General features: G+C 64.3%; 47 protein-coding genes and 2 riboswitches (1 of these 49 cut by a window edge). Of the genes, 27 read left to right on the forward strand and 20 right to left on the reverse strand.

What is annotated here, in order from left to right; translation table 11 throughout:
* Positions 1-449: 449 nt before the first annotated feature.
* The 4 genes from ACK4FZ_RS13550 to ACK4FZ_RS13565 form a co-directional block, all read right to left on the reverse strand.
* Positions 450-1,850, reverse strand: coding sequence for an L-serine ammonia-lyase (locus tag ACK4FZ_RS13550; RefSeq protein WP_144371371.1), 1,401 nt, complete (start codon positions 1,848-1,850; stop codon positions 450-452).
* A gap of 153 nt (positions 1,851-2,003) precedes the next feature.
* Positions 2,004-3,260, reverse strand: a complete 1,257-nt coding sequence (glyA, locus tag ACK4FZ_RS13555; protein WP_409821720.1) for a serine hydroxymethyltransferase — start codon at positions 3,258-3,260, stop codon at positions 2,004-2,006.
* Between the two features lie 148 nt (positions 3,261-3,408).
* Positions 3,409-3,504: riboswitch (glycine riboswitch) on the reverse strand.
* A 1-nt stretch (position 3,505) separates the two neighbouring features.
* Positions 3,506-3,593: riboswitch (glycine riboswitch) on the reverse strand.
* 163 nt (positions 3,594-3,756) lie between these two features.
* Complete coding sequence (locus ACK4FZ_RS13560) at positions 3,757-4,206, reverse strand: nuclear transport factor 2 family protein (protein ID WP_409821722.1); 450 nt, start codon at positions 4,204-4,206, stop codon at positions 3,757-3,759.
* Positions 4,203-4,850 (reverse strand): NAD(P)-dependent oxidoreductase, encoded by a 648-nt coding sequence (locus ACK4FZ_RS13565; protein WP_144371374.1) that lies wholly within the window; start codon positions 4,848-4,850, stop codon positions 4,203-4,205. Before ACK4FZ_RS13565 ends, ACK4FZ_RS13560 begins: the two co-directional genes overlap by 4 nt.
* Positions 4,851-4,952: 102 nt before the next feature.
* On the opposite strand from ACK4FZ_RS13565, the gene ACK4FZ_RS13570 reads away from it, so the two are divergent.
* The 5 genes from ACK4FZ_RS13570 to ACK4FZ_RS13590 all read left to right on the forward strand — a co-directional run bounded on the left by ACK4FZ_RS13570 (position 4,953) and on the right by ACK4FZ_RS13590 (position 10,939).
* Positions 4,953-5,843: a LysR family transcriptional regulator gene (locus tag ACK4FZ_RS13570; RefSeq protein ID WP_409821724.1), complete on the forward strand. Its 891-nt coding sequence runs from the start codon at positions 4,953-4,955 to the stop codon at positions 5,841-5,843.
* Positions 5,844-6,180: 337 nt separating this feature from the next.
* Positions 6,181-8,049 (forward strand): methyl-accepting chemotaxis protein, encoded by a 1,869-nt coding sequence (locus ACK4FZ_RS13575; protein WP_409821726.1) that lies wholly within the window; start codon positions 6,181-6,183, stop codon positions 8,047-8,049.
* Between the two features lie 62 nt (positions 8,050-8,111).
* On the forward strand, positions 8,112-9,056 hold the full coding sequence (mmuM, locus tag ACK4FZ_RS13580; RefSeq protein WP_409821728.1) for a homocysteine S-methyltransferase: 945 nt from the start codon (positions 8,112-8,114) through the stop codon (positions 9,054-9,056).
* A gap of 412 nt (positions 9,057-9,468) precedes the next feature.
* Entirely contained in the window at positions 9,469-10,107 is a 639-nt protein-coding gene (locus tag ACK4FZ_RS13585) for a YitT family protein (protein WP_409821730.1), read from the forward strand.
* 193 nt (positions 10,108-10,300) lie between these two features.
* Positions 10,301-10,939 (forward strand): YitT family protein, encoded by a 639-nt coding sequence (locus ACK4FZ_RS13590; protein ID WP_144371376.1) that lies wholly within the window; start codon positions 10,301-10,303, stop codon positions 10,937-10,939.
* A 78-nt stretch (positions 10,940-11,017) separates the two neighbouring features.
* On the opposite strand, the gene dbpA is transcribed toward ACK4FZ_RS13590, so the two are convergent.
* From dbpA to ACK4FZ_RS13605, 3 genes are all read right to left on the reverse strand, one after another.
* On the reverse strand, positions 11,018-12,400 hold the full coding sequence (gene dbpA, locus ACK4FZ_RS13595) for an ATP-dependent RNA helicase DbpA (protein WP_409821733.1): 1,383 nt from the start codon (positions 12,398-12,400) through the stop codon (positions 11,018-11,020).
* A gap of 605 nt (positions 12,401-13,005) precedes the next feature.
* Positions 13,006-13,578 carry a DNA-3-methyladenine glycosylase I gene (locus ACK4FZ_RS13600; protein WP_409821735.1) on the reverse strand — a complete coding sequence of 191 codons (573 nt, stop codon included), beginning with the start codon at positions 13,576-13,578 and terminating at the stop codon, positions 13,006-13,008.
* Positions 13,571-13,882 (reverse strand): TfoX/Sxy family protein, encoded by a 312-nt coding sequence (locus ACK4FZ_RS13605; protein WP_409821737.1) that lies wholly within the window; start codon positions 13,880-13,882, stop codon positions 13,571-13,573. Before ACK4FZ_RS13605 ends, ACK4FZ_RS13600 begins: the two co-directional genes overlap by 8 nt.
* A gap of 45 nt (positions 13,883-13,927) precedes the next feature.
* Here ACK4FZ_RS13605 and ACK4FZ_RS13610 point away from each other — a divergent pair, with 45 nt between their 5' ends.
* The 11 genes from ACK4FZ_RS13610 (at position 13,928) to katG (ending at position 30,061) form a co-directional block, all read left to right on the forward strand.
* A complete protein-coding gene (locus tag ACK4FZ_RS13610) occupies positions 13,928-14,506 on the forward strand; it encodes an ANTAR domain-containing response regulator (protein ID WP_144371387.1) in 579 nt (192 codons plus the stop codon).
* Positions 14,507-14,750: 244 nt separating this feature from the next.
* The gene (locus tag ACK4FZ_RS13615) at positions 14,751-16,013 is read left to right on the forward strand and encodes a CmpA/NrtA family ABC transporter substrate-binding protein (protein WP_409821739.1); all 1,263 of its coding nucleotides are present in this window, start codon (positions 14,751-14,753) and stop codon (positions 16,011-16,013) included.
* Between the two features lie 11 nt (positions 16,014-16,024).
* On the forward strand, positions 16,025-16,903 hold the full coding sequence (ntrB, locus tag ACK4FZ_RS13620; RefSeq protein WP_409821741.1) for a nitrate ABC transporter permease: 879 nt from the start codon (positions 16,025-16,027) through the stop codon (positions 16,901-16,903).
* Between the two features lies 1 nt (position 16,904).
* Positions 16,905-17,696: an ABC transporter ATP-binding protein gene (locus tag ACK4FZ_RS13625; RefSeq protein WP_409821743.1), complete on the forward strand. Its 792-nt coding sequence runs from the start codon at positions 16,905-16,907 to the stop codon at positions 17,694-17,696.
* Between the two features lie 808 nt (positions 17,697-18,504).
* The gene (nirB, locus tag ACK4FZ_RS13630) at positions 18,505-20,937 is read left to right on the forward strand and encodes a nitrite reductase large subunit NirB (protein WP_409821745.1); all 2,433 of its coding nucleotides are present in this window, start codon (positions 18,505-18,507) and stop codon (positions 20,935-20,937) included.
* Between the two features lie 167 nt (positions 20,938-21,104).
* A complete protein-coding gene (nirD, locus tag ACK4FZ_RS13635) occupies positions 21,105-21,419 on the forward strand; it encodes a nitrite reductase small subunit NirD (RefSeq protein WP_144371392.1) in 315 nt (104 codons plus the stop codon).
* 30 nt (positions 21,420-21,449) lie between these two features.
* Positions 21,450-24,143 carry a molybdopterin-dependent oxidoreductase gene (locus tag ACK4FZ_RS13640; protein WP_409821747.1) on the forward strand — a complete coding sequence of 898 codons (2,694 nt, stop codon included), beginning with the start codon at positions 21,450-21,452 and terminating at the stop codon, positions 24,141-24,143.
* 111 nt (positions 24,144-24,254) lie between these two features.
* Entirely contained in the window at positions 24,255-25,013 is a 759-nt protein-coding gene (gene cobA / locus ACK4FZ_RS13645; RefSeq protein WP_409821749.1) for a uroporphyrinogen-III C-methyltransferase, read from the forward strand.
* 119 nt (positions 25,014-25,132) lie between these two features.
* Complete coding sequence (locus ACK4FZ_RS13650; protein ID WP_409821751.1) at positions 25,133-26,197, forward strand: porin; 1,065 nt, start codon at positions 25,133-25,135, stop codon at positions 26,195-26,197.
* Between the two features lie 266 nt (positions 26,198-26,463).
* Positions 26,464-27,660 carry an aromatic amino acid transaminase gene (locus ACK4FZ_RS13655; protein WP_409821753.1) on the forward strand — a complete coding sequence of 399 codons (1,197 nt, stop codon included), beginning with the start codon at positions 26,464-26,466 and terminating at the stop codon, positions 27,658-27,660.
* 190 nt (positions 27,661-27,850) lie between these two features.
* The gene (katG, locus tag ACK4FZ_RS13660) at positions 27,851-30,061 is read left to right on the forward strand and encodes a catalase/peroxidase HPI (protein ID WP_409821755.1); all 2,211 of its coding nucleotides are present in this window, start codon (positions 27,851-27,853) and stop codon (positions 30,059-30,061) included.
* 133 nt (positions 30,062-30,194) lie between these two features.
* On the opposite strand, the gene ACK4FZ_RS13665 is transcribed toward katG, so the two are convergent.
* The 3 genes from ACK4FZ_RS13665 to ACK4FZ_RS13675 form a co-directional block, all read right to left on the reverse strand.
* Positions 30,195-30,464: a hypothetical protein gene (locus tag ACK4FZ_RS13665; protein ID WP_409821757.1), complete on the reverse strand. Its 270-nt coding sequence runs from the start codon at positions 30,462-30,464 to the stop codon at positions 30,195-30,197.
* Between the two features lie 9 nt (positions 30,465-30,473).
* Positions 30,474-31,868 carry an aldehyde dehydrogenase family protein gene (locus ACK4FZ_RS13670; protein ID WP_409821759.1) on the reverse strand — a complete coding sequence of 465 codons (1,395 nt, stop codon included), beginning with the start codon at positions 31,866-31,868 and terminating at the stop codon, positions 30,474-30,476.
* A 62-nt stretch (positions 31,869-31,930) separates the two neighbouring features.
* Positions 31,931-32,707 carry an SDR family oxidoreductase gene (locus ACK4FZ_RS13675; protein WP_144371398.1) on the reverse strand — a complete coding sequence of 259 codons (777 nt, stop codon included), beginning with the start codon at positions 32,705-32,707 and terminating at the stop codon, positions 31,931-31,933.
* A 104-nt stretch (positions 32,708-32,811) separates the two neighbouring features.
* On the opposite strand from ACK4FZ_RS13675, the gene ACK4FZ_RS13680 reads away from it, so the two are divergent.
* Entirely contained in the window at positions 32,812-33,735 is a 924-nt protein-coding gene (locus ACK4FZ_RS13680; RefSeq protein WP_409821762.1) for a LysR family transcriptional regulator, read from the forward strand.
* 106 nt (positions 33,736-33,841) lie between these two features.
* Here the strand turns inward: ACK4FZ_RS13680 and ACK4FZ_RS13685 are convergent, their stop codons facing one another.
* From ACK4FZ_RS13685 to ACK4FZ_RS13695, 3 genes are all read right to left on the reverse strand, one after another.
* Positions 33,842-34,969, reverse strand: coding sequence for a branched-chain amino acid ABC transporter substrate-binding protein (locus ACK4FZ_RS13685; RefSeq protein ID WP_409821764.1), 1,128 nt, complete (start codon positions 34,967-34,969; stop codon positions 33,842-33,844).
* A 258-nt stretch (positions 34,970-35,227) separates the two neighbouring features.
* Positions 35,228-36,481, reverse strand: coding sequence for an FAD-dependent oxidoreductase (locus ACK4FZ_RS13690; RefSeq protein WP_409821766.1), 1,254 nt, complete (start codon positions 36,479-36,481; stop codon positions 35,228-35,230).
* 2 nt (positions 36,482-36,483) lie between these two features.
* Positions 36,484-37,485: a 4-hydroxyproline epimerase gene (locus ACK4FZ_RS13695; protein WP_409821768.1), complete on the reverse strand. Its 1,002-nt coding sequence runs from the start codon at positions 37,483-37,485 to the stop codon at positions 36,484-36,486.
* A gap of 314 nt (positions 37,486-37,799) precedes the next feature.
* Between ACK4FZ_RS13695 and ACK4FZ_RS13700 the strand changes: the two genes are divergently transcribed.
* The 5 genes from ACK4FZ_RS13700 to ACK4FZ_RS13720 all read left to right on the forward strand — a co-directional run bounded on the left by ACK4FZ_RS13700 (position 37,800) and on the right by ACK4FZ_RS13720 (position 45,677).
* A complete protein-coding gene (locus ACK4FZ_RS13700; protein WP_409821770.1) occupies positions 37,800-38,702 on the forward strand; it encodes a dihydrodipicolinate synthase family protein in 903 nt (300 codons plus the stop codon).
* An 80-nt stretch (positions 38,703-38,782) separates the two neighbouring features.
* The gene (locus tag ACK4FZ_RS13705; protein WP_409821772.1) at positions 38,783-40,210 is read left to right on the forward strand and encodes an aldehyde dehydrogenase family protein; all 1,428 of its coding nucleotides are present in this window, start codon (positions 38,783-38,785) and stop codon (positions 40,208-40,210) included.
* 161 nt (positions 40,211-40,371) lie between these two features.
* Entirely contained in the window at positions 40,372-41,085 is a 714-nt protein-coding gene (locus ACK4FZ_RS13710; protein WP_409821774.1) for a GntR family transcriptional regulator, read from the forward strand.
* A gap of 181 nt (positions 41,086-41,266) precedes the next feature.
* A complete protein-coding gene (locus ACK4FZ_RS13715) occupies positions 41,267-42,514 on the forward strand; it encodes a GGDEF domain-containing protein (RefSeq protein ID WP_409821776.1) in 1,248 nt (415 codons plus the stop codon).
* 310 nt (positions 42,515-42,824) lie between these two features.
* Complete coding sequence (locus tag ACK4FZ_RS13720; protein ID WP_409821778.1) at positions 42,825-45,677, forward strand: HD domain-containing phosphohydrolase; 2,853 nt, start codon at positions 42,825-42,827, stop codon at positions 45,675-45,677.
* Between the two features lie 111 nt (positions 45,678-45,788).
* Here ACK4FZ_RS13720 and ACK4FZ_RS13725 read toward each other — a convergent pair whose 3' ends face one another.
* The 3 genes from ACK4FZ_RS13725 to fliW form a co-directional block, all read right to left on the reverse strand.
* A complete protein-coding gene (locus tag ACK4FZ_RS13725) occupies positions 45,789-46,217 on the reverse strand; it encodes a BLUF domain-containing protein (protein WP_409821780.1) in 429 nt (142 codons plus the stop codon).
* Between the two features lie 8 nt (positions 46,218-46,225).
* Positions 46,226-46,942, reverse strand: coding sequence for a GTP cyclohydrolase I (gene folE / locus ACK4FZ_RS13730; protein WP_144371409.1), 717 nt, complete (start codon positions 46,940-46,942; stop codon positions 46,226-46,228).
* Positions 46,943-47,063: 121 nt separating this feature from the next.
* The gene (gene fliW, locus ACK4FZ_RS13735) at positions 47,064-47,504 is read right to left on the reverse strand and encodes a flagellar assembly protein FliW (RefSeq protein ID WP_409821782.1); all 441 of its coding nucleotides are present in this window, start codon (positions 47,502-47,504) and stop codon (positions 47,064-47,066) included.
* A gap of 109 nt (positions 47,505-47,613) precedes the next feature.
* Between fliW and ACK4FZ_RS13740 the strand changes: the two genes are divergently transcribed.
* The 5 genes from ACK4FZ_RS13740 to argS all read left to right on the forward strand — a co-directional run bounded on the left by ACK4FZ_RS13740 (position 47,614) and on the right by argS (position 52,692).
* Positions 47,614-48,465 carry a ferritin-like domain-containing protein gene (locus ACK4FZ_RS13740; protein WP_409821784.1) on the forward strand — a complete coding sequence of 284 codons (852 nt, stop codon included), beginning with the start codon at positions 47,614-47,616 and terminating at the stop codon, positions 48,463-48,465.
* Complete coding sequence (locus tag ACK4FZ_RS13745) at positions 48,449-48,658, forward strand: hypothetical protein (protein ID WP_144371413.1); 210 nt, start codon at positions 48,449-48,451, stop codon at positions 48,656-48,658. Before ACK4FZ_RS13740 ends, ACK4FZ_RS13745 begins: the two co-directional genes overlap by 17 nt.
* Positions 48,659-48,816: 158 nt before the next feature.
* Complete coding sequence (locus tag ACK4FZ_RS13750; RefSeq protein ID WP_144371414.1) at positions 48,817-49,236, forward strand: hypothetical protein; 420 nt, start codon at positions 48,817-48,819, stop codon at positions 49,234-49,236.
* Positions 49,237-49,251: 15 nt separating this feature from the next.
* Positions 49,252-50,601, forward strand: coding sequence for a tRNA 5-hydroxyuridine modification protein YegQ (yegQ, locus tag ACK4FZ_RS13755; RefSeq protein WP_144371415.1), 1,350 nt, complete (start codon positions 49,252-49,254; stop codon positions 50,599-50,601).
* A gap of 372 nt (positions 50,602-50,973) precedes the next feature.
* Complete coding sequence (gene argS / locus ACK4FZ_RS13760) at positions 50,974-52,692, forward strand: arginine--tRNA ligase (RefSeq protein WP_409821787.1); 1,719 nt, start codon at positions 50,974-50,976, stop codon at positions 52,690-52,692.
* A 448-nt stretch (positions 52,693-53,140) separates the two neighbouring features.
* Here the strand turns inward: argS and ACK4FZ_RS13765 are convergent, their stop codons facing one another.
* From ACK4FZ_RS13765 to ACK4FZ_RS13780, 4 genes are all read right to left on the reverse strand, one after another.
* A complete protein-coding gene (locus tag ACK4FZ_RS13765) occupies positions 53,141-53,908 on the reverse strand; it encodes a substrate-binding periplasmic protein (RefSeq protein ID WP_409821789.1) in 768 nt (255 codons plus the stop codon).
* 177 nt (positions 53,909-54,085) lie between these two features.
* Positions 54,086-55,879 carry a M24 family metallopeptidase gene (locus ACK4FZ_RS13770; protein ID WP_409821791.1) on the reverse strand — a complete coding sequence of 598 codons (1,794 nt, stop codon included), beginning with the start codon at positions 55,877-55,879 and terminating at the stop codon, positions 54,086-54,088.
* Between the two features lie 206 nt (positions 55,880-56,085).
* Entirely contained in the window at positions 56,086-57,267 is a 1,182-nt protein-coding gene (locus ACK4FZ_RS13775) for an acetyl-CoA C-acetyltransferase (protein ID WP_409821793.1), read from the reverse strand.
* 73 nt (positions 57,268-57,340) lie between these two features.
* Positions 57,341-57,442: the end of a PHA/PHB synthase family protein gene (locus ACK4FZ_RS13780; protein ID WP_409821795.1), read on the reverse strand. Its footprint extends 1,668 nt past the window's final position; 102 of the gene's 1,770 nt are visible here — the last part of the coding sequence; the start codon falls outside the window, past its right edge; its stop codon occupies positions 57,341-57,343.

Consider the following 57,442-nt stretch of genomic DNA (forward strand, 5'->3'; position numbering starts at 1 on the left):
CAATGGGAGGATTGTTCTAGGCCGTGGCGCAGCCTGGCTGTGCCAATACCCTAGCGAAGCGACCAGCGCGGCGGGTGACAAAAGCGGCGTGAAAATGTGCCAAAATGCGCGCGACGCTACAGCAGGAGATAGGCCGTGCCATATTGGTCTCTACGGTCATCCCGTATTGAATCCGCTGCGCGGATTGTGTTTTGCATTGCCGGTTCCGCCCGGCAGACGGGGTACTTTCTTTTGCGTCGCCAAAAGAAAGTACCCAAAGAAAAGGCGACCCGGGGCTGCTCGAAACCCCGCCCAAAAGCACAGCCCCCAGGCGCCGCCGAACTCGCCGCGTGCTAACGTCACGCGGCTCAAACAAATCGGCGGCTTAAAACCTGGGGGCTATGCTTTTGTACGGCTCGCGCCAACGGGCTGCGGGTGCCGTACTCACAAGCTTGAATCGATAAAAGTCTTTAGCACTCCACAATATTCACCGGCACCTCGATCACATTGATCGCCAGACCGCCGCGTGCGGTTTCCTTGTACTTGGTGCTCATGTCGCGGCCGGTGTCGCGCATGGTCTTGATCACGCGGTCCAGCGACACAAAGTGCTGGCCGTCGCCGCGCAGCGCCATGCGGGCCGCGTTGATGGCCTTGATCGACGCCATCGCGTTGCGCTCGATGCACGGCACCTGCACCAGGCCGCCTACCGGGTCGCAGGTGAGGCCCAGGTTGTGTTCCATGCCGATTTCGGCGGCGTTTTCCACTTGCTCCGGCGTGCCGCCCAGCACTTCGGCCAGGCCGCCGGCGGCCATCGAACAAGCCGAGCCTACCTCGCCCTGGCAGCCCACTTCGGCGCCCGAGATCGACGCGTTCAGCTTGAACAGGATGCCGATGGCGCCGGCGGTCAGCAGGAAGCGTACGATCCCGTCGTCGTTGGCACCCGGAATGAAGCGGGCGTAGTAGTGCATCACCGCCGGGATGATGCCGGCCGCGCCGTTGGTGGGTGCGGTCACCACGCGGCCGCCGGCGGCGTTTTCTTCGTTGACCGCCAGCGCGTACAGGTTGACCCAGTCCATCACGGTGAGCGGGTCGCGCAGCGCGGCTTCCGGCGAGGCCAGCAGCTTCTGGTACATGTCGGCAGCGCGGCGTTTTACCTTCATGCCCCCAGGCAGGATGCCCTCGCGCTCGCAGCCGCGCTTCACGCAGCCTTGCATCACGCGCCAGATGTTGAGCAGGCCGGCGCGTACTTCGTCTTCGCTGCGCCAGGCCAGTTCGTTTTCCAGCATGATCTGGCTGATCGATTTGCCGTGGCGCTGGCACAGCGCCAGCAGCTCGGCACCGGTCTTGAACGGGTGTTTCAGCTCGGTGACGCCGGGTGGGGTGAAACCGGCGTCGATGGCGGCTTCGTCCACCACGAAGCCGCCGCCCACCGAGTAATAGGCGCGCTTGGACAGGCTGTCGCCGTTGGCCGCAAACGCTTCGAAGATCATGCCGTTGGGGTGGTAGGGCAGCGCTTTGCGTTTGTGCAGGATCAGGTGTTCGCCTTCGACAAAGGGCACCACGTGGCTGCCCAGCAGGCGGATGGCTTTGTCGGCACGGATGGCGGCCAGCATACCGTCTACCGCGTCGGTATCGACCAGGTCGGGGTGTTCGCCCTGCAGGCCCAGCAGCACGGCGGTGTCGGTACCGTGGCCTTTGCCGGTGGCGCCCAGCGAGCCGAACATCTCGGCTTTCACGCTGGCGGTGGCGGCCAGCAGGCCGTCTTTTTCCAGCCGCGCTACAAACTGGCGGGCGGCACGCATCGGGCCAACGGTGTGGGAGCTGGACGGGCCGATGCCGATCTTGAACAGGTCGAATACGCTGATAGCCATGCTGCTTCTCTTTTTATGGTGCGGGCGCGGGTGGCGCCACGGGTGTTGTCTGTCCGGCCGGGTGGGCCATGGTGGGTGGGTGCTGCCGGGGCAGCGGCGGCATTGTACTGAGCAATGCCGCCGCTGTGTGCACTACCGATGCTGCAGTGCGTTTTAACGATACACAGGGAACGCCGCGCACAGTTCGGCCACCTGGCGCCGTACGCGGGCGGCGACGTCGGCGTTATCGATATCGTCCAGGATGTCGCATACCCAGTGCGCTACCTGGCCGGCTTCGGCGCTGCCGAAACCGCGGCTGGTAATGGCCGGGGTGCCGATGCGGATGCCGCTGGTCACAAACGGGCTTTGCGGGTCGTTCGGCACCGCGTTCTTGTTGACGGTAATGCAGGCCGCGCCCAGCGCCGCGTCGGCGGCCTTGCCGGTCAGGCCCTTGTCGATCAGGCTCAGCAGGAACAGGTGGTCGTCGGTTTTGCCGGATACCACGGTATAGCCGCGCTGGCGGAACACCGCCACCATGGCGCGGGCGTTATCCAGCACTTGCTGCTGGTAGGCTTTGAACTCGGGTTGCAGCGCCTCCAGGAAGGCCACTGCCTTGGCGGCGATCACGTGCATCAGCGGGCCGCCCTGGATGCCGGGGAAAACCAGCGATTGCAGTTTTTTCACCAGCGCCTCGTCCGGGTTGGCCGCCAGGATCAGGCCGCCACGCGGGCCGCGCAGGGTTTTGTGGGTGGTGGTGGTCACCACGTGGGCGTGCGGCAGCGGGCTGGGGTAGAGCCCGGCCGCCACCAGGCCGGCGACGTGCGCCATGTCCACAAACAGCCAGGCGCCAACGCTGTCGGCAATCTGGCGCATGCGCGCCCAGTCCACCACCAGCGAGTAGGCGGAGAAGCCGGCTACCAGCATCTTGGGCTGATGCTCGACGGCCAGCCGTTGCACCTCGTCGTAATCGATGGCGCCGCTTTCCGTGTTGATGCCGTATTGCACCGCCTTGTAGATCTTGCCGGAAAAATTGACGCTGGCGCCGTGGGTAAGGTGGCCGCCGTGGGCCAGGCTCATGCCCAGGATGGTGTCGCCCGGTTGCAGCAGCGCCATGTACACGGCGGCGTTGGCCTGGCTACCGGAGTGCGGCTGCACGTTGGCGTAGCGGGCGCCAAACAGCTGGCAGGCGCGGTCGATGGCCAGCTGCTCCACTACATCCACGTGCTCGCAGCCGCCGTAGTAGCGCTTGCCGGGGTAGCCTTCGGCGTACTTGTTGGTCAGTTGTGTGCCTTGTGCCTGCATTACGCGCGGGCTGGTGTAGTTTTCCGAGGCAATCAGCTCGATGTGGTCTTGCTGGCGCTGGTTTTCGGCCTGGATGGCGGCCCACAGTGCGTCGTCGAAGCCGGCAATCTGCATGTCTTGCGTGAACATATCTGTCTCCATGTCGTGTCTGGCTGCTGGCAGCAGCCGTGTGCATGGCTCTTTGGCGGGTGCCCAGGGTGCCGCGTGACGGCAGGGGCGGGCGGGGCATGGCTGGCACAAAGGCGACGGCACCCGACCGGCCATGCCGGACGATGCCCCCTCTGTCCCTTGTGCCTGAGATATTGCGGCGCGCGATTGCGCACCGGGTGTCCTTCGGCGAGGCGGCTTTGCGGCCAACCTTCTCTCCAGAGTGCCTCGCGTCCACAGTTCTTTTGCCTGAGAGTTTCCGGGGCGATTCCCCTTCGGCGCTGCCGCGTAGGCAGTCTCTCCTGTGGCCGCGGCCGTGGCTGTCGCGGTGAGCTGCAGTCCGGCCTGGCTTGCAGAATCTAGAAGACCGCGCTTGCCGCTGTCAATGCGTGCGGCAGATTTATCGATGTGCGAACGCAGCAAAACGCCCCCGCAGGCAACAGCCGGGCGGGGGCGGGGTGGTGCGGGCAAGGGTCGCTCAGAACATGCCGTTGCCGTTGGCGTCTTTGGCCGGCACCGGCTGGATCACGTCCCAGTGCTCGGCAATCTTGCCGTCCTGCACGAGGAAGATGTCCACCACCGCCACGCCCAGATCGCCGGGCTTGTCCTGGCTGTGCACGTGCAGCATCACCAGGTCGCCGTCGGCCAGCACGCGCTTGATGCTGGCGCGGCTTTGCGGGTTATTGGCGCGGATCCAGCGTACGTAGTCTTGCAGCGGCGCGACGCCGTTGGCCACCTCCGGGTTGTGCTGGATGTAGCCGGGTGCCAGGTAGCTGGCTGCCTGTTCTGCATCCAGCCGGGTGAAGGCGGCATCGTAAAAGGCCAGCACCAGCGCCTTGTTGGCGTCTTCGCGCGGGCCGGCCAGCGCCGGCAGAGCGCTGGTAGCCAGGCCTGCGGCCAACAATGCCGCGCTCAGCAGGCGCTTCATTGGGCGGCAGCTACGGTAAAGCGCTGGCGATGGTGACGTGCCTGTTCGGCCTCGTCCACGATGGCTACCGCCAGGTCGGCCACGCTGATGCCGGCCGGCGCGTCGCCGTCCATCAGCAGTTCGTTGGCGCCCAGACGGTACTGGCCGCTGCGCTCGCCCGGGGCCAGCATGGCTGGCGGCGATACGAATACCCAGTCCAGCACGGTTTCGTCTTGCAGCTTGTTCAGCGCCTGGCGTGCACCTTCGGCGCCTTCCTTGTATTCGGCCGGGAAGTGCGGGGTGTCGATCAGCTGCAGGCCCGGTGCCACGTACAGGCTGCCGGCGCCGCCTACTTCGATGAAGCGTGCCACGCCGGCGGCCTTGGTGCCGGCCACAATGGCGTCGTGGCCTTGCAGGAACAGCGTGCGGATGTCGGCTTTGTCCCAACCCGGGTTGAAGGCGCTGATCACCACGTCGTGGCCGGCCACGTCACGGGCGATGGCGTCGGCGTCGTAGGCGTTGCTGGCCTTGACGGTGAGGTTGGCCGCAGCGGCAACGCGTTCCGGGCGGCTGACCAGGGCGGTAACGTGATGGCCGCGGGCCAGAAGTTCCTGTTGCAGGGCTTGGCCGACAAAACCGCTGGCGCCGATGAGTGCGATGTTCATGCTGTGTCCTTTCGGGTGGGGGAGGGGAATGACTGCATGGTAGATCACCCGGTTTTGGCTGATAATCCGCTGTAAAATTCAATAATTGTTAAGCTGAGGTTGATGATGGAAGCGCTACGCAGCATGGCGGTGTTTGCCGCCGTAATCGAACAGGGCTCGATGAACGCGGCCGGGCGCGCGCTGGGCATGACCGCGTCGGCCGTTAGTCAGCATGTGCGGCTGCTGGAGCAGCAACACCAGGTGGCGCTGCTGCACCGGACCACCCGCAAGCTGACGCTTACCGAGGCCGGCAGCGTGTTTTACCGCAGTTGCGCTGCCATGTTGGCCGCAGCGCGTGAAGCCAGCGTGCAGATGGCGGCATTGCGCGACGAGCCGGTGGGCGAGCTGCGCATTGCCGCGCCCAGCGGTTTTGCCGGCGGGGTACTGGGGCAGGCGCTGGCGCCGTTACTGGCGGCCAACCCCGGCCTCAGCCTGCGCCTGTTTTTCCAAGACGAGATGATCGACCTGGTGCAACACCGCATCGACCTGGCATTGCGAGCCGGTAATCAGTCCGATTCCACGCTGGTGGCGCGCCATCTGGCCGACTGGCCGTTTGTGCTGGTGGCGGCGCCGTCGTATCTGGCGGCGCGCGGCGAGCCGCAGCAGCCGGGCCAGCTGTACCAGCACGACTGGATAGGCCTGGAGCAGGACCATGGCCTGACGCCGCTGCGCTTGCAGCGAGAGGGCGACGTGGAAGTGCTGCGCTTGCAGTGCCGCATTGCCAGCAACAGCATGCTGTCGGCACGGGCGTTTGCGCTGGATGGCATGGGTATTTCGATGCAGCCGGCACCGGAAGTGGCAGGCGAGCTGGCCGCCGGGCGCTTGCAACGGGTATTGCCCGAGTGGCAGGCACCGGCGCTGCCGGTGTACGCCGTCACGCCGCGGCGCGACGTGCTGCCGGCCAAGGTGCGGCACGCTATGGCATTCTTGCAACAGAAATTCACTCGCGGCTGATGAAATAATGCGCAAAGATTGACATCGTCATGGATGTTGCTTGCTTGAAAACTTGTATGTACTGCCATTTTTGTCTAACAAACATATAGAGTCTGTGTGATATCGATGTCTTGCTGCTTTATGGCTATCAATTACGTAGTAAATTTAATAAAAATACTTAAAGGTTAGGTGAATCGATCGCTTTTAATCGCCAGCCAGCATTTTTATGGGCTGTTCTTCAAGTATTTTGTATGCAAATTGTTTTGTGTTGTACCGCGAATCTGGCTAGCGAGCTTGGTAGTACCATCCCGCAGTCCGAATAACACGTCACTAATGACAAACAGGGGAAGCTCCGATCATGACACTACGCACGCGCTTGATGGTTTTTGTGCTGCTGGTACTCACCGCTTTGTCGGTGGTGTTCTGTACCGTGGCGTACTGGAAAATGAGCTCTGCGCTGGAGCAGGAAATCCAGAACGAGATCAAGATGGCTGCCGACAACAAGGTGAGCTTTGTCAGTGAATGGGTGGATAGCCGCCAGAAAATCGTAGGTTCGGTACTGCCGCGCTTCGGCACCGGCGAACTGAAACCGATGCTGGACCAAGCCCGTGACGCCGGTGGCTTCGACGACATGTACGTCGGCCAGCCGGACAAAACCATGACCCAGTTCAGCGGTGCTGCTCCGGTACCGCCGGGCTACGACCCGACCGTTCGTCCGTGGTACATCGCAGCCAAGGATGCAGCCGGCCCGATCGCCTCGCCGCCGTACATCGATGCCGCCACCAAGCGCCCGATCATCACCTTTGCCCAGGCACGCAAAGATGGCGGTAATCTGGTTGCTGTTGCCGGTGGTGACGTTACCCTGGCGCGTGTGGTGCAAGAAGTCACCGCCGCCAAACTGCCTGGTGATGGCTACGCCTTCCTGATTACTGCCGAGGGCGACGTGATTGCCCACCCGCAGAAGGATTCCGGCCTGAAAAAGGTAAGTGAAGTGATCGGCGGCTTGGATCTTGGCGCGCTGAGCAAGGATGGTCAGATCCAGAAGGCTGACATCGACGGCGCAACCAGCCTGATTGCCCTGTACCCGGTTCCGAAAACCAGCTGGCTGTTTGGTGTGGTAGTTCCGGAAGCCGCGGCACTGGCACCGGTGAAGCAGCTGCTGACGGTGATGCTAGGCTTGGCCGTTGCCGGCCTGCTGTTGGCAGGTATTCTGGCCTACGCCGGTGTAGCCAAGATGCTGGCGCCGCTCAACGTGCTGCACAAAGCCATGGCCGAAGTGGCCAGTGGCCAGGGTGACCTCACCAAAACCCTGCCGGTGGGCAATCGCGATGAAGTAGGGCAGATTGCCGAGGCGTTCAACCAGTTTGTTGCCAAGCTGCGCGAAATGTTCATCACCGTGCGTGAGGAGTCGGAAGCGCTGGCGCGTGATGCCGCCGACCTGAACCGGGTGGCCGAGCAGATCGCCCAGGATTCGCGCGTACAGTCCAGCGAGCTGTCGGCCACTGCGGCGACCATCGAGGAAATCACCGTCAGCATCAACCATATTGCTGACCACGTGGGCGAGACCGAGGCACTGGTATCGCGTTCGCGCAGCAACTCGGTGGAAAGTTACCGTGCCATGACCGAAGTGGAGCGTGAAGTGCAGTCCATCCTGCACGCGGTATCGTCGCTGCATGGCGTGATGGGCAGCCTGTCCGGCCAGTCCGAGCAGATCAAGGGCATTGTTGGTGTGATCCGCGATATTGCCGACCAGACCAACCTGCTGGCGCTGAACGCCGCCATCGAAGCGGCCCGTGCCGGCGAAAGCGGCCGCGGCTTTGCCGTGGTAGCCGACGAGGTACGCAAGCTGGCCGAGCGCACCGCTACCGCCACCGTGCAGATTGCCGAGATGATCGACACCGTGATCCGTCGCACCGGCGAGGCCATCAGCCACGCCGACGTGACCAACGAGAAAGTGAGCTCTGGCGTGACCCTGTCGCGTGAAGCGGCCAGCAAAGTAGAAGAGATCAAGCACAGCGCAGAAGAAATTTCGTCGCGCATGAGCGAAATCACCTCGTCCACCGCCGAGCAGGGCGTGGCTACTAACGAAATGGCCCGCAGCGCCGAGCGCGTGAACGTGATGGCACAGCAGACCGATACCAGCCTGCAAGAAGCGCTGGCCACGATCAATACCTTGGCTGCACGTGGTGACGAGTTGAAATCGCTGGTTGCCAAGTTCCGCCTGTAACCATTCAGTACCTAACCACACAAGCCCGGCATGCCGGGCTTGTAGCTTATGCAGAGGCAGCTATGCAAGACCCGTTGGCCCAGGTGGCTATTGATGATGTGATCATTCTGGATGGCGCGATGGCGTCCGAACTGGAGCGTCGCGGCTGCGACCTCAACGACGCGTTGTGGTCGGCCCGCGTGCTGCTGGAAGCGCCGGAACTGATCCGCCAGGTGCACTACGACTACTACGCCGCCGGTGCCGACGTGGCCACCACGGCCAGCTATCAGGCCAGTTTCGAGGGCTTTGCCAAGCGCGGCATCGGCCACGAGCAGGCAGTGGCACTGATGCAGCAATCGGTACGGTTGGCGCAGGAAGCACGCGATGCCTTTTGCGCCGATGCGGCCAACCTGGCTGGCCGTAAACGGCCGCTGGTGGCGGCATCGGTCGGCCCCTACGGTGCCATGCTGGCCGATGGTTCCGAATACCGTGGTGGCTACGGCCTGAGCGTGCAGCAACTGATGGACTTCCATCGCCCGCGCCTGGCGGCGCTGCTGGCAGCCGGCCCCGACTTGCTGGCCGGCGAAACCTTCCCTTGCGCCGAAGAGGCGCTGGCGCTGGCTACCTTGCTGCGCGACGAGTTTCCCGACGCCCGCGCCTGGGTGAGTTTTTCTTGCCGCGATGGCGCCAGCCTCAGCGACGGTACACCGCTGGCCGACGCAGTAGCGGCGCTGGCTGACTTCCCGCAGATTGTGGCTGTCGGCGTCAACTGCACTGCGCCGCGCCACATTGCACCATTATTGGGCGAGGCGGCACGGGTTTCGGGCAAACGTCTGCTGACTTACCCCAACTCGGGCGAGAGCTACGACGCCACTACCAAGACCTGGCACGGCAGCAGCGACCCCGGCGCTTTTGCCGACGCCGCGCGCCAGTGGCGTGCCGCTGGCGCCGCCTGCATTGGCGGCTGCTGCCGCACCACGCCGGAAGACATCCGCTCGCTTAGCGCCTGGCTGCGTCCGCAACGCTAAGCCCGCACCGGGTGCCTGCCGCGCAGGCTGGCCTAAACAACCCTGTTTGCCCTGCAAGCAGGGTTTTGTTTTTACAGGATATTTTCGGGCGCGGGTGCTTGCCGGTGTCGGGTAGGTGTGGTGCGGGCAGGAGTGGGTAAGTCGTAACAAGGGCTGTCTGCGGTGCGGACAGCCCTTGATGCGCTTGGGGCAAGGCCGCGGCACATCTCCGCCCTTACCATGCCGCGCACTGGCGGGTGTTGCGGCCAACCTTGCCGCTCTGCCGGGCGCGGCCATTTGCCTGGGCCCCCGCATATTGCCACCGCTGCCAGCCGGTGCCGGCGTTGGCAAGCTTGTTGCTTGCTGCAGTGCAGCGTCCGCCTGCTTACCCGGCGGGCAGGGCGCGGTCCTGACAACTGCAAGCGGTACTACCATGACAAGCGAAAGCAAGTGCCTGAAAAGCGGACACAATCCGCTGGCACACACCTGGGCAGAAGACCTGCTGGCCTTCCTGATCGGCACCTCCTTCATCGGCCTGGGCATGGCCATGTTCGCGCAGGCCGGCCTGCTTACCGGCGGCACCGCCGGTATCGCCTTCCTGCTGCACTACTACAGCGGTGCCTCCTTCGGCTGGCTGTTCTTCATCATCAACCTGCCGTTTTACTGGCTGGCGCTGCGCCAGATGGGGCGTGCTTTCACGCTGCGCACTTTTGTGGCCGTGGGCCTGGTGTCGTTGTTTTCCAGCCTGCACCGCACGCTGTTTCCGTTTGCGGGCAATCTCAATCCTTACTACACCGGCTTGCTGGGCGGCCTGCTGATTGGCATGGGCCTGATTGCCTTGTTCCGCCACAAGGCCAGCGTGGGCGGGGTCAATATCCTGGCGCTGTACGTGCAACAGCGCTACGGCATGCGTGCCGGCAAGTTGCAGTTCGGTTTCGATTTGCTGGTGATGGCGGGCGCGCTGTTGGTGGCGGGTTGGCCGCAATTGCTGGGCTCGCTGATCGGTGCTGCCGCCATGAGCCTGGTGATCGGTTTTTACCACCGGCCGGATCGTTACATAGCCCAGTCCTGACGCGGCAGGGTCAAAAATTGCGGTACTGCCTGCTTGTCATGGGGTAGGGGTGTGCCATGTGCCGCTTGCTTGGCTTTGTGGGTTGTAAATTGCTTTTTATTGTGGATATGCAACTACTTGATGCTTGTTAATTGTGAATGTTGGCAGTATTGGTAAAATGATGAAATTGTTGCATCGCAATAGAGATTCCGATATGACCGCTACTGCTTCTGCTTTGCCGCCACCGGCGGCTGACGACGCGCTGGGCCATAGCTGGCTGGAAGACGCGCTGGCCATTCTGGTAGGCACGCTGCTGATTTCCTTCGGCGTGGCCATGTTCAAGAGTGCCGGCCTGCTCACCGGCAGCACGGCAGGGCTGGCTTTCCTGGTTCACTACCAGACCGGCGTGCCTTTCGGCGTGGCCTTTTCGCTGATCAACCTGCCGTTTTACTGGCTGGCGGTGAAGCGCATGGGCTGGGTGTTTACCTTAAAGACTTTTGCTGCGGTGACGCTACTGTCGTTGTTTACCGGGCTGCACGCGCAGTTTGCCCATTTTGATGGCTTGAACCCGTTCTACAGCGGCCTGATCGGCGGCCTGATGATGGGCATGGGCTTTATCGCGCTGTTCCGGCACAAGGCCAGCCTGGGCGGCGTCAACATCCTGGCGCTGTTTGTGCAGGACCGCTACGGCATTCGCGCTGGCAAGCTGCAGCTGGGGTTGGACCTGGTCATCCTGCTGGCCTCGCTGTTCCTGGTGAGTGTACCGGCCTTGCTGGGTTCCATTCTGGGCGCTGCCGCGCTGAACATGATCATCGCCATGAACCACCGGCCGGATCGCTACATCGGTACCTGATGCCCCGGCAGGGCGTGAAAAAGCCAGACAGTGCATACTGTCTGGCTTTTTTCATGCGGCCTGCACGTTGCGGGCGGCTTATGCCACAAACCGCATCTTGTAGCTCTTGGCCTTGATCTTGCCCACGCTCAGGCGGTCGAAAGCCTGTTGCGCGATGTGGCGGTCCAGCGCCACGAAGGTGTTGAACTCGAACACGGTGATTTTGCCCACTTGCGTGCCCTGGATACCGCCTTCGCCGGTGAGGGCGCCCAGGATGTCGCCCGGGCGCAGCTTGTCACGCTTGCCGCCGGCAATCTCCAGCATCACCATCGGCGGCAGCAGCGGGCCGCCCGGCGCCGGTTTCAGGTCGGCCAGGTCTTCCCAGGCCAGCTCGGCTTTCTGGTATTCCTCGATGCTGGCGGCGCGGCGGGCGTCGCTGGGGCTCACCAGCGTCAGCGCCAGGCCGTGCTTGTCGCCGCGGCCGGTACGACCGATACGGTGAATGTGCACTTCCGGGTCATGTGCCACGTCCACGTTGATCACCAGGTCCAGGTCCTTGATGTCCAGGCCACGGGCGGCCACGTCGGTGGCGACCAGCACAGTGATGGTCTTGCCGGCAAAGCGGGCCAGGATCTGGTCGCGGTCGCGCTGTTCCAGTTCGCCGTACAGCGCTTCGGCGCTAAAGCCGGCTTGTTGCAGTTCGGCTACCAGCTCCTTGCAGCGCTGCTTGGTGTTGCAGAACGCCAGGGCAGAGGTTGGCCGCACGCTGTGCAGCACGCGGGCGACTACGTCCAGGCGGTCGTCCGGGTCGATCTCGTACCACCATTGTTCGATCTGGCCGGCGTCGTGCAGCGCTTCCACTTTCACCAAGTGCGGCTGCTTCATGAACTGCTCGGCCAGCTTGCGGATGTTGTCCGGGTAGGTGGCGCTGAACATCAGCGTCTGGCGGTTGCGCGGGCAGGCGCGCACGATGCCGACGATCTCTTCGATGAAGCCCATGTCCACCATGCGGTCGGCTTCGTCCAGCACCAGCGTTTTCACGCCGGCCAGCTCCAGCGTGCCACGCGACAGGTGGTCTTGCAGGCGGCCCGGGGTACCCACCACGATGTGGGCGCCGTGTTCCAGCGACGCGCGTTGCGGCGCCATCGGCGTGCCGCCGCACAGGGTGATGACCTTGATGTTGTCGATGCAGCGCGCCAGACGGCGGATTTCCTGCGCCACCTGGTCGGCCAGCTCGCGGGTGGGGCACAGCACCAGTGCCTGGATGGCAAACCAGCGCGGGTTGATGTTGGTCAGCAGGCCCAGACCGAAGGCGGCGGTCTTGCCGCTGCCGGTCTTGGCTTGGGCGATCACGTCGCGGCCGTCCAAGATGGCGGGCAGGCTTTCCGCCTGGATGGCGGTCATGCTGGTGTAGCCCAGGCTATCGAGGTTGGACAGGACTTCCGGCGGCAGTTGCAGGGTGCTGAATTTGGCTTTGTTCACAATGACTTGGCGTTAGGTTGCGTTGGCAAGGCGCGGAGTGTAGCAGCTAGCGGCCTTGCGGCCAACCTTGCTGGTGCGATGTCAGCGCGGCGGGCGGGCTACCAGCCGCAACAGCTGGCCGTTGCGGTCGTCGGCAAACTACAGCGCACCGTCGGCTGCCTGGGCAATTTCCACCGTTGCAGCCTGCCTGGGTGCACTCAAGGGAATGCGTGTTGGTACTGGGCTGGGCTACAACTACGGCTAACGCATTCTGAGCAGCGGTATGCAGCTTGACCCAGCACGCGACGATGAAACTAATTTGCGCAAGCTGCAGCTTGGTCGCTTAGACGTCGCAGTCATGGAAAAAGCAGTGGGCGACTATCTGCTGCGCATGCCCCGCATTCAGTTGGGGCGCCGTTGCGTTGGGGAGGGCAAGTGCTGGCGCGGCTGCCGTTGACGATAGGTTTTACCATTGGGTCTAAGCAAAACTATTGGGCACGGCAATTCAAAGCGGGCTATGCGCAAGTTGCGCCAGAGCGATCGTTATCGCCAGTTGGCCCACAGTGCAGGTTTGCATGAATACCTGCTAGCGTAATGGCAGCACGCAGTTGCTGCATACAAGCGGCCTAATCACGGTTGGCCGGGTGTTCGGGGCAGCTGAGCAGGTGGTCGTTCACCACGCCGGTAGCCTGCAGGAAAGCGTAGATCACGGTGCTGCCGACAAAATTCATGCCGGCTTTCTTCAGCGCCTTGCTTACCTGGTCGGACAGCGGCGTGCTGGCCGGTACCTCTGCCAAAGTAGCCCAGTGGTTCTGCACCGGCTGGCCGTCCACCTGCGCCCACAGCCAGGCGGCAAAGCTACCGTGTTCGCGCTGCATGGCCAGAAACACCCGTGCGTTGCGGATGGCGCTGTTCACTTTCAGCCGGTTGCGCACGATGCCCGGGTCCTGCAACAGGCGCTCGACGTCGGCGTCGGTCATCGCCGCTACCTTCACCGGATCGAAGTCATGGAACACGCGGCGGTAATGCTCGCGCTTGCGCAGGATGGTGATCCACGACAGCCCGGCCTGCGCGCCTTCCAGTATCAGCATCTCGAACAGCTTGTGGTCGTCGTGTACCGGTTTGCCCCATTCGTGGTCATGGTAGGCCATGTATAGCGGGTCGTCGCCGCACCAGCCGCAGCGTGTCAGTTCAGTCATGCATTTTCTCCAGGTCTTCCAGTGCCAGCAGCAAGCGCAGGCGGTCGTCGCGCGCTACCTGCTGCCAGTGGCGGCCGCTCAGCGCGCCTTCCAGCGCCCATAGCAGGTTCAGGCTGGCGTGTTGCCCGCTGCGCTTCACTTGCAGGTAAGCAGCAACGGCGCCCAGCTGGCGCAAGGCGGCAAGGTCGGCAATGCCGGCGGCCTGCAACAGCCGCCACGAGGCCGGGCCGAGGTTGGCGGTAGCGTTCATGCCGCCAGTGTAACGCGGCGCTGCTGCCAGCGTGGTGTCAGTGGCATGGCACAAACCTTGCTGCGTATGTGGCCAATCCACCCGAAGGACAGGTTACCCATGTTAAGCGTCATGCTGGTCAACGATGGCTCCGGCAAGGCCGCCGCGCTGAAGGAAGCGCTGGCGGCGGCAGGCGTGCGCGTGGTGGCCGAGGTGGCGGCCAACCTGCAGCTGGCCGACATGTTGGCTGCGGCCCGGCCCGACGTAGTGCTGATCGACAGCGACGCGCCGTCGCGTGACATGCTGGAGCAGGTGTGCGTGATGGGCGCCCGCCACGGCCAGCCGGTGGTGATGTTCACCGACGACAGCCGCCGCGACACCATCCGCGCCGCGCTGTCGGCCGGCGTGGCCGCCTACGTGGTGGGCAGCGTGGAAGCCGCCCGCATCCAGCCCTTGCTGGAGGTGGCCATCGAGCGTCACCAGCTGGAGCAGACACGGCGTAGCGAGCTGGCCAGCGCGCAGCAGCAGCTGGCCGAGCGCAAGGTAATCGAAAAAGCCAAGGGCCTGCTGATGCAGATGAAAGGCCTGGACGAGCAGACCGCCTACAAGCAGCTGCGCGAACGCGCGATGCAACAGCAAAAGCGGCTGGCCGACGTGGCGCAGGAGATCATCAGCCTGGCCGAATGGCTGCAAGGCTGAGCTGCGCTGGTGCGTGGCCGCGCTATTGCGGTGCACAAACTACGCCGGCAGGTAGCAAAACACGGTTTCAAGGCTGGCACGGCACTTGCTGACGTGACAGCAGGCGCAAGGTAGCGCCAACACATTCAACAGGAAGGTGCCAACGGCGGCGCAAGCCTGGGAGTACGGACAACGGCGTCCGTTGCCCTTTCTGACGAGAGGGCGACGGACGCTTTTCTTTTGTGGCTACCGCTTAGGAGCAAACATGAAAACGCGTCAGCAACCCGATACCCACACCCTGGCGGCCGCCCGCCGCGACTTTCTCAAGGGAGCCTTGTCACTGATGGCCTCTACCGCCTTGCCCGCCGGCTTTGCCCTGCAAGCGCTGGCTGCCCCTGTGGGCAAACCGGAAAAAACCGAAGTCAAGGTGGGGTTCATCCCGCTGACCGACTGTGCTTCGGTGATCGTGGCCTCGAAGATGGGCTTCGACAAGAAATACGGCATCACCATCGTGCCGTCCAAGGAAGCCAGCTGGGCGGCAGTACGCGACAAGCTGGTCAACGGCGAGCTCGACGCCTCGCACGCGCTGTACGGCATGATCTACGGCGTGCACCTGGGCGTGGGCGGCCCCAAGAAAGACATGGCGGTGCTGATGACGCTGAACCAGAACGGCCAGGGCATCACGCTTTCCAACCAGCTGAAAGAGAAGGGCGCCACCACCGGCCCGGCGCTGGCCAAACTGATCAAGGCCGAGCCGCGCGAGTACACCTTTGCCCAGACTTTCCCCACCGGCACCCACGCCATGTGGCTGTATTACTGGTTGGCCGCGCACGGTGTGAACCCGCTGACAGACGTGAAAACCATCGTGGTGCCGCCGCCGCAGATGGTGGCCAATATGCGCGTAGACAATATGGACGGCTACTGCGTGGGCGAGCCGTGGAACGCCCGCGCCATCGCCGACGGCATCGGCTTCAGCGTGGCCACCACGCAGCAGATCTGGCCCGACCACCCTGAAAAAGTGCTGGGCACCACCGGCGACTGGGTGAAACAGAACCCCAATACCGCCCGTGCGCTGGTGGCAGCGCTGCTGGAAGCCTCGCGCTACATCGACGACGTGAAAAATCGCGCGGCAGTAGCCAAGCTGATCGCCGACAAGGCCTACGTCAACGCGCCGGAGCCGGTGATCGAAGGCCGCTTCCTGGGCGCCTACGAAGACGGCCTGGGCAAGAAATGGCAAGACCCCAAGCTGATGAAGTTTTTCGACGGCGGCAAGGTCAACTTCCCCTACCTGTCTGACGGCATGTGGTTCCTGACCCAGCACAAGCGCTGGGGCCTGCTGAAAGCCGACCCCGACTACCTGGCGGTGGCCAAGCAGATCAACCAGATTGCTGTCTACAAAGACGCCGCCGCCATGGCCCGCGTGCCGGTGCCGGCCAGTGACATGCGCAGCAGCAAGCTGATCGACGGCGTGGTGTGGGACGGCAAGAACCCGGCTGCCTACGCTGCCAGCTTCAAGATCAAGGCCTGAGGAGGTGTGACATGACTGTTGCCAAACCCGTTGCGGCCAACCTGGCATTGCCGCGCCGCCGCAAGCCGGCGTCGCCGGTAGCCCGCCTGGCCGCCACCCCGCTGGTGGCACCGCTGGTGCCGCTGCTGCGCGCCGTGGTGCCGCCCTTGCTGGGCCTGCTGGCCTTTCTGTTGCTGTGGACGCTGGTGTCGCAGCTGAGCAAGGGCAGCTTGCCCGGCCCGGTCAGCACCTGGGCCTCGGCACGCGAACTGTTTGCCGACCCGTTCTACCAGAACGGCCCCAACGACCAGGGCATAGGCTGGAACATCCTGATGTCGCTGGGCCGTGTCGGCGCCGGTTTCGGCATGGCGGCGCTGGTGGGCATTCCGCTGGGCTTCATGATCGGCCGCTTCGATTTTCTGGCGCGCATGACGGCGCCGGTGATCAGCCTGCTGCGCCCGGTCAGCCCACTGGCTTGGCTGCCGATCGGCCTGCTGGTGTTCAAGGCCGCCAGCCCGGCGTCGATCTGGGTGATCTTCATCTCCAGCATCTGGCCGATGATCCTCAACACCGCCGCCGGCGTACGCGCCGTACCGCAGGACTACCTGAACGTGGCGCGCGTGCTGCGGCTGTCGGAATGGAAGGTATTTACCGTTATCCTGCTGCCGGCCACGCTGCCGCATATGCTGACCGGCGTGCGGCTGGCGGTGGGCACGGCCTGGCTGGTGATCGTGGCCGCCGAAATGCTCACCGGCGGCGTAGGGCTGGGCTTCTGGGTGTGGGACGAATGGAACAACCTGAACGTGGAGCACATCCTGATCGCCATCTTCGTGGTGGGGCTGGTGGGCTTGTTGCTGGAACAAGCCCTGGTATGGCTGGCGCGCAAGGCCAGCTTCGGGCAGGAGAACTGACATGGACCGCTTTGTCGAGCTGGAAAACATCCACAAGCACTTTGATACCAAAAAAGGCCGCTTCGTCGCGCTGCAGGACGTCAACCTCACCATCCGCCAGGGCGAGTTCGTGTCGCTGATCGGTCACTCGGGTTGTGGCAAGTCCACGGTGCTCAACATCATCGCCGGCCTGCTGGACCCGAGCGACGGCATTGCGCTGTGCAACGGCCGCGAAATCGACGGCCCCGGCCCCGAGCGCGCAGTAGTGTTCCAGAACCACAGCCTGCTGCCGTGGCTCACTTGCTACGGCAACATCCTGCTGGCGGTGGAACGCGTGTTCGGCAGCAAGGAAAGCAAGGCACAGTTGGCCGCACGCACCGACGCCGCGCTGGCGCTGGTGGGCCTGCAGCACGCCCGCGACAAGCACCCGCACGAGATCTCCGGCGGCATGAAGCAGCGGGTGGGCATTGCCCGGGCGCTGGCGATGGAGCCCAAGGTGCTGCTGATGGACGAGCCGTTCGGCGCGCTGGACGCACTGACCCGCGCCAACCTGCAGGACGAGATGGTGAAGATCGTCGACAAGACCGGCAGCACGGTGGTGATGGTGACGCACGACGTGGACGAGGCGGTGCTGCTGTCCGACCGTATCGTGATGATGACCAACGGCCCGGCCGCCACCGTGGGCGACATCCTGCACGTCGACCTGCCACGGCCACGCAACCGGCTGGCACTGGCCAGCGACCCGGCCTACCACGCCTGCCGCAGCGCGGTGCTGGACTTCTTGTATCAGAAGCACAAGCGGGAAGCGGCCTAGCCGGTAATAGTTTGCCCCGCCAAGCGCGTTGATACCGGGCCCCGTGTCTAATGCCAGTCAGTTAGCGCTGACTGGCGTTTTTTGGTTAGGGATTAAAGTACGCTAGTGTGTGTCCGCGATGCGGACGCATGCTTACATGCCGGTTCCGCCCGGCAAACGGGAAAGGGGGCGGATTGCCGCCCCCTTTTCTATCGCTGAGCGAATCAAAGATTCGCACGCAGACCCCGCAACCCGGGGCTGCTCGAAACCCCGTTCAAGATGGCACGCCCCAGGCGCCGCCGAACTCGCATCGCTGAGCAAATCAAAGATTTGCACGCAGATCTCTAACGGCTCGGGGCTCAAACAAATCGGCGTCTTGCGCGTGCGAATCTTCGATTCGCTCAGCACAACCCTGGGGCACACCATTTTGACCGGCTCGCGCCAACGGGATGGGGCGCTTCACTCACGTACTGCTACGCGAAAACCAAGCACATTCGCTTAACTGACTGGTATTAGGCCCTGTGCCCGGTTTTTTCATTGGCGTGTCTGGCTGCGCCGCCTCGGGGCAAGCAGGGCCGCATGCCGCAAACTGGTGCGGCCGTGCACCAGCCACAGGCCAGGTTGGCCGCAAAAGCGGCGGAAACGGACCTGTCAGGCTGGCACGGCAGTTGCTGTAGCAATAATACGCAAAGGTCTCTTGCGCCAATGGCGGCGCAGGAGCGGGACAAGGAAGTCCGCTGCCGTGGGGGTGCCCACGGTAGCGGGCTTTTTTTTTGGCCTGTGCCGCAGCAAAGCCGCGGTGGCGCAGCCGGCTGGAAAGGACGCAACAATGGACAAACCCAAACTGGTCATGGTGGGCAACGGCATGGCCGGCGTGCGCACGCTGGAAGAGCTGCTGCGGCTGGCGCCCGACGCCTACGACATCACCGTGTTCGGCGCCGAGCCGCACCCCAACTACAACCGCATCATGCTGTCACCGGTGCTGACCGGCGAACAGACGCTGCCCGACATCGTGCTGAACGATCTGGACTGGTACGCCGGGCACGGCATCACGCTGCATCTGGGCCAGCCGGTGACGGCCATCGACCGCGCCCGTCGTGTGGTGCACGCTGCCGACGGCCACAGCGTGCCGTACGACCGGCTGCTGCTGGCCACCGGCTCCAGCCCGTTCATCCTGCCGCTGCCGGGCAAAGACCTGCCCGGCGTGGTGACCTTCCGCGATATTGCCGACGTGGAAACCATGATCGCCGCTGCGGCCAACCATCGCCACGCGGTGGTGATCGGCGGCGGCCTGCTGGGGCTGGAAGCCGCCAACGGCCTGCTGGCGCGCGGCATGCAGGTAACGGTAGTGCACCTGGGCGAATGGCTGCTCGATCGCCAGCTGGACCGCACGGCGGCCAACTTGCTGCAACAAAGCCTGGAAGCCAAAGGCCTGCGCTTTTTGCTGCAAACGCAGACCGCCGCACTGGTGGCCGGCGCCGACGGCCGCGTGGCCGAGGTGCAGTTCCGCGACGGCAGCAGCGTGCCGGCCGAGCTGGTGGTGATGGCGGTAGGCATCCGCCCCAACTACGCACTGGCCGAAGCCAGCGGCCTGTACTGCGACCGCGGCGTGGTGGTGAACGACCACCTGCAAACCTTCGACCCGCGCATCTACGCCGTGGGCGAGTGCGTCAGCCACCGTGGTGTCAGCTACGGCCTGGTGGCGCCGTTGTTCGACATGGCCAAGGTGGCGGCCAACCATCTGGCGCGTTTCGGCATTGCCCGCTACGTACCGGCGGCCACCAGTACCAAGCTGAAGGTCACCGGCATGGACGTGTTTTCGGCCGGCGATTTCATGGGCGGCGACGGCTGCGAGGACATCACGCTGTCCGACCCGGTGGGCGGCATCTACAAGCGGCTGGTGGTGAAGGACGACAAGCTGGTCGGCGCCTGCCTGTTTGGTGATACCGCCGACGGCGCCTGGTACTTCCGCCTGATCCGCGAGCAGCAGCCGGTACACGCCATCCGCGAACAACTGATGCTGGGCGAGGGCGCGGTGGGCGACACCGGCCACCAGGGCCAGAACCGTGCCGCCGGCCTGCCGGACGACGCCGAAGTATGCGGCTGCAACGGCGTGTGCAAAGGCACCATCGTCAAGGCCATCCAGGAAAAAGGCCTGTTTACCGTGGACGACGTGAAGAAGCACACCAAGGCGGCCAGCTCCTGCGGCTCGTGCAGCGGGCTGGTGGAGCAGATCCTGATCAGCTGCGTCGGCGGTGCCGCCGACGTGAAGCCCAAGTCGGAAAAGCCGGTCTGCGGCTGCAGCGACATCACCCACGGCCAGCTGCGCCAGGCCATCCGCGACCAGCACCTGACCAGCCTGGCCGACACCTTCCGCGTACTGGGCTGGCGCAGTCCGGACGGCTGTGCCACGTGCCGCCCGGCGGTGAACTACTACCTGATTTCCAGCTGGCCCGGCGAGGCGCGCGACGACCCGCAGGCGCGCTTCATCAACGAGCGCGTGCACGCCAACATCCAGAAGGATGGCACCTACTCGGTGGTGCCGCGCATGTGGGGCGGCGTCACCAACCCGGCCGAATTGCGGCGTATTGCCGACGTGGCCGACAAGTACGCCATTCCGTTGGTGAAGGTGACCGGCGGCCAGCGCATCGACCTGCTGGGCGTCAAGAAGGAAGACCTGCCGGCGGTGTGGCGCGAGCTGGACATGCCGTCCGGCCACGCCTACGGCAAGAGCCTGCGCACGGTGAAAACCTGCGTCGGCAGCGAGTTCTGCCGCTTTGGCACCCAGGATTCCACCCAGATGGGCATCGATCTGGAAAAAGACCTGTTCGGTATGTGGAGCCCGGCCAAGGTGAAGCTGGCGGTGTCCGGCTGCCCGCGCAACTGCGCCGAATCCGGCATCAAGGACGTGGGCATCATCGGCGTGGACTCCGGCTGGGAGCTGTACATCGGCGGCAACGGCGGCATCAAGACCGAGGTGGCCGAGTTCTTCTGCAAGGTGAAAACGCACGACGAGGTGATGCAGTACAGCGGTGCTTTCCTGCAGCTGTACCGCGAGGAAGCGTTCTACCTGGAGCGCACCGTGCACTTTTTGCAGCGGGTAGGCATGGACTACATCAAGCAGCGCGTGCTGGACGATGCGGCCAACCGTAGCGAGCTGTACGCGCGGCTGAAGTTTGCGCTGTCGTTCGAGCAAGACCCGTGGGCCGAACGCTACCAAGGCGGCGTGGCGCAGCACGAGTTTGCGCCGCTGACGATGTAGAAAATCTGATGTCGCCACGGAAGCACACCGACAGCACGGAAAAAAGCACAAGCCTGTTGCTGCGCTAGGGGAAACGGCTGCCATGCCTGCCTCGTCACCATTGACATCAGTGGTGCCGTTTTCGTGTTCTTTCGTATGTTTTCGTGGCCAAAAAAAGGAAAACAAACATGAGCAACTGGAAAGCCGTCTGCCGTCTGGCAGACATCCCGCCGCAGGGCGCGCGGGTACTGAAACGGGCTGGGCAGGTCGACATCGCCGTGTTCCGCACCGTGGACGACCAGGCCTTTGCACTGCTGGACCGCTGCCCGCACAAGGGCGGGCCGTTGTCGCAGGGCATCGTGTCAGGCCATCGCGTGGCCTGCCCGCTGCACAACTGGCATATCGATCTGGCCACCGGCCAGGCCTGCGCGCCGGACGAAGGCTGTAGCGGCCACATCCCGCTGAAGCTGGAAGACGGCACCGTCTACCTGGCGCTGGACTGAGCACGGCAAGGTTGGCCGCAAGGAGCGAGCATGAATGACACAAGCGCATCGCAAGGCGACATCGCCACCGTCTGCTGTTACTGCGGTACCGGTTGCGGCGTGCGGGTAAGCCCGCAGCCGGATGGCAGTATCCGGGTGGAGGGCGATGAGCAGCACCCGGCCAACTTCGGCCGCCTGTGCAGCAAGGGCCGTACGCTGGGGCAGAGCGTGGGCGTGGCCGGCAGCCGCCTGCTGCAGCCGCAGCTGCGCACCGGCAAGGACGAAGCGCGCCAGCCGGTGAGCTGGGACAGCGCGCTGGACGCGGTCAGCAGCCGGCTCGCCGCCACGATTGCCGAGCATGGCCCGGACGCGGTGGGCTTTTACCTTTCGGGCCAGCTGCTGACCGAAGACTACTACCTGTTCAACAAGCTGGCGCGGGCGCTGGTGGGTACCAATAACGTCGATACCAACTCGCGGCTGTGCATGTCCAGCGCGGTCAGCGGTTACAAGCGCACGCTGGGTGCCGACGCGCCGCCGGCTTGCTACGAAGACTTCGACCACGCCGGCTGCGTGTTCATCGCCGGCGCCAATATGGCGGTGGCGCACCCGGTGCTGTTCCGCCGGCTGGAGGCGGCGCGTGCGGCCAACCCGGCGATGAAGATCATCGTGGCCGACCCGCGCCGCACCGACACCGCCAGCCTGGCCGACCTGCACCTGCCGGTGTTGCCGGGCACCGACGTGGCGCTGTTCCACGCCATGCTCAACGTGATGATCTGGGAAGAGCTGATCGACCGCGACTACATCGCGCAGCACACCGCAGGCTTTGCCGCGCTGCGGGCGCGCTTGCGCGAGTACACGCCGCGCGCCGCCAGCCAGCTGTGCGGCGTGCACGAGGACGACATCGTCACCGCCGCGCGCTGGTTTGCCCAGAGTCCGGCCACGCTGTCGTGCTACACCATGGGGCTGAACCAGTACAGCAACGGTAGCGACAAGAACGCGGCGCTGATCCACCTGCACCTGGCTACCGGCCACATCGGCCGCCCCGGCGCCGGGCCGTTTTCGCTGACCGGCCAGCCCAACGCCATGGGCGGGCGCGAGGTAGGCGCGCTGGCCACGCTGCTGCCCGGCCACCGCGACCCGGCCAGCGCTGCCGACCGCGCCGAACTGGCCACGCTGTGGGGCGTGCCGGCGCTGCCGGCCAACCCCGGCTTGCCGGCGGTAGCGCTGTTCGAGGCTGCCGCCGCCGGGCGCATCAAGGTGTTGTGGATCGCCTGTACCGACCCGGCGTTTTCGCTGCCGGACCAGGCGCTGGTGCGTGCCGCCTTGCAGAAAGTGGAGTGCGTCATCGTGCAGGAAGCGTTTGCCAGCAGCCACACGCTGCCGTTTGCCGACATTGTGCTGCCGGCCGCTACCTGGCCGGAAAAAGACGGCACCGTTACCAACAGCGAGCGCCGCATCAGCCGCGTCCGCGCCGCGCTGCCACCGGCGGGGCAGGCGCGCGAGGACTGGTGCATCGTGGCCGACGTGGCGCAGCGCCTGGCCGCCCGCATTGCCCCGGAGCGGGCGGGCTTGTTTGCGTTCGCCGACGCGGCCGCCGTGTTTGCCGAGCACGCCGGCACCACCGCCGGACGCGACCTCGATTACAGCCGGCTGAACTACACATTGCTGGACCGGCTGGGGCCGCAGCAATGGCCGTTTGACGGCCAGCTTGGCCGCAGCCGGCTGTACGGCGATGGCATCTACCCCACGTCCGATGGCCGCGCTCGCTTTGCCGACATCGGCTGGCAGCCGCCGGCCGACAAGGTGTCGGCGCACTTTCCGCTGCGCTTGACTACCGGCCGCCTGCGCGACCACTGGCACAGCATGAGCCGTACCGCGCTGGTGCCGGGCCTGACCCGCCACCAAACGTTGCCGCAGCTGGCGATGCACCCGCGCGACATGGTCCGCCACGGTGTGCAGGCCGGCATGTTGGCCACGCTGCGCAACAAGCGCGGCAGCGCGGTGCTGCCGGTGGTGGCCGACGAGGGCTTGCGCCCCGGTGTGGTGTTCGTACCGATGCATTGGGGCAGCGCCACGCTGGGCGGCCTTGGCATCAATGCGCTGACTAGCCGCGCGGTGGACCCGCATTCGCAGCAGCCGGAGCTGAAGTTGGCCGCCGTCAGTGTGGCCCCGGCACGGCTGCCGTGGCGGGCTTCTTTGCAGCTATTGGGCGATGCGGCCAACTTGCGGCCGCGGCTGGACACGCTGCGCGCGGCGTTCCCTTACGCGGTGGCGGTGGCCATCAGCCTGGACGGCAAGCCCGGCTTGCAGCTGGAGCTGGCCGCGGCCGAGGCGCCGCCACCAGACGTATTGCAGCAACTGGCGAGCGTGCTGCAGCCAGCCGGCGCGCTGTTGGCCGCGTTCGACGACCCGGCGCGCGGCGTGCTGCGCCGCGTGTGGCTGGCCGGGCGTACGCCGCTGGGCTATCTGCTGGCCGGTGATACCGCGGCTGCGCCGGCCTTGAGTGCGTGGCTGGACGGTGGCGCAGCACCCGCCAGCCTGGCGGCGCTGCTGCAGGGCAGGGCGGGCGGCCAGGCGCTGGCACGGGTGGTGTGCAGCTGCGAGGGCGTGCGTGAAGACGCCATTGCCGCCGGTGTGGCGCGCGGGCTGGACGTGGCCGGCCTGCAGCGCGAACTGCGTTGCGGCACCGGCTGCGGCAGCTGCGTACCGGAGCTGAAGCGCTTGTGTCAGCGTGCGACGGTGTAAGTACCGGATATGGCTATTTGGTTATAAGAAAACGGTCTGGCAGAACTTTTGGCTTGATGTATCGTGCAAAGCGGCCCGCGCCCCGGGCCCGGATGCAGAAAGGAAAGCAGCATGAGTGGCAAAGTATGGTTGATCGGCGCCGGCCCCGGCGATGCGGAATTGCTGACGCTGAAGGCGTTGCGTGTGCTGCAGGCCTGTGACGTCTGGCTGGTGGACGACCTGGTGGGGCGCGACATTCTGGATTTTGCCCGCCCCGGCACGCGTATTGTGCCGGTGGGTAAGCGCGGCGGCTGTAAGTCCACGCCGCAGGCCTTCATACTGCGGCTGATGGCGCGCTACGCCCGCCAAGGGCGGCAGGTGGCGCGGCTGAAAGGCGGCGACCCGTTTATCTTCGGCCGCGGCGGCGAGGAATGGGCATGGCTGGCCGAGCGCGGCGTGGCGGTAGAGGCCGTCAACGGTATTACCGCCGGTTTTGCTGCCGGTGCCGACCTGGGCCTGCCGCTGACCCACCGTGGTGTGGCGCGGGGCGTGGCGCTGGTCACCGCGCACACGCAGGACGGCAGCCAGCCGGATTGGGTGGCCCTGGCGCACAGCCGGCTGACTGTGGTCTGTTACATGGGCATGGCCGGCTTGCCGCAGCTGGTGCCGCAGCTGCTGGCCGCCGGTTTTGCGGCCAACTTGCCGGTAGCGGTGGTGCACCGCGCCGGCTGCCGCGAGCAGCAGCACCTGGTGACCACGCTGGCGCATCTGCAAACCGACGTGGCCGCCAGCGGCCTGGCCAGCCCGGCGGTGATCATTCTGGGCGAGGTGGTGGCGCACGCGATGCAGCTGGCGTTGCCGGCTGCGGAGGCGGGTAGTGCGGTAGCGTGACGGCAGAGCTGGGGCATTCAATTCATGATTGTTGGCCGCAGGTAACAGTGTTTACATAATTGGCAGGTAAATTCCCGGCTTGTGTTTGAAACCACTTCATCATCAACCGGAGTTTTACCGTGCTGAATAAAAAACTGCTTGCTGCTGCTGTTGCTTCTACCCTGATCGCCCCGTTTGCCCTGGCCGACGTTACCATCTACGGCACCATGAACGCTTCCGTGGAAAACGTGAAGGCTGATGGCGCCACCAATGCAGCCAACAACCTGGGTTCGGTTAACCGCCTGAGCTCCAACACCACCAAGCTGGGCTTCAAGGGTACTGACGATCTGGGCGACGGCATGAAGGCGCTGTGGCAGATCGAGCAAGAAGTCTCCATCGACGACGGCGGTACCCGCAAAGGTACTTTTGCCACCCGTAACAGCTTTGTTGGCGTGGAAGGCGGTTTTGGCCGCATCCTGCTGGGTAACAACGACACCGTTTACAAGTCGATCGCCAAGGCTGGCATGGTCAACACCATGGGTGACACCATCGCCGACGTATGCTCTGACAAAGCGGTGTTCTGCCGTGGCGACGCCCGTCTGCAGAACTCCATCCACTACTACACCAAGAACTACAGCGGCTTCCAGGGCGGCGCTTCCTACGGTTTTGACGAAGTCCGTACCACGGTTGGCGGTGCGCGCACCAACAAGGCGCGCTGGAGCCTGGCTGCCAGCTATACCGATGGTGGCCTGAGCGCCGGTTTCGGTTACGACGTTCAGCAGCAAAAGAACGCCGTTGCCGGTAACACCAATCTGGACCAGACCTTCATGAAGCTGTCGCTGGGTTACAAGTTTGGCGATACCAAACTGGGCCTGGGTTACGAGCACGAGAAGAACGAAAAATCCACGGGTGACCTGAAGCAGTCTGCCTGGACTGTAGGCGCCGAGCAGAAATTCGGCAAAGTAGCCGTTGGCCTGATCTACGCCACCATGGGTGAGTCCAAGTCGGGCGCCAAGGATGGCGCCGACCAGCTGACCCTGGGCGCTACCTACGATCTGTCCAAGCGCACCCAGACTTACGCTTACTACACCCGCATCACCAACGAAGACGCAGCAACCCGTACCTTCGGCGGTGCCGGCCTGAGCGGTGTGGGCGCCGGCTCCAACCCGACCGGCCTGGGTATCGGCATGAAGGTAAACTTCTAAGCCAAGCCTTGCCAATCAAGCCAGCCAGCCTTCGGGCTGGCTTTTTTATTGAGACTGGCAGGCAGGCAGGTTTGGTCCGGGTGATTGGGTGTTGATGGCAATCCTGTGGCTGGTTTTGGTTGCTATTGGTGATTTTATTGCACATTTTTGTATCTTTGCTGCCGTGGTCTGGCGCTGCGGCGCCATTGTGTTACTTTTATCGACGGATACCCCCGTGTACTGCACCTTGCGCAGTGCCAGACGTTAGAGAGAGAAACCACAAGATCATGTTTGCACACGTTGAAGCCTATGCAGGCGACCCCATCCTCACCCTGGTGGAAACCTTCAACAAGGACAGCCGCAGCCCGAAAGTGAACCTGGGCATCGGCCTGTACTACGACGAGGAAGGCCGCATTCCGCTGCTGCCGTCGGTGCAGAAAGCCGAAGCGCGCCGCGTTGCCGAAGCCGGCCCGCGCAGCTACCAGCCGATGGAAGGTGCGGCCAACTACCGCACCGCCGTACAGCAGCTGCTGTGGGGTGCCGAGCACGAAGCGGTGCAGGCTGGCCGTATTGCCACCATCCAGACCATTGGCGGCTCCGGCGCGCTGAAAATCGGCGGCGATCTGCTGAAGCGCTACTTCCCGCAAGCGGAAGTCTGGGTGAGTGCCCCGACCTGGGACAACCACCGTGCCATGTTCGAAGGCGCCGGTTTCACCGTGCACGACTACCCGTACTACGACGCTGCCACGGGCGGCGTGAAGTTTGACGACATGATCGCCTGCTTCAGCCAGCTGCCGGCCAAAACCATCGTGCTGCTACACCCGTGCTGCCACAACCCTACCGGCGTGGATCTGGACAAAGACCAGTGGCGCAAGGTGATTGAGGTGGTCAAAGCGCGTGATCTGCTGCCGTTCATGGATATTGCTTATCAGGGCTTTGGCGACAGTCTGGACGACGACGCCTTTGCCATCCGCGCCATGACCGAAGCCGGCGTCAGCTTTGTGGTGAGCAACTCGTTCTCCAAGAACCTGTCGTTCTACGGCGAGCGCTGTGGCGGCCTGTCGGTAGTGTGCGGCACGGCCGAAGAAGCCGGCCGTGTACTGGGCCAGATGAAGGCCACCGTACGCCGCAACTATTCCAGCCCACCGACGCACGGTGGCCAGGTGACTGCCATCGTCATGAACGACGCCGCGCTGCGTCCCGAGTGGGAAGGCGAAGTGACCGAAATGCGCGTGCGCATCAAGGCCATGCGCCAGAAGCTGTACGAAGTGCTCACCGCCAAGGTGCCGGGCCGCGATTTCAGCTACTTCATCAAACAGCGCGGCATGTTCAGCTACACCGGCCTGAGCCCGGAGCAGGTAGACCGCCTGCGTGAAGAGTTTGCCGTGTACCTGGTGCGCTCCGGCCGCATGTGCGTGGCCGGCCTCAACAGCCGCAACGTCGAGTACGTGGCCGATGCGATGGCCGAGGTGCTGAAGGGCTGAGCCTGCCGTTAGCCTGGCCAAGGAACCCCGCCGCAGAGGCGGGGCTTTTTTGTGTTTTTATTATTGCTATTTGCTATGTGATAGTAAATTTCCATTGCTTCCATTAAATCAATTCAATAGTCATGTTGGCCGCGGGCAACTATGCTGATCTCACCAAGTCACACAGACACCCCAAGCAAGGAGAGACAGCATGAGCAACGAACAGAAATGCCCCTTCCACCGCGCCTCTGCCACCAAAGCCACCTTCGGCGCCCGCGCCAACCGTGACTGGTGGCCCAACCAGCTCAACCTCGGCATCCTGCATCAGCACGCGCCGGCGTCCAACCCGCTGGGCGACGACTTCGATTACGCCGAGGCTTTCCAGCAGCTGGACCTGGCCGCAGTGAAGAAGGACCTGTACGCGCTGATGACCACCTCGCAAGCCTGGTGGCCGGCCGACTGGGGCCACTACGGCGGCCTGTTCATCCGCATGGCCTGGCATAGCGCCGGCACCTACCGCACGGCAGACGGCCGCGGTGGTGGCGGCACCGGCAACCAGCGTTTTGCGCCGCTGAACAGCTGGCCCGATAACGGCAACCTGGACAAAGCCCGACGCCTGCTGTGGCCGATCAAGCAAAAGTACGGCAACCAGCTGTCGTGGGCCGATTTGATGATTCTGGCCGGCAACTGTGCGCTGGAGTCGATGGGCTTCAAGACCTTCGGTTTCGGCGGCGGCCGTGCCGACATCTGGCAGCCGGAAGAAGACATCTACTGGGGCGGCGAAAAAGAATGGCTGGCCACCAGCGATAAAGAAAACAGCCGCTACAGCGGTAACCGCGAGCTGGATAACCCGTTGGCCGCCGTGCAGATGGGCCTGATTTACGTTAACCCGGAAGGCCCGGACGGCAACCCCGACCCGGTAGCCAGCGGTCGTGACGTGCGCGATACCTTTGCCCGCATGGCGATGAACGACGAAGAAACCGTGGCGCTGGTGGCTGGCGGCCACACCTTCGGCAAGGCGCACGGTGCTGGCGACCCGAGCCTTGTGGGGCCGGAGCCGGAAGCCGCCCCGCTGGAAGCGATGGGCCTGGGCTGGATCAACCAGTTCGGTAGCGGTAAAGGTGTGCATACCACCACCAGCGGCATCGAAGGTGCGTGGAAGCCCAACCCCACCACTTGGGATAATGGCTACTTCGACATGCTGTTCGGCTACGAGTGGGAACTGACCAAGAGCCCGGCCGGCGCCCACCAATGGGTGGCCAAGGACGTGAAGCCGGAACACATGATTCCGGACGCACACGACCCGAGCAAAAAGCACCCGCCGATGATGACCACGGCCGATCTGAGCCTGCGTTTCGACCCGGTCTACGAGCCGATTTCGCGCCGCTTCCATCAGGACCCGCAAGCGTTTGCCGACGCCTTCGCCCGCGCCTGGTTCAAGCTGACGCACCGCGACATGGGCCCGAAAGCGCTGTACCTGGGGCCGGAGGTGCCGGCAGAAGACCTGATCTGGCAAGACCCGATCCCGGCAGTAGACCACGTACTGGTGGATGACGCCGACGTGGCCGCGCTGAAAGCCGAGGTGCTGGCCAGCGGCCTGAGCGTGGCCGAGCTGGTGGCTACCGCCTGGGCGTCGGCGTCTACCTTCCGCGGCTCCGACAAGCGCGGCGGTGCCAACGGTGCCCGTATCCGCCTGGCGCCACAGAAAGACTGGGAGGTGAACCAGCCGGCACAACTGGCTCGCGTGCTGGCCGTGCTGGAAGGCATCCAGCAGCGCTTTAACGCGGCACAGCAGGGCGGCAAGAAAGTGTCGCTGGCCGACCTGATCGTGCTGGCCGGTGGTGCCGCCGTCGAGCAGGCTGCCGCTGCCGCCGGCCACGCGGTAACGGTACCGTTTGCCGCAGGCCGTATGGACGCGCTGGCCGAGCAGACTGACGTGGAATCGTTTGCCGTGCTGGAGCCGCAGGCCGATGGCTTCCGCAACTACCAGCAGCAGGCGTTCCGCGTACCGGCCGAGCAGTTGCTGGTAGACAAGGCCCAGCTGCTGAAGTTGAGCGCACCGGAAATGACAGTACTGGTGGGCGGCCTGCGGGTACTGGGCGCCAACGCCGGCGGCGTGCAGGACGGCGTGTTCACCCAGCGCCCGGGTGTGCTGAGCAACGACTTCTTCGTCAACGTGCTGGATATCGGCACCGTGTGGGCGCCGACGTCGGAAGAAGCCAGCCGCTTTGAAGGTCGCGACCGTGATACGGGGGCCGTGAAATGGACTGCCAGCCGCGTTGATCTGGTATTCGGCTCCAACTCGCAGCTGCGTGCGCTGGCCGAGGTGTACGCCCAGCAGGACGGTGAGGCCCGCTTCGTGCGCGACTTCGTCCGTGCCTGGAACAAGGTGATGACGCTGGACCGTTTCGACCTGAAGTAAGCGTTGCTACGTTGCCGCCTGTGTCCCGCAGGTGGCAGCATTGCCAACAGCAAGGCCCCGCCAGCGGCGGGGCCTTGTGCTTTGCCATGCGGCCAACCTTGGCGGTGATAGGCCAAGGTTGGCCGCCGCCGCGCTAGCTGCGGGTCAGCAGATACACCGCTACGGCAGCCAGCACTGCCGGCACCGCAAACACCAGCAGCATGATGGGCAGTTCCTCGCGCAGCGTGTAGCCGGCGTGGCTGACGCCTACCCACATATTCACCAGCGCCACGATAAGCCAGGCCGGCACAAAAACCTTCGCCGCCAGCGCCATGGCGGCCGTACTGGCGCCCCATAACCAGCCAAACAGCACAAACAGGCCCAGCAGCCCCAGGCCGCCGGTGATGACCAGAATGACGTGCATGTTTTCTCCTTAGTTATCTGTGCCGGCTGGCCAGCTGAACACCGACAGGTTGGCCGCAATGTCCTTGCCGGCGTAGGGCGGGAACACGTCTATTTCGGCGTCGCTGCGGCCCAGCAATATGCCTTTGCGGTTGGAAAGGGCTTCGAAACCAGCCTTGCCGTAGTACTTGCCCATACCGGAATAACCCACGCCGCCAAACGGCAGGCTATCGATCCAGCAGTGCAGATTGGTCTGGTTGATGCAGCCGCCGCCAAACGACAACGTGCCCAGAAACCGTTCTGCGGTAGGGGCGTGTTCGCTGAACAAATAGGCCGCCAGCGGTTTGGGTTTGCGCGCAATCTGCGCCAGCACGCTGTCCAGCTCGTCGTACACCAGTACCGGCAGCACCGGGCCGAAGATTTCCTGCTGCATGGCCGGGTCATCCCAGCTGGCGGGGTATAGCACCGTCGGCTCCACGTAGCGCGCTGCCACGTCGTAACGGCCGCCGTGCACCACCTTGTCTGGCTGGATGTAGCCGGCCACGCGTTCGGTGTCGTGTTCGGAGATCATGCGGGCGAAGTCCGGGCTGTGCTGCGGGTCGCTGCCGTACATGCGCACGATGGCGGCTTTCAGCTCCGCGATGAAGGCGTCGGCCACGCTGCGCTGCACGCAGACATAGCCCGGCGCGATGCACCATTGGCCGGAGATGGCGTTGTGGCCCCAGGCAATGCGCTCCGCGGCGATACGCAAATTGGCGGTTTCGTCCACGATGGTGGGGTTCTGGCCGCCCAGCTCCAGAATCACCGGCGTCAGGTGCTCGGCGGCGGCGCGCATGACCACCTTGCCGACGCTAGCGCTGCCGGTAAAGAAAATGAAGTCGAAGGGCAGGGCCAGCAGTGCGCCGATTTCCTCGCGCCCGCCGGTGACGATGCTGACCGCCTCCGGCGCAAAGTACTGCGGTATTAGCCGCGCCAGTAGTGCCGCCACTGTGGGCGTGGTGTTGGCCGGCTTCAGGATCACGGTATTGCCCGCTGCCAGCGCGGCGATGGCCGGGTCCAGCAGTAGCAGGATGGGCGCGTTGAATGGGCCGATCACCAGGCAGCTGCCGTAGGGCTCCTTGTAGATCATGCCGCGATGGCCGCTGGCTTCCAGCCCCGGCGGTATGGCTACCGGTTCGGGCGCCATCAGCGTGGCCAGGTGGGTGCGGTAGTAGTCGATCACCCCCAGCGGCACGCTGATTTCAAACTGCTGCTCGAACGGTGGCTTGTGAAAGTCCTGGTATAACGCATCGCACAGCGCTGCCTGGTTGTCTTGCAGCAGGCGGGCCATGCGGTCTAGTTGATCCAGCCGCCAGGCGGCGCTCTTGCTGCCGCCGCTGGCAAAAAAGGCTTGCTGGGTGTCCAGCATAGGTTGGTACGGGTTCATGGCGGGCTCCAGAGTGGGCCCGGCCCTCGCGGGCCGGGGAGGTGCGTGCCGTGGGGCGGGGCTTACTTGGTGGTGTAGCCGCCATTGATCAGGATGGTCTGCCCGGTGACCCACCAGCCGTCGCTAACCAGGTGGCGGATGAACGGCACTACGTCGTGGATGTCGGTCAGCCCGGTAGGCGAAAACGGCGATAGCGCGGCGGCAGTCTTGTGGTACGCCACTGCCTCTTCGCCTTCTGCCGGGTAGAAGAACGGGGTGTCCATCGGGCCGGGGCCGACCGCCGTCACCGAAATGCCACGGGCACCAAACTCTTTGGCGGCGGCGCGGGTAAAGTGCTCTACCGGCGCCTTGGTGCCAGCGTACGAGGCATAGAACGGCGTGAAGGCGCCTAATAGTGAGGTGACGATGGTGCACACCTTACCGTTGTCGTTCAGCTGCTTGCCGGCTTCTTTCAGAAAGAAAAACGCCGACTTGGCGTTGACGGCACTCATCTCGTCGTACTCGGCCTCGCTGATGTCCACCAACGGCTTTTTCAGTACCTTGCCTACGGTGTTGATGGCAATGTCGGGGCGGCCAACGGCGGCTACGGTGTCAGCAAACAGCTTTTCGATCGCTGCGGCGCTGGTCAGGTCGCCCTGCAGGGTGACGGCCTGGGCGCCGGCGGCACGTACCGCGCTGGCCGTGGCTTCGGCGTCGGCAGCGCTGGCGGGCGAGTTGTAATGGATGGCAACGGCCTTGGCACCGTGTGCAGCCAGGTCGCGGGCCAGCAGGCCGCCCAGGTTTTTGGCGCCGCCGGCGATCAGGACAACCTTGCCGTGAATACTGTGCAGATCTGACATGTGAAGCTCCTTGTGACGCTGTGGTGGGAGCTCCCAGTATTAATTGATTGCAATAGCACAATAAACAAGTAGTATCGGATTTGTTTATCCGCAAATCGCAAACAATGGACCGTATCGATCAACTGCGTGTGTTCTTGCGTATCAAGGAAAGCGGCAGCTTTGCCCTGGCGGCAGAGCAGCTGGGCCTGCCGCGCGCTACGGTGTCGCAAGCGCTGCGCCAGCTGGAAGAACGGCTTGGGGTGCGCCTGTTCCATCGCACCACGCGCCAGGTAAGCCTCACCGCCGATGGCGAGGCGCTGGCCGAGCGGGCTGCTGCGTTGGTGGTGGACATGGCCGAGCTGGAGCAGCAGTTTCGTCCGCAGGATGCGCTGGTTTCCGGTCGCTTGCGGGTGGACGTGCCCAGCCGCATTGCCCGGCGATTGCTGGCGCCGGCACTGCCGGGTTTTCTGGCGCGCTACCCGCAGCTGCAGGTGGAGCTGGGCAGCAGTGACCGTATGGTAGATCTGGTGCGTGAAGGCGTGGACTGCGCGCTGCGGGTGGGTGAGGTGCAGAACGATAGCCTGGTGGCGCGGCCGCTGGGCTATTTTGCCATGGTGAACTGCGCCAGCCCGGCCTACCTGGCCGAGCATGGTGTGCCGCACAGCGTGGCCGATCTGGCCGGGCAGGTGATGGTGGGCTATGTGTCGCGCAGCAGTGGCCGCCAGGCGCCGTGGTGCTGGCAGGAAGGGGATGTCGAACGCAGCATGCTGCTGCCGGTACGCGCCAGCGCCGATAACGCCGAGACCTATATCGCCTGCGCGCTGGCGGGGCTGGGGCTGATCCAGGTGCCACGCTACGATGTGGCGCACCATCTGGCCAGCGGCGCCTTGCAGGAAGTGTTGCCGCAGGCGCGCCCGGCGCCGTTACCGGTGCACCTGGTTTACCCTCACCGTCGTCAGTTGTCGCGCCGGGTGCAGCTGTTTCACGGCTGGGTGCAGTCGGTGCTACAGCTGCGTACCGATGCGATGCGGCCGCCGGCACAGCCGTAGTGCCTGTTAACGCAGCAAGGCCCCGCCAGCGGCGGGGCCTTGTGCTGTGCCATGCGGCCAACCTTGGGGTGATACGCCAAGGTTGGCCGCAGTGTGTTAGTCGGTGTTATTGCACTACCGACTTCACTTTCCAGTCGTTGCCTTCCACTTGCGAGATGGTGACCGGTGCATTTTTCAGGTTGCCGGCGGCGTCAAAGCTGAAGTCGGCAGTCACCCCTTTGTAAGTGGTCTTGGCAATCAGCGGCAGGAACTTGGCCGGCTCGGTGCTGTTGGCGCGTTTCATCGCGTCGGCCACGATCATCACCCCGTCGTAGAACTGCGGCCCCAGCAGCACCACGTCCTGCTTGAAGCGCGCTTTGTAGCGGCTTTCAAAATCCTTGCCCGCCGGGCGGCTGCCCAGCTCGCCACCAGCCACGGCCGAGTAGTGGCCCACGGCATCCGCGCCGGCCAGCTGGATGAAGGTGGGCGTGTTCAGCATGTCGCCGCCCATCAGTCGGGCGTTGATGCCCAGGCGCTTCATCTGGCGCGCCATCGGGGCGGCCTGGGCGTCGGCGCCACCGTAGAACACCACGTCCGGGTTCTGCGCTTTCAGCGCAGTCAGGATGGCGGTGAAGTCGGTGGCCTTGTCGTTGGTGTATTCGCGCTTGAACGGTTTTTTGCCCATGCCGGCCAACGCTTTCACAAACTCGTCGGCAATGCCCTGGCCGTAGGCGGTGCGGTCGTCGATGACGGCAATGCGCTGCGCTTTCAGCTGCATCACTGCGTAGCGCCCCAGCGAGCCGCCGATCTGGCTATCGCTGCCTACCAGACGGAAGGTGGTCTTGTAGCCGCTGGTGGTGTAGGCCGGGTTGGTGGACACCGACAGCTGCGGGATGCCTGCGTCGGAATAAATGCGCGACGCGGGGATGGATACGCCGGAGTTGAAGTGGCCGATCACCGCCTTCACGCCAGCGTCTACCAGCCGCTGCGCCACCTGGGTGCCCACGCGCGGGTCGGCCTGGTCGTCTTCCGATACCAGCTCGAACTTCACCTTCTGGCCGGCCACGGTGATCGGCTTGGCGTTCAGGTCGTCGATGGCCATGCGGGTGGCGTTTTCGTTGTCCTTGCCGTAATGCGCCTGCGGGCCGGACATCGGCGAGGCAAAGCCGATTTTCACCACGGTGTCGGCAAATGCCGGAGACGACATGGCCAGGACTGCGCCGGCTACCCATACCGCCAGTTGTTGCTGCTTCATGTGTTCACTCCATTTCTCGTTGCAAGGTCCAGGTTGGCCGCAGCGCGGCCCTGTTGCCCGGCGGCTGCCGGGCGGGTGTTGCCGGTAAGACGGCGGTGGCATTGCACGGGGTGTGCCTGCTGGCCGGCTAGCCGGTGTTTTTTAAAACATCATTGCAGAACAAGGGTTTGTGGTTATGTATTGGCGCCGGGTCGATTCTGGCCTTGCACTAATTGCATACAAACGATTGTCAATGATCGATCATCTCGGTGCGCGTGCTCAGAAACGGTTCAGCCGGTACGGCGCCATGTCGATGCCGCAGGGTTGGCCGCCAATCTGTGCCGCCAGCAGGGCGCCGGTGGTGGCCGCCAGCGTCAGGCCCAGGTGGCCGTGGCCGGTGGCAAAGTACAGCCCGGCCACGTCCGGCGCCGGGCCGATCACCGGTACGGTGTCGGGTACCGACGGCCGGTTGCCCATCCATACGCTCATGTCTTCGTGGCTGAAATCGCCGACGATGCGCCGCGCCTTGTCCAGCAGGATGTGGGCGCGGCGCCAGTTTGGCGCGGCGTCGCGGTGGGCTAGCTCTACGGTGCCGGCCAGGCGCAGGCCGCCGTTGGCCATCGGCAGGATCACAAAGCTTTCGCTGGCGCACTGGATAAAGTGCTGCAGGGCCACGCCGGCCTTGGGCAGCGTGACGTGGTAGCCACGCTCGCTTTCCAGCGGCAGCCGGTAGCGGCCCTGGCGGGCGAAGCGGTCGCTCCACACGCCGCAGGCAATCACCACCGCATCGCCGTGCAGCGTGCCGTGGCGGGCGGTGTCTACGCCCTGGCATTGCCCGCCGCCATGCCGTACCTGCAGCACCTCGTCTTGCACAAAGCGGCCGCCATCACGCACGAAGGCATCGAACAGGCCGCGGCTGAAGGTGTACGGATCGTCCACGTGCGACCACGCCGGCACGTGCACCGCGCATTGCCATTCGTCTGCGATGCCGGGCGACGCGGCCAACAGTGCGGCGCGGTCCAGGGCTTGCCACGCTACTCCGTGCTTGGCTTTGGCTTGCCAGGCGGGCAGGGCGGCGTGGAACTCGGCCTCGCTGCGGTACAGCGTCAGGTTGCCGTGGCGGCGCCACAGGTGCTGCAGGCCGGCGTGGGCGATCAGCGGCGCGTAGTCGTCGTTGACGCGGTTCAGCAGTGCCGCCAGTGCGCGGGTGAGCTCGGCCACGCGCTGCGGGCGGCTGGCGGCGACAAAGCGCGCCAGCCACGGCGCCAGCGTTGGCAGGTAGCGCCAGCGCACCGCCAGCGGCCCCAGCGGGTCCAGCATCCAGCCGGGCACTTTGCGCAGCACGCCCGGCTCGGCCAGCGGGATGACGTCGCTCACCGCCAGCGCGCCGGCGTTGCCGTAGCTGGTTTCGCGCGCCGGTTCGCCACGGTCCAGCAGCGTGACGCGATGGCCGGCCCGCTGCAGTTGCAGCGCGGTGGCAATGCCGACAATGCCGGCACCGGCCACGAGGATGTGTTGGGCGGGCGTGATCATGTTCAGCCCACCACAAAGCCGTGTACGTACGGGTCGGCATCGTCCAGCAGGATGCGGTTGTAGCCGGTGGTGATGGCCCAGCCGGCAATGCCGGGGATGATGGCGGGGATACCGGCTACCTCGGTGACGGCTTCGATGGTGCCGGTGAACTGGCTACCGATCAGGCTTTCGTGTACCAGCACGTCGCCCGGCTGCATCAGGCCGCGGCCAAAGCGCTGCGCTAGCCGCGCCGAAGTGCCGGTGCCGCATGGCGAGCGGTCCAGCGCAGCGGCACCGTACAGCACGGCGTTGGCCGCGTGCGAGCCGGGCCGCTTCGGGGCGCCGGTCCACTGTACGTGGCGCACGCCGCGAATGGTGGGGTCCAGCGGGTGCACGATGTCGTAGTGGGCATTGATGTAGTCGCGCAGTTCGTTGCCCATCGCCACCAGCTGGCCGGGGGTGTAATCGGCCATGTCGCGGTAGTTTTGCTGTGCTTCCACGATGGGGTAGAAGTTGCCGCCGTAGGCGATATCCACCTGCAGCCGGCCCAGCGCGGCGATTTCCACCTCGACGTCGCGCAGCAGCAGGAAGGACGGCACGTTGGTCAGCTTCACCGATTGCACCTTGCGGCCAACCTGGGTGTATTCGGCCACCACCTTGCCGGCGGGGGTGTCCAGGTTCAGTACGCCCGGCGTGCGCGGCGTCACCAGCTGGTGTTCGATGGCCATGGTGACCACGCCGATGGTGCCGTGGCCGCACATCGGCAGGCAGCCGCTGGTTTCGATGTACAGCACGGCCACGTCGCAGTCGTCGCGGGTGGGCGGGTACAGGAAGGCGCCGGACATCTGGGCGTGGCCGCGTGGCTCGAACATCAGCCCGGTGCGCATCCAGTCGAAGCGGGCCAGGAAGTCCTGCCGCCGCTCGGCCTGGGTGTTGCCTGCCAGTGTCGGTGCGCCCTTGGTCACCAGCCGTACCGGGTTGCCACAGGTGTGGCCGTCTATGCATTCAAACTCCGTCACTGCCATTGCCATGCTCCTTTGCTTGCGGTGGCTTCACTGTATGCAGCGACAGTTTTGAATACAATAATGGATGCAATATTTGTTGAAATGCCACAGCGCTTATGATGAGGTTTGCCAAGCGATTTTTGTGTAAAAACCTAATAAAAACAATATTATTTGGTGTTGTTGTAAAAAATCCCTGCTGCGGTGCGGTAGCGTGGCCTCTGTTAATAAACGCTATTTTGTATACAAAAATGCTTGTTTTTTGGATGCAAAACTCCCTAGCATGAAATGGACCCGCAGCCACCGTGCTGCACCCACACCCTGCAAGGAGCACCCTGATGGCACACCTCTGGACTGGCGTTTTCCCCGCCGTTACCACCAAATTCCACGCCGACGAAAGCCTGGACCTGGCCGCCACTACCAGCCATATCCAGTGGCAGCTGGATTGCGGCGCCGACGGCATCATCGTCTGCGGCTCGCTGGGCGAAGCGTCCACCCTCACCGCCGACGAAAAGATCCGCATCCTGAAAGCCGCCAAGGAAGTGGCCGGCAACAAGCCGGTACTGCTGACCGTGGCCGAAGACAGCACCCGCGCTGCTGCCGCGCTGGCGCAGGCCGCGCACGCCGCCGGTGCCGACGGCATCATGCTGCTGCCGGCCATGCGCTACGTGTCCGACGAACGCGAAACGCTGAACCACTACCAGCGCGTGGCCGACGCCAGCCCGCTGCCGATCATGATCTACAACAACCCGGTGGCTTACGGCGTCAACATCACCCCCGAGATGTACGCGCAGATGGCTGCCGAGCCGAAGTTCGTGGCGATCAAGGAATCCAGCGGCGACATCCGCACGCTGACCAATGTGATCAACGCGGTGGGCGACCGCTTTGCCATCTTCAGCGGCGTGGACGACCTGGCGCTGGAAAGCCTGCTGATGGGCGCCGACGGCTGGGTGGCCGGCCTGGTGGTGGCGTTCCCGAAAGAAACGGTGGCTATCTACAAACTGGCCCGTGCCGGCCGCGTGGAAGAGGCCCGCGCCATCTACCGCTGGTTTGCGCCGCTGCTGCACCTGGACGTATCGATGAAGCTGGTACAGAACCTGAAGCTGGCCGAGGCCATGGTGGGGGTGGGCAGCGAGCACGTGCGCGCGCCGCGTCTGCCGCTGGCCGGTGCCGAGCGCGAGCGGGTGCAGGCCATCATCGCTGCCGGCATCGCCAGCCGCCCGGCGCTGCCGGCCCTGTAACCCCGTGCGGCCAACCTTGTGGGCGCAGGTTGGCCGCAACGCGATGCCAAGGGCGCGCTGTCGCCCTGAGGAACCAAGCCATGTTTTGCAACCTGATCGACGGGCAATGGCGCGGCAGCGGCCACGCCATCGTCAACCGTAACCCTTCCGACCTGCACGACGTGGTGGGCGAGTTTGCCGCTGCCAGTGCCGACGACATGCGCGACGCGGTAGCCGCGGCGCGGGCGGCGCTGCCGGGCTGGCGTGCCACCACGGTGCAGCAGCGCGCCGACATCCTGGACGCGGCCGGTAGCGAAATCCTGGCGCGCAAGCAGGAGCTGGGCACGCTGCTGGCGCGCGAAGAGGGCAAGATCTTGGCCGAGGCGGTGGGCGAGGTGGCCCGCGCCGGGCAGATCTTCAAGTTTTTTGCCGGCGAGGCGCTGCGTGGTCACGGCGAGTGGCTGGATTCGGTGCGCCCCGGCGTGGAAGTCGCCGTCAGCCGCGAGCCGGTGGGCGTGGTGGGGCTGATTACGCCGTGGAATTTCCCCATTGCCATCCCCGCCTGGAAAGCCGCGCCGGCGCTGGCCTTCGGCAATACCGTGGTGCTGAAGCCGGCCGAGCTGGTGCCGGCCAGTAGCTGGGCGTTGGCGGATATTTTGCAGCGCGCCGGCCTGCCGCACGGTGTGTTCAATCTGGTGCTGGGTAGCGGCCGCGTGCTGGGGCCGGCCATGCTGGACGCCGGTATCGACGCACTGAGTTTTACCGGCTCGCAAGCCACCGGCCAGGCGCTGGCCGCTGCCTGCGCCGCACGCGGCATCAAACTGCAGCTGGAAATGGGCGGCAAGAACCCGCTGCTGGTGGCCGACGACGCCAAGCTGGAGCAAGCGGTGGAGTGCGCGATCAACGGCGCATTCTATTCCACCGGCCAGCGCTGTACTGCCAGCAGCCGGCTGATCGTGTGCGCCGGTATTTACGAGGCTTTCCTGGCGCGGTTGGCCGAGCGCACCGCCGCCTTGCGGGTGGGCAATGCGCTGGCGCCGGATACGCAAATCGGCCCGGTAGCCAGCGAGATGCAATTGGCGGCCAACCTGCGCTATGTGGCGCAGGGGCAGGCCGAAGGCGCCAGCTTGCTGTGCGGCGGCGATGCCTTGCAGCTGGCCACGCCCGGCTACTACCAGCAGCCGGCGCTGTTTGCCGACTGCACGCCGCAGATGGCCATCTGCCGCGAAGAAATCTTCGGCCCGGTGGCGGCAGTGCTGCGCGCCGACGGTTACGAACACGCGCTGGCGCTGGCCAACGACACGCCGTACGGCCTGGCCGCCGGCATCTGTACCCAGTCGCTGGCGTTGGCCACCCATTTCCGCCACCATGCCGAGGCCGGCATGGTGATGGTGAACCTGCCCACCGCCGGCGTGGATTACCACGTGCCGTTTGGTGGCCGCAAAGGCTCCAGCCTGGGCCCGCGCGAGCAGGGGCGCCACGCGGTGGAGTTTTACACCACGGTGAAAACCGCTTATCTCGGCCTGTAGGGTCGTTTCGCCCCCTGTGAAACGACCCTGGCTGGCGGTGCTGCCCCCGCGGCACCGCCGGCAGCAGGGTTTGCTCTGCCTTGTGCAGCCTGTCGCCCCCGCATGGGGGCGTTTTTTTTGCCGCTGTGTTAGGGTTGGCCATCTTCAACGGGTAATGCTTCATGAGTACACAGCAGGAAACAGGTAGCCAGAGCCTGGTGCAGGTGGCCACCGAGGCGATCCGCCAGCGCATCCTGGCGGGGGAATGGGCCGACGGCGGCCAACTACGGCAAGAGGCGCTGTCGCGCCAGCTGGGCATGAGCCGGGTGCCGATCCGCGAGGCACTGCGCCAGCTGGAAGCCGAAGGGCTGGTCACCATCAACGAAAACCGTGGCGCGGTGGTGACGCAGCTGTCGCTGCCCGAGATCGTGGAACTGTTGCGCGTGCGCGTGCTGCTGGAGTGCGACGTGCTGCTGGAGGCGATTCCGCGCCAGACCAGCGCCGACCTGGCCGAAGCCGAGGCGCTGCTGGGCCAGTTTGAAGTGGCGCTGCGTAACAAGGACATCGGCGCCTGGGGCATTCTCAACGCGCAGTTTCACCTGGCGCTGTACCGCGCCGCCGGCCGTGGCCAGACGCTGGCCATCATCGAACAGCTGCACAACCGCACCGACCGCTACACCCGCATGCAGATCCTGCTGACCGGCTTTAGCGACCGCGCCCACCACGAGCACAGCCAGCTGCTGGCACTATGCAAACAGAAAGACGCCATCAGCGCAGCGGCCTTCCTGCGCCAGCACATCCTGCACGCCGAAGAAGCACTGGAAGCGTGGTACCGCGCCCACGAAGCGGCGCCCAAACCACGGCGTGGCCGCAAGCCGGCAGCGCCGGCCACCTGAGGCCGGCGCTGCCATCGGCACGGTCATGGTAACGGCAGCCTTGGGCTTCTGCGGGGTGGCTGCTGTACAGCGTGTTCTGTTTGTTGACCTAGTTGATAACTTCTATTTATTGAAACAGGCCGGTATCGTTTCTAGTATGGAAAATGATATCTACATGGCAGTGCTTTGGCACTGAAGCCGCATGCCTGTTTATGAAACCCTGAATGCGCTGAGTACGCCGGTGTGGATCGTGGCGCCACAAACCGAGGCCACACTGTTTGCCAACCAGGTAGCGCTGGCGCTGGCGGACGGGCTGTCGGTGGCCGAGCTGCGCAGCGGTGCGCTGTCGGCGCACCCGGAGCAAACGCTGGCGGCGTACACCCCGTCGGTGCTGGCGCGCGATCAGGTAGTGGAGGTGTGGACCTTCCGCCGCCATGGCCAGTGGCTGCCCATCCCGTGCCGGCTGACGCTGTTGCAGCTTGGCCAGCATGCCGGGGCCATCTTGGTGGAGGCGATGGTGCCCGGCGATGCCATGCTGCATGCGTGGCCGGCACGGCTGGGTACCGAGGCCCCGGGCGAAGAAGACGCCGAGGTGCGCCGCTTCTACGAAGCGCTGTTCCGTACCAATTCCGCCCCGATGTTGCTGATCGACCCAGTCGATGATGGCCGGATTGTCGATGCCAACGAAGCCGCCAGCCGCTTTTACGGCTATACACGCGAAGAATTTGCCCGCAAGCACACCTGGGAGATCAATGCCGCCGGTCGCAGCATCCTGCCGGTGATGCAGGCCGTGGCGCGCTTGCCTGGCGGGCACCGGCCGCTGAATTTCGTGCACCGGCTGGCCGACGGCAACCTGCGTAACGTGCAGACCTACGCCGGCCCCATCATGTTGGCCGGGCGCCGCATGATGTTGTGCGTGATCCACGACGTGACCGAACAGGAGCGGCTGCGCCGCGACCTAGAGCAAGCCGCGCTGCGCGACCCGCTGACCGGCTTGTGGAACCGGCGTCACATGATGCAGCAGCTGGAGCAGGCGCTGGCTGGCAAGCGGGCGCAAGATACCGATTTTTGCCTGGTGCTGCTGGATGTCGACCACTTCAAGCAGGTAAACGACGGCTACGGCCACCTGACCGGCGACCAGGTGCTGGTGGCGCTGGCGCGGCTGCTGGCGTCCCGCCTGCGCGAAAGCGACACCCTGTGCCGCTGGGGCGGCGAGGAGTTCATGCTGTTGTTACCCGGCACCCAGCTGGATAACGCGCTGCAGCTGGCCGACAGCCTGCGCCTGACCGTGGCCGGGGTGGAGGGCGGCGGCGCGCTGCCGGCCATTACGGTCAGTCAGGGCGTGGTGCAGTACCTGCCGGGTGAGAGCATGAACAGCCTGGTGAACCGTGTCGACGCTGCGCTTTATCAAGCTAAGCGCGCCGGACGCAACCATGTGGTCGCTGGCTGAGGCGCTTGTCGACGGGATAGAGCGGCGCAAGGTATGCCACAGGCTTGGTATGCCCGGGCACTGAAAGCCAATTGACAGCTTGGCTCGTTACACTCGCTAGCGCTTCTCGGAAAAAGTTGCTCCTTTTAGATTGCCTGGCAAGCTTGCCACGCCCGCCCTTTGGGGCGGGCTTTTTCTTTGCTGGGTGCCTTATGGGTTGCTAACAGGTTTTTAAAGCACACCTGTCGACTTTAAGCCAATGTAATTGCATTATCTTGCAGATGCCGAATGCAATCTGACGCGGCCGCCCCTCCGTTTCCGGAAAGCTCCCATGCCTCTGCTTGCCCGTACTTACTCGTTACGCGTTCACATTGCCACTGCATTCTGTCTGCTGGTGCTGTTACTGGGGGGCAGTATTGTATGGCTGGCCTACCAGCGCTCTGCCACCATGCTGGAGCGAGCTGCCGTCGAAACAGCCACTCAGGCCGGGCATGGCTTGGTGAGCGGTTTCGAACGCTTGCTGGATCCTGTGCGCTCATCGCTGTGGCTACTGTCTGCCGACGCGGGTGACGGCCTGCAAGGCAGTCTGTCGCAACGCCTGCGGGCAGCGCCGGAATACCTGAAGGCCCTGCAGGCCGCACCGGCAGCTGTTGCGTTTTACAGTGCCGATGCAGACGGCAACTATTTTCTGGTGCGCCGCCTGCTCGATGCCGCCGACCGTCGTCAATTTGCCGCCCCGTCTGCGGCGCAGTATCTGATACAGACGATAGAACAGCAGGCGGGGCAGACCCGTTCGCATCATGTGTTCCTGGATGCGGCGAGCCAGCCGGTGTTGCTGCGTGTCTCGCAGCAAGGTCAGCAGTTCGATGCCAGACAGCGCCCTTGGTACCGCCAAGCGCAGGCTGCTGGCGGTGAGCGCATCCTTACCGCCCCTTACCGCTTCTTCAGTACCGGCCTCCCCGGCATTTCGCTGGCGCAAGCCATTGCCGGTGGGCGGCGGGTAGTCGGTGCCGATTTGCGGCTGGGCACGCTGTCGCAGCAGTTGGCCGCCATGCCCTTGCCGGCTGGCGCGCGGGTTCAGCTGCTAGACGGCGACGGCGGTGTGCTGGCCGCTAATGGCAACGCTGTTGATGCCGGGCTGCAGGCGGCCCTGCATGCGGCGGCACCGGCCACTAGCCTGCGCCCCTTATTGCTCGGCACGCAGCCCTGGCTGGCAGGCCGTTTGCCACTGCCCGCAGTAGAGCAGCGCAATCTGGCGCTGGCGTTGGCATTACCGGAAGACACACTGCTGGCTGACGCGCTAGCCATGCGCGAGCAACTGTTACTGCTATGCCTGGGCCTGTTATTGCTGGCCCTGCTGCTGGGGTGGTGGTTGGCCGCGCGCATTGCCCGCCCGCTAGCCAGGCTGGTGGATGCTTCGGAAAGCATGCGCCGCTTGCGGTTCGATCAGCCGCTGGCGGTGCGCTCGCGTATTGCCGAGGTGGACCAGATGGCCACTACTTTGCAGTTTACCCAGGCAACCTTGGGGGATTTTCTGGCCTTGCTGACGCGTATCAGCCAAGAGCAGGACTTCAAGCGCCTGTTGCCAGCCTTGCTGGCCGATACTTGCCACGTTACCCGTTTGCCTGGCGGGCTGTTGCTGATGGGCGAGGCCGGCCAGCTGCAAGTGGCCGCTGTACACTCGCAGCATGGCGCACAGCCGTTGCCGGATGCTGTCACTGTGCAGTCTCTACTGGTACAGGCTGGCCATGTGCTGGCCAGCCGCGAGGCCGGGCCGTGGCAGCCCGACGCTAGGCTGCTGCAGGCGCTGGCGGCCAACGCTGGCCATGGCTGGCTGGTGCCGCTTTGCAATCGCCAGGGGCAGGCGATCGGCGTGCTGGCGTTGTTGGCCAATGTGCCGCTTGACCCGGCCAGACAGGCTTTTGTGCAGGCCTTGTCCGGTTTCGCTGCCATGGCGCTGGAAACCCGCGAGCTGATTGCCAGCCAGAAAGCGCTGTTCAAGGCCTTTATCGAGCTGATGGCCGGTGCCATCGATGCCAAAAGTCCGCATACCGGTGGCCACTGCGCCCGGGTGCCAGAGCTGGCGCGCCTGCTGGCTGACGCGGCCTGCCGTCAGCAGAGCGGTCCCTACGCCGGCTTCAGCATGGACGCCGAGCAGTGGGAGGCACTACACATTGCGGCCTGGCTGCACGATTGCGGCAAGGTGACCACCCCCGAGTACGTGGTGGACAAGGCGACCAAACTGGAAACGTTGTACGACCGCATTCACGAAGTACGCATGCGCTTCGAGGTGCTCAAGCGTGATGCACAGATTGCCAGCCTGCAGCAACAGCTTGCCGGCGTGCCGTCCCAACAAGCCGAGCAACAGTGCGCCGCGCAATGGGCGGTACTGGATGAGGAATTTGCCTTTGTGGCCGCCTGCAACCAGGGTGGCGAGTATATGGCGCCTGAGCGGGTGGCACGCTTGCAGGCCATTGCCGGAAGGCAGTGGCTGCGCACGCTGGACGACAGGCTGGGCGTATCGGCCGACGAGCGCTTGCGCATGCAGGCCGAGCCGGCCGCACCGTTGCCGGTGCTGGAGCCGCTACTGGCCGACAAGCCGCAGCACCGCATTGCGCGCAGCGATACCGAGCGCTTTACACCCGGTAACCCTTGGGGCTTCGTGATGCCGGTGCCGGAGCTGCAGTACGACCGTGGTGAGCTGAAAAACCTGCAGATCGCGCGCGGCACGCTGGCAGACGAAGAGCGTTTCAAGATCAACGAGCACATCATGCAGACCATCATCATGCTGTCGGCGCTGCCGTTTCCACGCCATCTGGCGGCAGTGCCGGACATTGCCGGCAATCATCACGAGCGCATTGACGGCAAAGGTTACCCGCGTGGCCTGCACGGGGCGCAATTGAGCCCGCTGGCACGCATGATGGCTATCGCGGATGTGTTCGAAGCCCTTACCGCATCCGACCGCCCGTACAAGCCTGCCAAGCCGCTGTCACAAGCTTTGGGCATCATGAAAGGCATGGCTGAGCAAGGGCATATCGATGCGGCGCTGTTTGCCGTCTTTTTGACTGGCGGCGTGCCGCAACAGTACGCCGCGCGCTTTCTGGCGCCGGAGCAGGCCGATGTCGGGGATATAGCTGCCTTCCTGCCGGCTATCAGCGACAAGCCGGGCGTTGGTGCGGCATGAGTTTGCTGCGGGTACAGACGTGCCAGTACGGCTACGTCGGGGTCTTGGCTAGTGAGAATGTGAAAACGCCCGGGCAGCGAAGCTGACCGGGCGTCGTAGCGGGGGGGCGGATTACTTGTTGCGGCCAACAATGGCGGCAGTGGCAATCAGCTCTTCCAGCAGCGCCAGCGAGCTGGCACCGCCCAGTGCAAACGGGTTCAGCTCCGGCTTTTCCGAGTAACGCAACAGCAGGCTCGGGTTGACCTTGGCCAGATTGACTTGGCCCATGGTCCAGCTGGCAAAGCGGCGTTCGCTGATTTCTTCCAGCAGCAGTAGCTCCACGTCACGGTGACGCTCGTCTTTGACGATGCTGTTGTACAGCGCGCTGACTTCGCTGCGGCTGCCTTCGAGCACCTGCATGAAGATGTCACCGCTGTAGCACAAAATACCGGTAATGCCGCGTGCCGGGTTGTGGGTGTGGGATTGCGTCAGGATGCTTTCCAGCAGCGCGGCGGTATGCGGCTGGCTGCTGCGGCTGGCGTAGAGCAGGCGGACAAGCATGGTTGGCCTCAGGCTTTCTTGTTGGGCAACAGGGACAGGAACTCGCGGCGCAGGTCCGGGTTGGTCAGGAACACGCCCCGCATCACACTATTGATCATCTTGGAATCCATGTCCTTGACGCCGCGCCAGTGCATGCAGAAATGGTCGGCTTCCATCACGATGGCCAGGCCGTCCGGGTTCATTTTTTCCATCAGCAGGTTGGCCAGCTGGATGACGGCTTCTTCCTGGATCTGCGGGCGGCTCATGGTCCATTCCGCCAGACGGGCGTACTTGGACAGGCCGATCAGGTTGCTGTGCTCGTTCGGCATCACGCCGATCCACAGGCGGCCGATGATGGGGCAGAAGTGGTGCGAGCAGGCGCTGCGCACGGTGATCGGGCCCACGATCATCAGCTCGTTCAGGCGTTCGGCGTTGGGGAACTCGGTCACCGCCGGTTGCGGCACGTAACGGCCCTTGAACACTTCGTTCAGGTACATTTTGGCCACGCGGCGCGCGGTGTCCTGCGTGTTGTGATCGCTGTCGGTATCGATGACCAGGCTGTCCAGCACGTCCTTCATGCGGGACTGTACCTCGTCCAGCAGCTCGTCCATCTCGCCGGGCTGGATGAACTCGGCAATGTTGTCGTTGGCATGGAAACGGCGTTTTGCGCCGCGAATGCGCTCGCGGATGCGCGCGGATACGGGTACGTACTGGGTGGCAGTGTGCTTCTGGCTCTCTTGGCTCACGCGGTTATGCTCCTCACCGTGCGGGTAGCACGCTTGGTTTCTATGGTGTCAAGCGTTTGGAAGATAGCGGCGCAGGCGCCGAAAGGCAACACCACGCCCAGTAGGGGCATCGTGTCGCCTGCTAGCGGTTGTGAAACACAATGTCACATTCCAGGTTGTTCTTCTGCATGCCGCGCTGGTTGCTGAGGTTGAGGATCAGCGGGTTGCGCACGTTGGCGCGCAGCTGGGCGATCACCGGGTTGGCCTCTTCGGTATCCAGTTCGCGGTAGATGATCAGCAGCACGGCGGCGTCTTCCGGGCGGGTAAGGCCCAGAGAGGCCACTTCTTCGTCGCTGAGGCTCACTTCGTAACGGATGCCCAGGCGGCTGGGGTCGGTCACGCTGAACAGCACGTCGGGGGTGTCCAGCGATTGCAGCCAGTACACGCGCGGGTTAGCACGGTCGGCGTCGTGGAACAGCTTGAAGCGGGTGCAGTGTTCGAACGCTGGCAGGCCGTGTTCAAAAGTGATGATGGTGTTTTCGTCGACCTCGACTTCGCCCAGCAGGCTGGAGTTGAACAGCATGGCATCCTCCTTGGTGTTGTGTACTTCCTCATTATGCACAAGGTATGGCCGCCGGCACTGACTTTTGTCAGCTTTGTGGCACCGTGCCGGCACGGTACAATGCGGCGCCATGAGTACGCCGATTTCCCTTTATCCCGCCATCGAGGCGGTGCTGATGTGCGATGACGTCGCTGCCAAACCGCAGCAGGCGCTGGCGCTGTACGCCAGCTGGCAGGCAGGTGCCTGCGTGCGTGACGGTGGTGCCTTGTACCGCGTGCCGGCACCGGGCCGCCCGGCAAAGCCGCCGCTGGTGGCGCCGGGCAAGGTGCCGCGCCGGGGCTTGGGCACGCCGGCCGGGCAGGCAGCCTTGCTGCACGCCATTGCCCATATCGAATTCAACGCCATCAACCTGGCGCTGGATGCGGCCTGGCGCTTTCGCGACATGCCGGACGCTTTTGTGGAGGATTGGCTGCGTATTGCTGCCGAAGAGGCCATGCACTTCGGCCTGCTGCAGCAAAGGTTGGCCGCATTGGGGCACACCTACGGCGATTTCCCGGCGCACAACGCGCTGTGGGAGATGGCGGTGGATACCGACCACGACGTGCTGACGCGCATGGCGCTGGTGCCGCGGGTGATGGAGGCGCGCGGGCTGGACGCCACGCCGCCGATCCAGCGCAAGCTGGCGCAAATCGGCGACCACGACTCGGTGGCGGTGCTGGACATCATCCTGCGCGACGAGATCGGCCACGTGCGGGTAGGCAACTACTGGTTCACCACCTTGTGCGATGCGCGCGGGCTGGACCCGCTGCCCACCTTCCGCCGCCTGCTGGCCGATTACCGCGTGGGCTTGCTGCGCGGCGAGATCAACCTGGACGCCCGCCTGGCGGCCGGCTTCAGCCAATTCGAACTGGACATGCTGGAAGACTTTGCCGTGACGCGGCAGCACCCCGGCGAAAGGACACCCGATGCAAAAACTGTTTGATACCCTGCGCCACAAGCGCCGTCTGGCGATGGCGGTGACCGTTGGCGGCACCTTGCTGTTTACCGTAGCCTCCGCCGTGCGCGCCGCGTCGCCCGATAGCTGGGAGGCCGCGCTGGCCTCGGTGCTGATGCTGGTTGGCATCGTCGGCCAGTTCATGGGCCTGCTGGCGCTGATGAAAAAACCCCGTCGCTAAAAGGGTGTTGAAAAACAGGGGTTTAATGTCGCTTAACCGACCGTTTGCCGGCTTGACGCTATCGGGGGGCACGCGCATAATCGCGCCGCACAAAACCCTTATGACCGACAAGGCTCCTACCCGGAGCCTTTTGCTTTGTCTTGTATCCGGAGACACCCATGGATTACCAGGCATTCCTGCGCGAGCTGGAAACACACGCGCTGCCTGCCGCCGATTTCGATCACCGCGCGCACCTGCTGGCCGCGTGGGCCTACCGCAGCCGCTACCCGGCGCGCGAGGCCGCGGCCCGCTGTGCCCACACCCTGTCACGCTATGCCATGGCGCACGGCGCGGCAGAAAAATACCATCACACGCTGACCATGGCGCTGCTGGCCATCATGTACAGCCGGCTGGATGCGCAGCCGGGCCAGCAGGCGAGCTGGGACGATTTCCTGGCCGCCAACGCCGACCTGATGGCCGATAGCCGCGCCATCGTGGCACGCCATTATTCCGAACAAAGACTGCAGCATCATGACGCACGGCGTGCCTTCGTGGCGCCCGACCTGGCGCCCCTGCCGATGTCCTGTCTGCTGCACTGACACCACGAGATTCCGATGAAAGCACCCGAACTGCTCCTGCCCGCCGGCACGCTGGACAAGATGCGCGCGGCCTACGACTTTGGCGCCGACGCGGTTTACGCCGGCCAGCCGCGCTACTCGCTGCGCGCCCGCAACAACGATTTCAAGCTGGAAGAGCTGCGCATTGGTATTGAAGAAGCGCACGCCCGCGGCAAAAAGCTGTTTGTGGCCAGCAACATCCTGCCGCACAACAGCAAGATCAAGACTTACATGTCCGACATGGAGCCGGTGATCGAGATGAACCCGGACGCGCTGATCATGGCCGACCCGGGCCTGATCATGATGGTGCGCGAACGTTGGCCGCATGTGCCCATCCACCTGTCGGTACAGGCGAACACCACCAACTACATGGGGGTGAAGTTCTGGCAGAAGATGGGCGTGGAGCGCATCATCCTGTCGCGCGAGCTGAGCCTGGACGAGATCGCCGAGATCCGCCAGGAATGCCCGGACATGGAGCTGGAAGTGTTCGTGCACGGCGCGCTGTGCATTGCCTACTCTGGCCGCTGCCTGCTGTCCGGTTACTTCAACCACCGCGACCCCAACCAGGGCACCTGTACCAACGCCTGCCGCTGGGACTACAAGGTGCACGACACCCAGGGCGACGACGCCGGTGACGTGAAGCCGCAGAAGATCGACTTCGACTTCGGCAAGGCGCTGGAAGAAGCCAACCAGAGCTTCTCGTCCTGTGGCAGCCAGCAACGCCACCCGCTGGCCGACAAGGTGTACCTGATCGAAGAGGGCAACCGCCCAGGCGAAATGATGCCGATCATGGAAGACGAGCACGGCACCTACATCATGAACTCCAAAGACCTGCGCGCCATCGAGCAGGTGGAGAAGCTGGTGAAGATCGGCGTGGATTCGCTGAAGATCGAAGGCCGCACCAAGAGCCTGTACTACGTGGCGCGTACCGCGCAGACCTACCGCCGCGCCATCGACGACGCCGTGGCCGGCCGCCCGTTCGACTTCAGCCTGTTGGCCGAGCTGGAAGGCCTGGCCAACCGCGGCTACACACCGGGCTTCCTGGAACGCCACCAGACGCAGGAGTACCAGAACTACCTGACCGGCCATTCCATCGCCAAACAGAGCCAGTATGTGGGCGATGTGCTGGAAGTGGACGCCGACGGCTGGGCGCTGATCGACGTGAAGAACCGCTTTGCCGTGGGCGATCGCGTGGAAATCATTCACCCCAGCGGCAATCGCACCGTGGAACTGACCGAAATGACCCGCAACGGCGAAGCCACCAGCGTGGCACCGGGCAACGGCGTGAAGGTGAAGATCCCGGGTATGGCCGGCATGGAAAAAGCGCTGCTGGCACGCCTGCTGTAAGCCGCCACCGCGTTTGTCGTATCAAAAGGCCGCCCATAGAGGCGGCTTTTGTTTTGTCAGGCATGGCCTAGCCTTGCAACATGCTATGCCAACCGTTCGAGGCCGCCATCCTTCTACGATGCGCAGTGCCAGCGCGCTTCTGTACGCGAGTGTAGCATCCTGCATGACATTGCCCTGGCGCTGACAGCCGTGGTGTTGGCCGCAGAGGGTAGTTGTACCATCCGCAGCGGCAAGGTACTGAGCTGTGGCCCGCTTGGAACAGGCGGCTACTTGCGGCAAAGGTTGGCCGCAGGGCGCTTTGGTCGTAAAATTGCTGCATTGCATTCGTGCCGGGCGCTTGTCGCCCGGCCTTTGATTTTATAAAGGCCCACCATGACTATCCAGCAACTGATCAGCGCCCGTGTCGCCGCTGCCCTGGCCGCCGCCGGCGCGCCCGATGCCCCCGCCGTCGTGCAACCTGCTTCCAAACCGGAGTTTGGCGACTACCAGGCCAACGGTGTGATGGGTGCCGCCAAGGCGCTGAAGACCAACCCGCGCGCGCTGGCCGAGCAGGTGATTGCCAAGCTGGACCTGGCCGGCATCGCCAGCAAGGTGGAAATCGCCGGCCCCGGCTTCATCAACATCCACCTCGACCCGGCCTTCATCGCCGGCCGTGTGGCCAACGCACTGGCCGACGACAGCCTGGGCATCGCCAAGGCCGACGCCCGTCGCGTGATGGTGGAGTACTCGTCGGTGAACCTGGCCAAGGAAATGCACATCGGCCACCTGCGTGGCGGCATCATCGGTGACGCGCTGGTGCGCGTGAACAGCTTTATCGGTCACGACGTGATTCGCCAGAACCACGTGGGCGACTGGGGTACCCAGTTTGGCATGCTGGTGGCCTATATGGTGGAAACCCAGAAGGCGGGCGATGCGGCGGTGGAGCTGAAGGATCTGGACACCTTCTACAAGCAGTCCAAAAAGCGTTTTGACGAAGACGAAGCCTTTGCCGACCTAGCGCGCGATTACGTGGTGAAGCTGCAATCCGGCGACGCCGAAGTACTGGCGCTGTGGCAGCAGTTCGTCAAGCTGTCGCTGACCCACTGCAACGCCATCTACCAGAAGCTGGGCCTGTTGCTGAACGACGACGACGTGCGCGGCGAGAGCTTCTATAACGCCGACCTGCCGGTACTGGTGAACGAGCTGCGCGAGAAAGGCCTGCTCACCGAAGACCAGGGCGCGCAAGTGGTGTTCCTGGACGAGTTCAAGAACAAGGAAGGCGAGCCGGCAGCGTTTATCGTGCAAAAACAGGGCGGCGGTTACCTGTACGCCACTACCGATCTGGGGGCCATCCGCTTCCGTATCGGCACCTTGAAGCTGGACCGCGCGCTGTACGTGGTGGACTCGCGCCAGAGCCTGCACTTCCAGCAGCTGTTCACTACCGCGCGCAAGGCTGGCTGGCTGCCGGAAAGCGCCGACTTCGAGCACATCGGCCACGGCACCATCATGGGACCGGACGGCAAGCCGCTGAAAACCCGCTCCGGCGAGAACATCAAGCTGGTCGAGCTGCTGGACGAAGCGATCGAGCGCGCCTTCCAGCTGGTGAGTAGTAAGAACCCAGACCTGCCGGAAGCCGAGCGTCGCAGCATTGCGCAGGCGGTGGGCATTGGCGCGCTGAAGTACGCCGACCTCAGCAAGAGCCGCAACACCGACTACATCTTTGACTGGGACGCGATGCTGAGCTTTGAAGGCAACACCGCACCGTACCTGCAGTACGCCTACACCCGCGTGCAGAGCGTGCTGCGCAAGGCCGAAGACTTCAACCCGGCGGCTGACATCGTGATTGCCGAAGCCGCCGAGAAGCAGCTGGCGGTGGCGCTGACGCAGTTTGAAGACGTGGTGTACACCGTGGCCGAAGGCAGCCAGCCGCATCACCTGTGCGGCTACCTGTACAACGTGGCCACGCTGTTCTCGCGCTTCTACGAGGCCTGCCCGATCCTGAAGAGCGAGGGCGAGGTACGCCAGAGCCGTCTGCAGTTGGCCGCAGCCACTGCCAAGACGCTGAAGGCCGGTCTGGGCCTGCTGGGCATTGCCGTGCTGGAAACCATGTAAGTCCGCCGGATTAGCGGCATGAAAAACCCGCCAGTTGGCGCAATGCCAGTCAGTTAAGCAAATATGCTTGGCTATCAAATGGGAGGACGTGAGTGAAGCGCCTCATCCCGTTGGCGCGAGCCGGTCAAAATGGTGCGCACCAGGTTTTAAGACGCCGATTTGTTTGAGCCCCGAGCCGTTAGCGAGGGGCGAGTTCGGCGGCGCCTGGGGCGTGCCATTTTGAACGGGGTTTCGAGCAGCCCGGGTTGCGGGGGAATGAAAAGGGGGCGGCAATCCGCCCCCTTTCCCGTCTGCCGGGCGGAACCGGCATTTAATCATCGTCCGCATCGCGGACACAAAAGCACCCCTGAACGCAGCAACCCCTTAGTCAAAAAAACGCCAGTCAGTGTTAACTGACTGGCATTAGCCAGTTGGCGGGTTTTTCATGCCAGGTGCCGGGGTAGCGTGTTTAGCGTTGTATGCCCAGCCGTTCTACCTGTAGCGGCACCGGATCTAGCGGAAACCAGTGCTGGTGGATGGCGGCAAAGCTGCCATCCTGCTTGATCTCGGTTAGTGCCTTCTCCCAGCGCAGGATGGTGTCGCGCGGTACGTTGGGTGAAAACGCCAGGTACAGGCTGAGCTTGTCCAGCGTGGCGACCCGCTCGACCGTGGCGGGTGGCAAGCCTTGTTCGCGCAACACATTGCCCACCACCACATTACCTTCTACCCATAGTTTGACGCGGCCGGCTACCAGCATGCGTGCCGAGTGTGCCGGATCGGTAGTGGCAAATACCTGAAAGCCCTTCAGCTTGGCGGTAGACTCGAAAATGCTGCCCCGGTAAGCCGCGGTCGGCAGTTGCTGCATGGCGCCGGGTGGCAGCTTGCGGACGCTGTCGGCGTACTGCTTCAGCGCAAACACGTCAGTGCTGGAGACCAGAATCGGCCCCAGTAGCGTCATCAGCCGTTCGCGTTCGGCGCTGCGGCCAACGGTGAACAGCATCACGTCTTTCTCGTTCAGCAGGCTGTTGTAGGCGCGGGCCCACGGCTGTACCTGAATGGGAGTATTGTCTTTTAGCCGCTCTTGCAGCAAACGCACCACCGCTACCGCCATGCCGTCAGCCTGGCCTTTATGGTTGGCAAAACTTACCGGTGGCCAGTCTTCGGTCAGGATGGTCAGCGCTGCTGCTGGCAGGCTGCTGGCAGCCAGCAGCAGAAGGGCAATCAGCTTGGCTTTCATGGTTCATCCGCAAAGGTGCATGCATCCAATATGGCACATTGCTGTCTATTAGTAGTATTTATTGTTTTCTGGTTCTTTTGAAAAGCATATGCTCCGTTTGGTACCGGCGAAGTCCTACATCTGAGATCAATAGTCGGCGGCCAGCGGAGACCGCCGTATCACATTGAGTGCAATGCCTTACAACGGGCGGGTGGCGTGTTGCAGCCAAGCCAAGGCGTCGCCGCTCACCAGCGGGCTGACGCGGGCGAATACCTCGGCGTGGTAGCCGTTCAGCCAGGCCAGCTCGGCCGGGGTCAGCAAGCTGGGCACGATGCAGCGGCAGTCGATCGGGCACAGCGTCAGGGTTTCGAAACGCAGGAAATCACCAAACTCGCTGCTGCCGGCGTCCACGTTCAGCAGCAGGTTTTCGATACGCACACCCCAGCGGCCCGGGCGGTAGATGCCGGGTTCGTTGGAGGTGATCATGCCGGCTTCCATCGCCATATGCGGTTCGGGGATGGCGCGCGAGATGCTTTGTGGGCCTTCGTGCACGTTGAGGAAGTAACCGACGCCGTGGCCCACGCCATGGCCGAAGTCGATGTTGGCTTGCCAGATCGGCGCGCGCGCCAGCGCGTCCAGCATCGGCGACAGCGTACCTTGCGGGAAGTGCGCCAGGCTCAGCTGGATCATGCCTTTCAGCACCAGGGTGAAGTCGTGCTTTTGCGCGTCGCTCGGCGTGCCTACTGCTACCACGCGGGTGATATCGGTGGTGCCGCCGTGGTACTGGCCACCGCTGTCGATCAGCAGCAGGCCGTCGCCGGCGATCTCGCTATGGCTGTCTTCGGTAGCGCGGTAATGCGGCAGCGCACCGTTGGCGTTAAAGCCGGCGATGGTGGCAAAGCTGGGGCAGACAAAGCCGGGGTGGCGGGCGCGGGCGGCGGTGATCTGCTCGTCGATGGTCAGCTCGGTGATGCGGCTGCGGCCAACGTTGGCCTCGAACCAGGCGAAGAACTCGGCCAGCGCGGCGCCGTCTTGTGCCATGGCTTCGCGCACGTGCACCACTTCGTCGGTGGTCTTGCGCGATTTTTGCAGCGTGGACGGGTTGATCGCTTCTACCACTTGTACGCCATCGGCTACCGCCTGGCGCAGACCCAGCGTGATGCGGCGCGGGTCCAGCAGCAGGCGGCTGTCGGCGGGCAGGGCAGCCAGTGCCGGCTTGGCGGCGTGGTAGTCGGCCACGGTGATGCCATCGGCGGCCAGCGTGGTGGCCAGCGCGGGGTCGATTTTGCCGGCGCCGACAAACAGCGTAGCGCCGTCGTGGCGCAGCAGCGCGTGCGAGATGAACACCGGGTTGTAGTTGACGTCGGCGCCGCGCAGGTTGAACAGCCAGGCGATGTCGTCCAGCGTGGAGAGGAAATGCGCGTCGGCGCCGTGTTGCTGCATGGCGGCGCGTACCGCGGCCAGCTTGTCGCGGCGCGGGGTGCTGGCAAACGGTGGCAAGTGTTCGTAGACCGCGGCGGCCGGCAGCGCCGGGCGCTCGGCCCAGATGGCAGCCAGCGGGTCGAGGTCGGTACGCAAGCGGGCGCCAGCCTTGTCCAGTGCGGCTTGCAGTGCGCGTGCGGCAGCCAGGCCCAGGACGTCGCCGTCCACCGCCAGTACGTCGCCGCTAGCCAGGTTGGCCGCCAGCCATTCCAGGTGCAGCGGGCTGGCCACGGTCTGGATCTTCATCAGCTGGATCTCGCTGCCGGCCAGTTCGGTCTCGGCTTGTACCCAGTAGCGGCTATCGGCCCACAGGCCGGCAAAGCCCTGGGTCACGATCAGCGTGCCCACCGAGCCGTGAAAGCCGGACAGCCAGCGGCGGCCCTGCCAGTAGCCGGGCAGATATTCGGACAAGTGCGGGTCGGACGACGGAATCAGACAGGCGGTAATGCCGTGTTGCTGCATGTGTTGGCGCAGGGCGGCCAGGCGGGCGGAAACAGGGGTGGCGGTCATGATGGTTCTCGCTGGAATATTGTATTCATTTTGCGGCGCGAGACAGGGGCTGGCAAGACGGCCAATCGGACAGGACGCAATGTTCTGTAAACAGGACGCTGCGGTAGTGCGTGTTAATGCCAAACGGCTTGCTGCGCGCCTTGCCCTGGCGCAGCAACGAAAAAACCCCGCCGTAGCGGGGTTGGGCATGCCGTAGCGGGCCGGGTTTACGAACGCTCAACCGCCAGTGCCACACCCATGCCACCGCCGATGCACAGCGTAGCCAGGCCTTTTTTGGCGTCGCGGCGCTGCATTTCGTGCAACAGGGTCACCAGTACGCGGCAACCGGAGGCGCCGATCGGGTGGCCCAGCGCAATGGCGCCACCGTTAACGTTCACCTTGTCGGCGCCCCAGCCCAGTTCGCGGGCTACGCCCAGCGCCTGTGCGGCAAACGCTTCGTTGGCTTCCACCAGGTCCAGGTCTTCCACTTTCCAGCCGGCTTTGTCCAGCGCTTTGCGGGTGGCGGCAACCGGGCCGATGCCCATGATTTCCGGTTCGCAGCCGGTGAGGGCGTACGACTTGATCACGGCCAGCGGTTTCAGACCCAGCTGGTCGGCCTTGGTGGCGGTCATCAGCATCACGGCAGCGGCGCCGTCGTTGATACCGGACGCGTTACCGGCGGTAACCGAGCCGTCTTTCTTGAACGCCGGGCGCAGTTTGGCCAGGCTGTCGGCCGAGGTGCCAGCCTTGATGTATTCGTCTTTGGCAAACGCTACCGGGTCGCCTTTGCGCTGCGGCACCAGTACCGGCACGATTTCGGCGTCGAACTTGCCGGCAGCCTGGGCGGCTTCGGCACGGTTCTGCGAGGCCAGGGCCAGCGCGTCTTGCTCTTCGCGGCTGATGCCGTACTTGGCAGCCACGTTTTCGGCGGTAATGCCCATGTGGTACTGGTTGTACACGTCGGTCAGGCCGTCGGCCACCATGGTGTCTACCAGCTGGGTGTTGCCCATGCGGAAGCCGTCACGCGAGCCCGGCAGGATGTGCGGGGACAGCGACATGTTTTCCTGGCCGCCGGCAATCACGATCTCGGCGTCGCCGCTGGCGATGGCCTGGGCAGCCAGATGCACGGCGCGCAGGCCGGAGCCGCATACCACGTTCAGGGTGGAGGCCGGGGTGGATACCGGCAGGCCGGCTTTGATGACTGCCTGGCGCGCCGGGTTCTGGCCAACGCCTGCGGTCAGTACCTGACCCAGAATCACTTCGCTTACGTCTTCCGGCTTCACGCCGGTTTGCGCCAGCAGGCCTTTGATCACGGTGGCGCCCAGTTCCGGGGCCGGGATCTTGGCGAGGGAGCCGCCGAAGCTGCCAACGGCGGTACGCAGTGCTGCAACGATAACGATGTCTTGCATGGTTTTCTCCAGGTTGTTCTGTTCTGTGCCAGATACGGGTGAAACCGCAATCTAGCACAGAAGTCTTTGCAGATTATTGCAGGGTGGCCAGCTGGGCCGGCATGGCTTTGGCTTGTACGTATTCGCCCGGGGCGTCGCACAGCGCCGGCAGTTCCTTGCTGCCAAAGGCTTTCGG

The sequence above is a fragment of the Vogesella sp. genome, assembly GCF_046297735.1.
In the GTDB taxonomy this organism is placed as follows: Bacteria; Pseudomonadota; Gammaproteobacteria; order Burkholderiales; family Chromobacteriaceae; genus Vogesella; species Vogesella urethralis.

Coding starts and splice junctions, on each gene's coding strand:
- ACK4FZ_RS13560 (WP_409821722.1), bottom strand. CDS start 4,206: ATGAAGCGCCTGCTGAGCGCGGCATTGTTGGCCGCAGGCCTGGCTACC.
- ACK4FZ_RS13575 (WP_409821726.1), top strand. CDS start 6,181: ATGACACTACGCACGCGCTTGATGGTTTTTGTGCTGCTGGTACTCACC.
- nirB (WP_409821745.1), top strand. CDS start 18,505: ATGGACAAACCCAAACTGGTCATGGTGGGCAACGGCATGGCCGGCGTG.
- ACK4FZ_RS13680 (WP_409821762.1), top strand. CDS start 32,812: ATGGACCGTATCGATCAACTGCGTGTGTTCTTGCGTATCAAGGAAAGC.
- ACK4FZ_RS13550 (WP_144371371.1), bottom strand. CDS start 1,850: ATGGCTATCAGCGTATTCGACCTGTTCAAGATCGGCATCGGCCCGTCC.
- ACK4FZ_RS13705 (WP_409821772.1), top strand. CDS start 38,783: ATGTTTTGCAACCTGATCGACGGGCAATGGCGCGGCAGCGGCCACGCC.
- fliW (WP_409821782.1), bottom strand. CDS start 47,504: ATGCTGTTCAACTCCAGCCTGCTGGGCGAAGTCGAGGTCGACGAAAAC.
- ACK4FZ_RS13720 (WP_409821778.1), top strand. CDS start 42,825: ATGCCTCTGCTTGCCCGTACTTACTCGTTACGCGTTCACATTGCCACT.
- ACK4FZ_RS13715 (WP_409821776.1), top strand. CDS start 41,267: ATGCCTGTTTATGAAACCCTGAATGCGCTGAGTACGCCGGTGTGGATC.
- ACK4FZ_RS13750 (WP_144371414.1), top strand. CDS start 48,817: ATGGATTACCAGGCATTCCTGCGCGAGCTGGAAACACACGCGCTGCCT.
- ACK4FZ_RS13770 (WP_409821791.1), bottom strand. CDS start 55,879: ATGACCGCCACCCCTGTTTCCGCCCGCCTGGCCGCCCTGCGCCAACAC.
- ACK4FZ_RS13710 (WP_409821774.1), top strand. CDS start 40,372: ATGAGTACACAGCAGGAAACAGGTAGCCAGAGCCTGGTGCAGGTGGCC.
- katG (WP_409821755.1), top strand. CDS start 27,851: ATGAGCAACGAACAGAAATGCCCCTTCCACCGCGCCTCTGCCACCAAA.
- ACK4FZ_RS13610 (WP_144371387.1), top strand. CDS start 13,928: ATGTTAAGCGTCATGCTGGTCAACGATGGCTCCGGCAAGGCCGCCGCG.
- ACK4FZ_RS13590 (WP_144371376.1), top strand. CDS start 10,301: ATGACCGCTACTGCTTCTGCTTTGCCGCCACCGGCGGCTGACGACGCG.
- mmuM (WP_409821728.1), top strand. CDS start 8,112: ATGCAAGACCCGTTGGCCCAGGTGGCTATTGATGATGTGATCATTCTG.
- ACK4FZ_RS13665 (WP_409821757.1), bottom strand. CDS start 30,464: ATGCACGTCATTCTGGTCATCACCGGCGGCCTGGGGCTGCTGGGCCTG.
- glyA (WP_409821720.1), bottom strand. CDS start 3,260: ATGTTCACGCAAGACATGCAGATTGCCGGCTTCGACGACGCACTGTGG.
- ACK4FZ_RS13740 (WP_409821784.1), top strand. CDS start 47,614: ATGAGTACGCCGATTTCCCTTTATCCCGCCATCGAGGCGGTGCTGATG.
- ACK4FZ_RS13565 (WP_144371374.1), bottom strand. CDS start 4,850: ATGAACATCGCACTCATCGGCGCCAGCGGTTTTGTCGGCCAAGCCCTG.
- ACK4FZ_RS13585 (WP_409821730.1), top strand. CDS start 9,469: ATGACAAGCGAAAGCAAGTGCCTGAAAAGCGGACACAATCCGCTGGCA.
- ACK4FZ_RS13570 (WP_409821724.1), top strand. CDS start 4,953: ATGATGGAAGCGCTACGCAGCATGGCGGTGTTTGCCGCCGTAATCGAA.
- yegQ (WP_144371415.1), top strand. CDS start 49,252: ATGAAAGCACCCGAACTGCTCCTGCCCGCCGGCACGCTGGACAAGATG.
- ACK4FZ_RS13690 (WP_409821766.1), bottom strand. CDS start 36,481: ATGATCACGCCCGCCCAACACATCCTCGTGGCCGGTGCCGGCATTGTC.
- argS (WP_409821787.1), top strand. CDS start 50,974: ATGACTATCCAGCAACTGATCAGCGCCCGTGTCGCCGCTGCCCTGGCC.
- ACK4FZ_RS13685 (WP_409821764.1), bottom strand. CDS start 34,969: ATGAAGCAGCAACAACTGGCGGTATGGGTAGCCGGCGCAGTCCTGGCC.
- ACK4FZ_RS13670 (WP_409821759.1), bottom strand. CDS start 31,868: ATGAACCCGTACCAACCTATGCTGGACACCCAGCAAGCCTTTTTTGCC.
- ACK4FZ_RS13695 (WP_409821768.1), bottom strand. CDS start 37,485: ATGGCAGTGACGGAGTTTGAATGCATAGACGGCCACACCTGTGGCAAC.
- ACK4FZ_RS13725 (WP_409821780.1), bottom strand. CDS start 46,217: ATGCTTGTCCGCCTGCTCTACGCCAGCCGCAGCAGCCAGCCGCATACC.
- ACK4FZ_RS13640 (WP_409821747.1), top strand. CDS start 21,450: ATGAATGACACAAGCGCATCGCAAGGCGACATCGCCACCGTCTGCTGT.
- ACK4FZ_RS13745 (WP_144371413.1), top strand. CDS start 48,449: ATGCAAAAACTGTTTGATACCCTGCGCCACAAGCGCCGTCTGGCGATG.
- ACK4FZ_RS13675 (WP_144371398.1), bottom strand. CDS start 32,707: ATGTCAGATCTGCACAGTATTCACGGCAAGGTTGTCCTGATCGCCGGC.
- ACK4FZ_RS13700 (WP_409821770.1), top strand. CDS start 37,800: ATGGCACACCTCTGGACTGGCGTTTTCCCCGCCGTTACCACCAAATTC.
- nirD (WP_144371392.1), top strand. CDS start 21,105: ATGAGCAACTGGAAAGCCGTCTGCCGTCTGGCAGACATCCCGCCGCAG.
- ACK4FZ_RS13765 (WP_409821789.1), bottom strand. CDS start 53,908: ATGAAAGCCAAGCTGATTGCCCTTCTGCTGCTGGCTGCCAGCAGCCTG.
- ACK4FZ_RS13615 (WP_409821739.1), top strand. CDS start 14,751: ATGAAAACGCGTCAGCAACCCGATACCCACACCCTGGCGGCCGCCCGC.
- ACK4FZ_RS13775 (WP_409821793.1), bottom strand. CDS start 57,267: ATGCAAGACATCGTTATCGTTGCAGCACTGCGTACCGCCGTTGGCAGC.
- ACK4FZ_RS13655 (WP_409821753.1), top strand. CDS start 26,464: ATGTTTGCACACGTTGAAGCCTATGCAGGCGACCCCATCCTCACCCTG.
- ACK4FZ_RS13600 (WP_409821735.1), bottom strand. CDS start 13,578: ATGACTGAACTGACACGCTGCGGCTGGTGCGGCGACGACCCGCTATAC.
- cobA (WP_409821749.1), top strand. CDS start 24,255: ATGAGTGGCAAAGTATGGTTGATCGGCGCCGGCCCCGGCGATGCGGAA.
- ntrB (WP_409821741.1), top strand. CDS start 16,025: ATGACTGTTGCCAAACCCGTTGCGGCCAACCTGGCATTGCCGCGCCGC.
- ACK4FZ_RS13625 (WP_409821743.1), top strand. CDS start 16,905: ATGGACCGCTTTGTCGAGCTGGAAAACATCCACAAGCACTTTGATACC.